The sequence below is a fragment of the Shewanella vaxholmensis genome, from assembly GCF_031932135.1.
GTDB classification, from domain to species: domain Bacteria; phylum Pseudomonadota; class Gammaproteobacteria; order Enterobacterales; family Shewanellaceae; genus Shewanella; species Shewanella hafniensis.
This window is the reverse complement of the sequence record NZ_JAUOEV010000001.1, coordinates 461,372-514,912: the sequence shown is the minus strand read 5'-3', so window position 1 is coordinate 514,912 and position 53,541 is coordinate 461,372. Positions and strand designations below refer to the sequence as shown.

Annotated in this window: 43 protein-coding genes (1 of these 43 running past the window's edge); 29 read left to right on the top strand and 14 right to left on the bottom strand. The window is 43.7% G+C overall.

Annotated features, from left to right (window positions below):
• Nucleotides 1-32: 32 nt before the first annotated feature.
• Complete coding sequence (locus tag Q4Q46_RS02065; protein WP_006084966.1) at nt 33-569, top strand: hemerythrin domain-containing protein; 537 nt, start codon at nt 33-35, stop codon at nt 567-569.
• Nucleotides 570-922: 353 nt separating this feature from the next.
• Here the strand turns inward: Q4Q46_RS02065 and Q4Q46_RS02060 are convergent, their stop codons facing one another.
• From Q4Q46_RS02060 to Q4Q46_RS02040, 5 genes are all read right to left on the bottom strand, one after another.
• Complete coding sequence (locus tag Q4Q46_RS02060; protein ID WP_006084967.1) at nt 923-1,108, bottom strand: DUF3545 family protein; 186 nt, start codon at nt 1,106-1,108, stop codon at nt 923-925.
• 216 nt (nt 1,109-1,324) lie between these two features.
• Nucleotides 1,325-2,962 carry a glucose-6-phosphate isomerase gene (gene pgi / locus Q4Q46_RS02055; protein ID WP_220592250.1) on the bottom strand — a complete coding sequence of 546 codons (1,638 nt, stop codon included), beginning with the start codon at nt 2,960-2,962 and terminating at the stop codon, nt 1,325-1,327.
• A gap of 19 nt (nt 2,963-2,981) precedes the next feature.
• Nucleotides 2,982-3,938 carry a transaldolase gene (gene tal / locus Q4Q46_RS02050; RefSeq protein WP_106649734.1) on the bottom strand — a complete coding sequence of 319 codons (957 nt, stop codon included), beginning with the start codon at nt 3,936-3,938 and terminating at the stop codon, nt 2,982-2,984.
• Nucleotides 3,939-4,188: 250 nt separating this feature from the next.
• On the bottom strand, nt 4,189-5,313 hold the full coding sequence (locus Q4Q46_RS02045) for an OmpA family protein (RefSeq protein ID WP_261273664.1): 1,125 nt from the start codon (nt 5,311-5,313) through the stop codon (nt 4,189-4,191).
• Between the two features lie 238 nt (nt 5,314-5,551).
• Nucleotides 5,552-7,918 carry a phosphoketolase family protein gene (locus Q4Q46_RS02040; protein WP_259527158.1) on the bottom strand — a complete coding sequence of 789 codons (2,367 nt, stop codon included), beginning with the start codon at nt 7,916-7,918 and terminating at the stop codon, nt 5,552-5,554.
• Between the two features lie 433 nt (nt 7,919-8,351).
• Here Q4Q46_RS02040 and Q4Q46_RS02035 point away from each other — a divergent pair, with 433 nt between their 5' ends.
• Together Q4Q46_RS02035 and yaaA are read left to right on the top strand one after the other, a co-directional pair.
• On the top strand, nt 8,352-9,794 hold the full coding sequence (locus Q4Q46_RS02035; RefSeq protein ID WP_311905092.1) for an alanine/glycine:cation symporter family protein: 1,443 nt from the start codon (nt 8,352-8,354) through the stop codon (nt 9,792-9,794).
• A 128-nt stretch (nt 9,795-9,922) separates the two neighbouring features.
• On the top strand, nt 9,923-10,696 hold the full coding sequence (gene yaaA / locus Q4Q46_RS02030) for a peroxide stress protein YaaA (protein ID WP_220777220.1): 774 nt from the start codon (nt 9,923-9,925) through the stop codon (nt 10,694-10,696).
• Between the two features lie 73 nt (nt 10,697-10,769).
• Here yaaA and Q4Q46_RS02025 read toward each other — a convergent pair whose 3' ends face one another.
• Entirely contained in the window at nt 10,770-12,176 is a 1,407-nt protein-coding gene (locus Q4Q46_RS02025) for a M28 family metallopeptidase (RefSeq protein ID WP_311905091.1), read from the bottom strand.
• Nucleotides 12,177-12,312: 136 nt separating this feature from the next.
• On the opposite strand from Q4Q46_RS02025, the gene Q4Q46_RS02020 reads away from it, so the two are divergent.
• Nucleotides 12,313-12,609, top strand: coding sequence for an ArsR/SmtB family transcription factor (locus Q4Q46_RS02020; RefSeq protein WP_006084975.1), 297 nt, complete (start codon nt 12,313-12,315; stop codon nt 12,607-12,609).
• A 63-nt stretch (nt 12,610-12,672) separates the two neighbouring features.
• On the opposite strand, the gene rpsT is transcribed toward Q4Q46_RS02020, so the two are convergent.
• Nucleotides 12,673-12,939, bottom strand: a complete 267-nt coding sequence (rpsT, locus tag Q4Q46_RS02015; protein ID WP_311900387.1) for a 30S ribosomal protein S20 — start codon at nt 12,937-12,939, stop codon at nt 12,673-12,675.
• Between the two features lie 252 nt (nt 12,940-13,191).
• Here rpsT and murJ point away from each other — a divergent pair, with 252 nt between their 5' ends.
• From murJ to Q4Q46_RS01955, 12 genes are all read left to right on the top strand, one after another.
• Complete coding sequence (gene murJ / locus Q4Q46_RS02010) at nt 13,192-14,751, top strand: murein biosynthesis integral membrane protein MurJ (protein WP_311905090.1); 1,560 nt, start codon at nt 13,192-13,194, stop codon at nt 14,749-14,751.
• A gap of 65 nt (nt 14,752-14,816) precedes the next feature.
• On the top strand, nt 14,817-15,752 hold the full coding sequence (ribF, locus tag Q4Q46_RS02005; protein WP_106649739.1) for a bifunctional riboflavin kinase/FAD synthetase: 936 nt from the start codon (nt 14,817-14,819) through the stop codon (nt 15,750-15,752).
• A gap of 32 nt (nt 15,753-15,784) precedes the next feature.
• Nucleotides 15,785-18,607 (top strand): isoleucine--tRNA ligase, encoded by a 2,823-nt coding sequence (gene ileS / locus Q4Q46_RS02000; RefSeq protein ID WP_311905089.1) that lies wholly within the window; start codon nt 15,785-15,787, stop codon nt 18,605-18,607.
• Between the two features lie 9 nt (nt 18,608-18,616).
• Nucleotides 18,617-19,132: a signal peptidase II gene (lspA, locus tag Q4Q46_RS01995; RefSeq protein WP_006080637.1), complete on the top strand. Its 516-nt coding sequence runs from the start codon at nt 18,617-18,619 to the stop codon at nt 19,130-19,132.
• Nucleotides 19,129-19,551, top strand: a complete 423-nt coding sequence (gene fkpB / locus Q4Q46_RS01990; protein ID WP_311905088.1) for an FKBP-type peptidyl-prolyl cis-trans isomerase — start codon at nt 19,129-19,131, stop codon at nt 19,549-19,551. The genes lspA and fkpB overlap by 4 nt, the downstream gene beginning before the upstream one ends.
• Nucleotides 19,552-19,579: 28 nt before the next feature.
• Nucleotides 19,580-20,509, top strand: coding sequence for a 4-hydroxy-3-methylbut-2-enyl diphosphate reductase (gene ispH / locus Q4Q46_RS01985; protein WP_170927454.1), 930 nt, complete (start codon nt 19,580-19,582; stop codon nt 20,507-20,509).
• Nucleotides 20,510-20,694: 185 nt separating this feature from the next.
• Nucleotides 20,695-21,282, top strand: a complete 588-nt coding sequence (gene pilV / locus Q4Q46_RS01980) for a type IV pilus modification protein PilV (RefSeq protein ID WP_311905087.1) — start codon at nt 20,695-20,697, stop codon at nt 21,280-21,282.
• An 11-nt stretch (nt 21,283-21,293) separates the two neighbouring features.
• Nucleotides 21,294-22,262: a PilW family protein gene (locus Q4Q46_RS01975; protein ID WP_311905086.1), complete on the top strand. Its 969-nt coding sequence runs from the start codon at nt 21,294-21,296 to the stop codon at nt 22,260-22,262.
• 12 nt (nt 22,263-22,274) lie between these two features.
• On the top strand, nt 22,275-22,736 hold the full coding sequence (locus tag Q4Q46_RS01970) for a pilus assembly PilX family protein (protein ID WP_259513089.1): 462 nt from the start codon (nt 22,275-22,277) through the stop codon (nt 22,734-22,736).
• Between the two features lie 2 nt (nt 22,737-22,738).
• Nucleotides 22,739-26,245 (top strand): pilus assembly protein, encoded by a 3,507-nt coding sequence (locus Q4Q46_RS01965; RefSeq protein WP_311905085.1) that lies wholly within the window; start codon nt 22,739-22,741, stop codon nt 26,243-26,245.
• Between the two features lie 11 nt (nt 26,246-26,256).
• Nucleotides 26,257-26,646, top strand: coding sequence for a type IV pilin protein (locus tag Q4Q46_RS01960; RefSeq protein WP_259513092.1), 390 nt, complete (start codon nt 26,257-26,259; stop codon nt 26,644-26,646).
• A complete protein-coding gene (locus tag Q4Q46_RS01955) occupies nt 26,643-26,948 on the top strand; it encodes a TapY2 family type IVa secretion system protein (protein ID WP_259513094.1) in 306 nt (101 codons plus the stop codon). Before Q4Q46_RS01960 ends, Q4Q46_RS01955 begins: the two co-directional genes overlap by 4 nt.
• 91 nt (nt 26,949-27,039) lie before the next feature.
• On the opposite strand, the gene Q4Q46_RS01950 is transcribed toward Q4Q46_RS01955, so the two are convergent.
• Both Q4Q46_RS01950 and Q4Q46_RS01945 read right to left on the bottom strand, forming a co-directional pair.
• A complete protein-coding gene (locus tag Q4Q46_RS01950) occupies nt 27,040-27,534 on the bottom strand; it encodes a GspH/FimT family pseudopilin (RefSeq protein WP_011846088.1) in 495 nt (164 codons plus the stop codon).
• Nucleotides 27,535-27,682: 148 nt separating this feature from the next.
• Nucleotides 27,683-28,195: a GspH/FimT family pseudopilin gene (locus Q4Q46_RS01945; RefSeq protein WP_115335289.1), complete on the bottom strand. Its 513-nt coding sequence runs from the start codon at nt 28,193-28,195 to the stop codon at nt 27,683-27,685.
• A 241-nt stretch (nt 28,196-28,436) separates the two neighbouring features.
• On the opposite strand from Q4Q46_RS01945, the gene glnB reads away from it, so the two are divergent.
• Both glnB and Q4Q46_RS01935 read left to right on the top strand, forming a co-directional pair.
• Nucleotides 28,437-28,775 carry a nitrogen regulatory protein P-II gene (gene glnB, locus Q4Q46_RS01940; protein WP_012088533.1) on the top strand — a complete coding sequence of 113 codons (339 nt, stop codon included), beginning with the start codon at nt 28,437-28,439 and terminating at the stop codon, nt 28,773-28,775.
• A 186-nt stretch (nt 28,776-28,961) separates the two neighbouring features.
• Nucleotides 28,962-30,251, top strand: a complete 1,290-nt coding sequence (locus Q4Q46_RS01935; RefSeq protein WP_006084988.1) for an NAD(P)/FAD-dependent oxidoreductase — start codon at nt 28,962-28,964, stop codon at nt 30,249-30,251.
• A 47-nt stretch (nt 30,252-30,298) separates the two neighbouring features.
• Here the strand turns inward: Q4Q46_RS01935 and Q4Q46_RS01930 are convergent, their stop codons facing one another.
• Nucleotides 30,299-31,315, bottom strand: coding sequence for a LacI family DNA-binding transcriptional regulator (locus Q4Q46_RS01930; RefSeq protein ID WP_311905084.1), 1,017 nt, complete (start codon nt 31,313-31,315; stop codon nt 30,299-30,301).
• Nucleotides 31,316-31,702: 387 nt separating this feature from the next.
• Here Q4Q46_RS01930 and Q4Q46_RS01925 point away from each other — a divergent pair, with 387 nt between their 5' ends.
• The 3 genes from Q4Q46_RS01925 to Q4Q46_RS01915 all read left to right on the top strand — a co-directional run bounded on the left by Q4Q46_RS01925 (nt 31,703) and on the right by Q4Q46_RS01915 (nt 36,744).
• Complete coding sequence (locus Q4Q46_RS01925) at nt 31,703-34,381, top strand: TonB-dependent receptor (protein ID WP_311905083.1); 2,679 nt, start codon at nt 31,703-31,705, stop codon at nt 34,379-34,381.
• Between the two features lie 96 nt (nt 34,382-34,477).
• Nucleotides 34,478-35,182: a SapC family protein gene (locus Q4Q46_RS01920; RefSeq protein WP_311905082.1), complete on the top strand. Its 705-nt coding sequence runs from the start codon at nt 34,478-34,480 to the stop codon at nt 35,180-35,182.
• 20 nt (nt 35,183-35,202) lie between these two features.
• Nucleotides 35,203-36,744: a tryptophan halogenase family protein gene (locus Q4Q46_RS01915; RefSeq protein WP_311905081.1), complete on the top strand. Its 1,542-nt coding sequence runs from the start codon at nt 35,203-35,205 to the stop codon at nt 36,742-36,744.
• A gap of 54 nt (nt 36,745-36,798) precedes the next feature.
• Here the strand turns inward: Q4Q46_RS01915 and Q4Q46_RS01910 are convergent, their stop codons facing one another.
• Together Q4Q46_RS01910 and Q4Q46_RS01905 are read right to left on the bottom strand one after the other, a co-directional pair.
• Nucleotides 36,799-38,325, bottom strand: a complete 1,527-nt coding sequence (locus Q4Q46_RS01910; protein WP_311905080.1) for a tryptophan halogenase family protein — start codon at nt 38,323-38,325, stop codon at nt 36,799-36,801.
• Between the two features lie 14 nt (nt 38,326-38,339).
• Nucleotides 38,340-39,257, bottom strand: a complete 918-nt coding sequence (locus tag Q4Q46_RS01905) for a sulfite exporter TauE/SafE family protein (protein ID WP_311905079.1) — start codon at nt 39,255-39,257, stop codon at nt 38,340-38,342.
• Between the two features lie 495 nt (nt 39,258-39,752).
• Between Q4Q46_RS01905 and Q4Q46_RS01900 the strand changes: the two genes are divergently transcribed.
• The 8 genes from Q4Q46_RS01900 to nagP all read left to right on the top strand — a co-directional run bounded on the left by Q4Q46_RS01900 (nt 39,753) and on the right by nagP (nt 51,457).
• Complete coding sequence (locus tag Q4Q46_RS01900; RefSeq protein WP_311905078.1) at nt 39,753-40,826, top strand: substrate-binding periplasmic protein; 1,074 nt, start codon at nt 39,753-39,755, stop codon at nt 40,824-40,826.
• The gene (locus Q4Q46_RS01895) at nt 40,826-42,313 is read left to right on the top strand and encodes a methyl-accepting chemotaxis protein (protein ID WP_311905077.1); all 1,488 of its coding nucleotides are present in this window, start codon (nt 40,826-40,828) and stop codon (nt 42,311-42,313) included. The genes Q4Q46_RS01900 and Q4Q46_RS01895 overlap by 1 nt, the downstream gene beginning before the upstream one ends.
• 28 nt (nt 42,314-42,341) lie before the next feature.
• The gene (locus tag Q4Q46_RS01890) at nt 42,342-45,140 is read left to right on the top strand and encodes a beta-N-acetylhexosaminidase (protein ID WP_311905076.1); all 2,799 of its coding nucleotides are present in this window, start codon (nt 42,342-42,344) and stop codon (nt 45,138-45,140) included.
• Between the two features lie 223 nt (nt 45,141-45,363).
• The gene (nagK, locus tag Q4Q46_RS01885) at nt 45,364-46,299 is read left to right on the top strand and encodes an N-acetylglucosamine kinase (RefSeq protein WP_311905075.1); all 936 of its coding nucleotides are present in this window, start codon (nt 45,364-45,366) and stop codon (nt 46,297-46,299) included.
• Between the two features lie 17 nt (nt 46,300-46,316).
• A complete protein-coding gene (gene nagB-II / locus Q4Q46_RS01880; protein ID WP_311905074.1) occupies nt 46,317-47,315 on the top strand; it encodes a glucosamine-6-phosphate deaminase NagB-II in 999 nt (332 codons plus the stop codon).
• Nucleotides 47,316-47,370: 55 nt separating this feature from the next.
• Entirely contained in the window at nt 47,371-48,507 is a 1,137-nt protein-coding gene (gene nagA / locus Q4Q46_RS01875; protein WP_311905073.1) for an N-acetylglucosamine-6-phosphate deacetylase, read from the top strand.
• Nucleotides 48,508-48,686: 179 nt separating this feature from the next.
• Nucleotides 48,687-49,841 (top strand): transmembrane glucosamine N-acetyltransferase NagX, encoded by a 1,155-nt coding sequence (nagX, locus tag Q4Q46_RS01870; protein ID WP_311905072.1) that lies wholly within the window; start codon nt 48,687-48,689, stop codon nt 49,839-49,841.
• Nucleotides 49,842-50,158: 317 nt separating this feature from the next.
• Complete coding sequence (nagP, locus tag Q4Q46_RS01865) at nt 50,159-51,457, top strand: N-acetylglucosamine MFS transporter NagP (RefSeq protein ID WP_012588308.1); 1,299 nt, start codon at nt 50,159-50,161, stop codon at nt 51,455-51,457.
• A 45-nt stretch (nt 51,458-51,502) separates the two neighbouring features.
• Here nagP and Q4Q46_RS01860 read toward each other — a convergent pair.
• Together Q4Q46_RS01860 and Q4Q46_RS01855 are read right to left on the bottom strand one after the other, a co-directional pair.
• Nucleotides 51,503-52,731 (bottom strand): IS3 family transposase gene (locus Q4Q46_RS01860; protein WP_311905071.1). Its coding sequence is split into 2 segments (ribosomal slippage): nt 51,503-52,380 and nt 52,380-52,731, totalling 1,230 coding nucleotides; the frame shifts between segments, so codons are not numbered across the junction.
• A gap of 130 nt (nt 52,732-52,861) precedes the next feature.
• Nucleotides 52,862-53,541, bottom strand: the 3' portion of a protein-coding gene (locus Q4Q46_RS01855) for a TorF family putative porin (RefSeq protein ID WP_012588307.1). 43 nt of this gene lie beyond the right edge of the window; only the last 680 of its 723 coding nucleotides appear in the window; its start codon lies beyond the right edge, outside the window — the gene reads right to left on this strand; the stop codon is at nt 52,862-52,864.

Here is a 53,541-nt window from a genome sequence, read left to right as displayed (position 1 = left end):
ATCAATAGTCAGATCCATATTCAGGAGGCATTATGCTTAAAAGACTCATGCATGATCATAAACATATAGCTGTATTGCTAAATGTTTTAAAAAACAAGCAGATGAAGCTGTCAGAAGGTGAGTCAATCAACTTCATCGTGGTGCGCGATATCGTTGAATATATGCAAGGATATGCTGAGCGTTGCCATCATCCGGTTGAAGACATTATTTATGCCTACTATCTTGCGCATAAAGCTAATGACAGTATCGATAAGTTGAGTGCCGAACACGAGTTAGTGATCCAAGCCTCAGCGGCTTTGATGACGACGTTGAATCTGATCCTCAGTGATATTGTGGTTGCCCGTGAGAAACTGATTGTTGATTTTGCAGATTATGTCGCATTACAAGAGCGGCATATGCAAATGGAGGAGCGGGAAATATTCCCGTTATTGGCCAAAACCTTAACTGAACAAGATTGGCAACTGATTGAGTCTGAGTGCCAGAAATCCTTGATTGATGATCCTTTATTCTTAGATCGCGAGCAAAAAGAATTTGAGGACTTGCGGGCTTATTTAACAACGGCTGACTAGCATTGATTCACTCATTGGGCTCACTTTGCGGGCTTGAGCTGAGGATTCAATACTACAGAGTGACGTGTTTTTTTGCGCTAGCTGTTGTTGCTCGCGAGTCACGATTTGTGGAAGCAGGCCTTGGTTGATGAGAGCAGAGCTTAGCATTAGTCATATAGCGCTAGCCATATTGTCGTAATGGGGAGTTTAGGGTTCTCGCGCTCGCAGCCGTAATCAACGCATTTCTCATTTCACCCGCTTAACAGTATTTCCTCTTATTTCCCGCCACATTCAATATCACAAATAAAAAAAGCGCCTAAGGCGCTTTTCTTGTTCATGTTTAAGATGATGGTTTAGATCATCTCAACATGTGATTACAACTGGATGGCATCAATGTCGTAGTTAAAGTTATTATCGATTTCTTGGAGTTCTTTGATTAAACGGTGCTTATCTTTCAACGCTTCGATCTCACGCCATTTACGCTTTTTATTGGAGCCTCGCGAACGATCGGGTCTTTCAACGACTTCATCTAGCGCACAACCATAATCTAAACGATCCATGGCAACCTCCTGTTGTTGTATGTTTTGTCAGCGATTAAATAACATATTTTTAAAACAGGGTGCAAGAATTATGTTTCAATTGTGTTAAGTTTAAATGAACTTTGAGTGATATGTCGTTGATCTTAAGTGTGGGTTGAGAGCGAGGAAGAGTCGAAAAGTTGAATAAAAATAAAAGGATAAAATTAAAAAGCCAGCGATTGCTGGCTTTTTGTTCGATTAGATTTTGCCTTGTCGATAAAGGTTAATCAATGCGTTACTTGAGGCATCTAAGGCATCACAATTTTGCGTCGCACCGATGCGTGCTAACACATCGTTACCCAGATCCTTACCAAGCTCTACACCCCATTGGTCAAAGGAGTTGATGTCCCAAATTGCACCTTGAACAAAGGTTCTGTGCTCATACAGGGCAATTAAAGCACCTAAGGTGCTCGGCGTGAGCTTATCCATGAGTAAGGTGTTGCTCGGCTTGTTACCTGGCATCACTTTATGTTTTGCAATCAGCTGCTTTTCAGTCGCAGATAATGCACTATTAGCGAGTTCGGCTAAGGCTTCATCAAAAGTGCGACCTTGCATTAGGGCTTGAGTCTGGCCAAAGCAGTTTGATGCTAGCTGATCATGGTGCTCTCCGATAGGATTATGACTTTGCAGTGGCATAATAAAATCGGCAGGGATCAGGGCAGTACCTTGGTGCAACAGCTGGTGATAGGCATGTTGGCCATTAGTGCCTTCGCCACCCCAAATTACTGGACCAGTACTGTAGTCAACATCTGTCCCGTTTAAGGTGACAGACTTACCATTACTTTCCATGTCGAGCTGTTGGAAGTAAGCCGGTAGACCACGTAGATAATGATCATATGTCAGTACAACATGGGACTGAGCATTGAAGAAATTACCGTACCATAGGGATAATAAGCCCATGATCACTGGCATGTTTTCTGTCAATGGTGCATTGGCGAAGTGCTCATCCATTTGGTGGGCACCTGAGAGCAAGGCTCTGAAATTATCCATGCCAATCAAGAGTGCTATCGGTAAACCAATCGCTGACCAGAGTGAGTAACGACCGCCAACCCAATCCCACATAGGGAAAATATTGTCTGCATCAATCCCAAAATCCGTCGCTTTAGCGACGTTTGAGGTTACTGCGACAAAGTGTTTTGCCACATCTGACTGCAAACCGCCTTTTGCTAAGAACCATTCTCTGGCAGTGAGGGTATTGGTTAAGGTTTCCTGTGTCCCGAAAGATTTGGACGACATGATGAATAAGGTCGTTTCAGGATCCAGTAACTTCAGCTTCTCACTGATAGAAGTACCGTCGACGTTTGCTACAAAGTGGCACGTTAACTCTGGGTTCCAATATGGGCGTAGCGCCTGAGAGACGATCTTTGGACCAAGGAAAGATCCACCAATACCGATACTGACAATATCGGTTATCGCTTTACCTGTGTAACCTTTCCATTGACCTGATGTCACTGAACTCACAAACCCTTGCATTTTATTCAGGGTTTGTTGAACTTCAGGAACTATGTCTTGACCCTCGGCAATAATCGATTGTTCCGCAGTGCTACGTAGTGCAGTGTGCAAAACAGCGCGCTTCTCTGTGGTGTTAATGATCTCACCCGCAAACATTGCTTTGATTTTTGCTTCAAGTTGACTATTGCTTGCCAACGCAAATAACAGATCAAGCGTTTCCGTCGTTGCTCTGTTTTTAGAGTAATCCAGTAATAAACCACAGGCAGTTAGCGACATTTTATTGAAACGTGCCGCGTCAGTGGCAAACAATTCCCGCATATGCGGTACATTTTTACTGTGTGCTGATAAAGCTTGCCATGTTGAGCTTTGGGTCAAGTGTGTCATCTCGCCGTCTCCAGAGTGCTTAGTTTGCGAGCTTAGCCGTGAGCATCACTTCGAGTTTGCCCTGGTCGATAGCAAAGTTTCGAATGCCTTCTGCAAGCTTATCAACTGCCATAGGATCTTGGTTAAAGTCCCAACGGAATTGCGCTTCTGTTAATGGAGCTTCGGCTGCGACAGTGCTGGTTGCCGGAACCAGTTTAGGAGTAATGTCGACTTGCGAATTAGCCAGTTCTTCTAACAGAGAAGGGCCAATCGTGAGACGATCGCAGCCTGCTAGTTCGATGATTTCACCGATATTACGGAAACTTGCGCCCATAACGACAGTATTAAAACCATGCTGTTTGTAATAATTATAGATTTCGGTAACAGAAATGACTCCTGGGTCATTTACGGCATCGTAGTCTTTACCTGTATCTTTTTTGTACCAATCAAGGATGCGGCCTACAAAAGGCGAAATTAGATAAGCACCAGCCTCGGCGCAAGCACGTGCTTGGGCAAAGCTAAATAGCAGAGTTAAGTTGCAGTTGATGCCTTCTTTCTCTAGCTCTTTAGCGGCACAAATGCCTTCCCATGTTGAAGCAAGTTTGATCAGAATACGTGATTTATCAACGCCCGCTTCTTTGTAAAGGCGAACCAGCTTATGGGCTTTCGCAATTGATTGTTCTTTATCGAATGATAAACGGGCATCAACTTCAGTTGATATACGCCCAGGAACGAGTTTCAGTATTTCTACACCGATATTAACGGCGAGCTTGTCGCTGGCATCATCAAGTTGCTGCGCGAGATCGGCACTTTGTGATTTTGCCCAATCGATAGCGTTATCTATGAGGGATTCGTATTCAGGAATTTGAGCCGCTTTCAAGATGAGTGATGGATTGGTTGTCGCATCTTCAGGTTGGTAGCGTTTAATCGCTTCGATGTCGCCAGTGTCAGCGACGATAGTGGTATATAACTTGAGTTGCTCTAATGTATTGGCCATGAAAAACATCCTTCTCAGGTAGCAGTCTTAACTCGGAATTCACTGATGACTATTAGAAGCGATTTTGCCAACTTTTCCAACCTTGAATGTAAAAAAATTACAAAAATGACAATTTTATGTCTATTTAGGTTTGGCATGAGATACAGGCTCTCATCTTGGCTGTGGTAGAGGGCATCGCTTTTCCTAGTGTATACCCCATAAAAACAAAAAGTCGCTGCAAGCAGCGACTTTTTTACGTCAATAAGTAATATTACTTAAGAACAGGTTGTTTAGCTGTAGTTGTCACAACGGCTTCGATGCGACGGTTAGCAGCATGGGCTTCTTTCGAGTCACCAGCAACCAGTGGCTGAGTCACACCGTAACCGTTAGAAGTTACGCGGCTTTGGCTGATACCATATTTCTCAACAAGAATTTTGGCAACGGCGTCAGCACGTTTGTCAGATAGCACCATGTTGTACTCTGGTTTACCTACGTTTGAGGCATGGCCAGCGATTTCAACAGTGAACTCTGGGTTCTTGTTCAGGTAGTTAGCTAGTCTTTCAATATCTTTGTAGAAAACAGGCTTAACTACAGCTGAATCGTTAGCAAACTGGATTGAACCCACATCTTCTTTATTTTTTACGTTTTCGTAAATAGTACAGCCAACAGAGTCAACTTTATGTGTTGCTGGTGTGGCTGGACATTGGTCTTTGTCGTCATAGACGCCATCGTTGTCTGAGTCAACAGGTGCTGCTGCGATAACCGCTGCTGCAACTGGAGCCGCTGCAACTGTATGACCGAAACGGTAGCTCAGTTCTAGACCCCAGTAGTTGCTTTCACCTTCAAAAGTGCCCCACTTATCTTCATCTAAATTTTCATAGCGACGATATTTAGCTTGAAGTTTTAAGTTCTCAGTGAAGTTATAACCAATACCTGTTCCGAAATAAGGTGCAATACCACTATCGCTGTAGTATTCGCTACCCCATTGTTTATTATTGGATATTAAATAGTTCATTGCGCCAGCTTCAACAGATAAACTCCAGTTGTTAGCTATTGGCCATACGCCTACAAGCCCAAGAGTCGTACCTTTAACTCCTAGATCATTGAGCTTGTTGCTATAATCGGTCCATTCTGCACGACCAAGATTACGGTAACCTAACTCAATCCCAAAGTAGTCATTGAACATGTAACCTGCGAAAATATCCCAAGCATATGGGTCATCTTCACCGCACACTTTAGTTGTTTTTAAATCGCAGTTCGGCTCATAGTTATTTACGCCAAGTCCACCACCGACATACCAAGGTGTTAGTTCCTGAGCCGCAGATGCGGTGAAAGGTAATAGCGATGCAAGCAGTACAAATTTTAATTTATGATTCATCATGTTCTCCAATTCCATTATTTATGATTCTCCACCAATATGTCTTGCTGTATATGTGCAAAACATTGCTAGCACTTAGTGTGGGGATCCTTTGGTATTGTAGCCAGCGATTAATTATCACTTGGTTTGTTACATTTTACTAGTGCTAAGAATTTCCTTTTTATAATCACCCATTCTGTAAATTGCCTTTCAACGTAAAAAAGGCATTCCGAGGAATGCCCTTAAAATGAACTGTTATGTTAATTTTGTGTAACTGTTAACGTGTCCATATCCAATTTTCAATTTCTATTGGGTCTACGCCGTTCGCTTTAATATAGTTGCGGTGGTCAACTAGTCTTTGCAGCATGTCAGTGGTGATGGAAACGTGCATAGTTTCATCAATAACTCCCTGTTGGAACAGTTTGTAAGCCATATCAATCACTAGGTGATAACGTGATGTGCCGTTACGAACGCCCATATCGAATGGAGTGGTTGTTGAACCTTCTTCTTCATAGCCTTTAATTCTGAAGCGACGGCTGCCTTTGTAATCAAATATTAACTTTTTAATCGTATTTGGGTAACCATGGTAGTTGAATACCACGCCTTTATCTTGGGTAAATATTTCGTCCATTAACCAAGGTTTTTCTTTAAATTTGCGGCTTCCTAAGCCATCACTGCTTAATTCGGTGACGCTAACGAAGCGAATTTTGACTCTTGGAAGGAGTTCTCTGATCAATACTAATGAAGCCATACACTCTTGAGTGACGTAATCACCACAACCTGCAAGTACGATATCTGGATTCTCATCAGAGGCAAAATCCCACACCATCACGCCATCTTTTGCTTGTTTACGCGCTTCTTCCAAGCTCAGCCATTGTGGTAGCTCTTTCTTACCTGCAACAAGAATATTGAGTTTGTCGCGGTCAGCGTAAGCTCTTTCTGTATAAACCAAGGTGCTGTTAGCATCTGCTGGTAAATAAGCAGAGATAATTTTTGGATGCTTCTCTAGCATCGCCCCAAGGAAAGACGGGTTTTGATGCGAGTAGCCATTATGGTCTTGGCGTTCAAGCAGCGAAGATAATACGACGTTACATGCAGGCAGCGGCTTACGGAAATGCACACCTTGGCTCGCATAGACGTATTTACAGTATTGGTCGGCCATCGATGAGATCACTTGTGAGAATGACTCATAGGTTGGGAACATACCGTGGCGGCCTGTGACTGTGTAGCCGTGCAACATACCAAAGAGCAAGTTTTCAGAAAGGAGCTCAATCACTCGTCCTTCGCGGGACATGTCTTCATCCCAGCTCTCAATTGGCCATTGCCATGCACGATCGGTTTCTTCAAATACGGCTTGTAACTGATTTGAATAGGTTTCGTCAGGGCTGAAAATACGTAGATTGCGTTGATCGCGGTTTAACTTGAATGCATCACGCATCCATTCACCCATTTTCAGCATTGAATAACCACGGTGACCACGTGGTACTTCTGGGCCGTAGCTGAGTTTCTCGAGATCAGGGTTCGTTAACGCTCTAACCACTTCACCACCATAGGTGAGATGTTGACGACCACAGGCAAGTTGCTTAGGTGGAATTAATGAGCAAATGTCGGCATCAAAAATCAGCTCGCCTTTATCATTCATTTGGTAAAGTTCTTGGAAGTTGTAACTGGCAAGCCAATTGTCAAGTGCATCCAGATGACCTTTATCTGTGGCACATTTATTGACGATCACTTGGTGTGATTCGCAGTTACCTTCTAATTTCTTACCTTTATACTCACTGACACCCGTCCAACCTTTGGCGGTGCGCATTAAAATCACTGGCCATTTAGGCTTAACCACATCTTCACCGCTACGGGCACGACGTTGGATATCATTGATCATGGCATAAGCGGTATCCATGGCATTCGTCATTTGCACATAGATATCTTCTTCTAATTCGTTATCAACGATAATAGGGAAGTAGCCAAGACCACGGAATTCAAGATCCAGTTCTTCATGGCTCATGCGCCCCATACGGGTAGGGCCTGAAATTTTATAGCCATTGATATGCACAATTGGTAATACTGCACCACTTGTCGCAGGAGAGACTAAACGGTTTGCGTACCAAGATGCTGCTAATGGTCCGGTTTCTGCTTCACCGTCACCAATTAAGACGGTGGCGATCAGATCTGGATTATCGAGTACTGCGCCCCAGCCTACAGAAAGTGAGTAGCCTAGTTCGCCACCTTCAAGAATTTGTCCTGGAGCTTCAGGGTTTGCATGTGAAGGATAGCCATAAGCGGCGGAAAACTTCTTACAAATATCTTCAATACCGGTTTCATTGTAGGGGATCGTTTCTGGATAGAAATGACTTAATGAACCTTCCATGAATAAGTTAGCTTGTACTGCTGGGAAACCATGGCCAGGACCAACTAAATAGATGAACGAGCGGTTATGTTTCACTATCAATCGGTTAATGTTGGCATAAACAAAGTTAATGCCAGGGCAGGTGCCCCAGTGGCCAAGTAAACGTGGTTTGATATCAGTATGGGCAAGTGGACGTTTATGTAAGACGTTTTGTTTGAGATAAATCTGCGAGGTCGCAAGAAAGTTAGTCGCTCTGACATATTTTTTCAGAGCATTGATTTCATGTATTTGTGTCATATAAAGCCTCACTAAAACAAACAAGAGATGATTGAAGTTTCTATGTGGATACTATATTTGTAGTTTTATTACAAAAATGTGCCCTACATCCAAATTTTAAAAGTTGTTTTTACTGTTAAAAATAATAGATCAACTTCGCGATTTTGTTAATGCAGCTTTAACAGTGGCTTAGCTTATGTTGTGAGGCGTGATGTTGATGGCGTTTAACTGTGCAAACGCGAGCTTGATCACATGAGCAATTTCGAATACTGTGCTATTTTGCTGCGTTGAATTCGGTAGCCGTGATGTTGTAAATTCACGGAAGGATAATTTGAAAAAATAAATCTACCGAAATTCTTACCTTTAACTTGGAAGGATTCATTCACCACAGATGTTGTACCTCTAATTGCCATTCAATTAGAGGAGCATTTGCTACGGGAAGAAGTAAAATAATATGTTAGAAACCATAGTTAATTTTTTGAATGCGCTACTTTGGGGTAAGTTGTTAGTATATGGACTGGTAGGAGCTGGTCTTTATTTCACTATAAGACTTGCCTTTATCCAGTTAACCCACTTTAAACATTCCATCAAAGTCATGACCATGAGTCGCCAAGGTTGCGATAGCGGTCTTTCATCATTTCAAGTCTTTTGTACCAGTATGGCGGCCCGTGTCGGTGCCGGTAATATGGCTGGTGTTGCAGTCGCTATTGGTGCTGCAGGTCCTGGTGCGGTATTTTGGATGTGGCTTATCGCTATCTTAGGTATGGCTACCGCTATGGTTGAATCAACCTTAGCGCAGGTTTACAAAGTGCGAGATCATAACGGTCAGTTCCGTGGAGGTCCTTCCTATTATATGGAAAAAGGCTTGGGTCAGCGCTGGATGGGCATTTTATTTGCCGTCTTTCTGATCATTGCCTTTGGTCTGGTATTCAACGCGGTACAAGCGAATACCATTACCGGAGCGATGGAGCGAGTATTTGGGTTTAATCCAACTTATGTCGGGATTGGACTAGTGATTGCCAGTGGATTTGTGATTGTCGGTGGCCTGCGTAAAGTCGCACGAGTCTCTGAGTTTATCGTCCCTATCATGGCATTAGCCTACATTCTCGTTGCCTTCATTATCGTTATTTTCAATCTAGATCAACTGCCTGCGATTATTAGCTTAATTGTGAAGAGTGCTTTTGGTTGGCAAGAGGCTGCTGCTGGCGGCGTGGCTTATACCGTCGCGCAGGCTATGCAAGCGGGTATTGCACGCGGACTTTTCTCAAATGAAGCGGGTATGGGCAGCGCGGCGAATGTTGCGGCAAGTGCATCGCCTAATCCGAACCATCCGGCATCCCAAGGTTTTGTCCAGATGATGGGGGTATTTGCGGATACTATCGTTATTTGTACTGCAACGGCTGCAATTATCCTGCTATCAGGGGATGTGGGTTCGAGTGACGATGGCATTCGTTTAACCATTAATGCTATGTCTACTCATGTTGGTGACTGGGGTGGTGCGTTTATTGCGGTGGCGATTTTCTTATTCTGCTTTACCTCCATCATAGCCAATTACTCTTACGCTGAAACAAACGTGATGTTTTTAATGGGCAACAGTACCAAATTACTGCCTTTGTTCCGTTTGTGTGTATTGGGTATGGTGATGTTTGGTGCCGTGGCGAAGATAAGTCTGGTGTGGAACTTAGCCGACGTTTCTATGGGATTAATGGCGACAGTGAACATTATCGCCCTCTTACTGTTATCAGGTTTGGCTATTCGCGTCATCAACGATTATCGCGAGCAGGTCAAAGCGGGTAAGTCTCCTGAGTTTGATCGCAGTAAGTTCCCTGAATTAATGGATCAACTCGATGATGATATTTGGCAAGATGCCAGTCTTACATCGGTTAAAAAGCCTTAGGTAACCCAGATAGTCGACGACAGAGATTTCTGATTGTCGCAATCGAAAAGACCACGCCGTTAAAGCGTGGTTTTTTATGTTCGTTCAGTATCATAGGCAAGTCTTTTTGTTTCTGTTGGGAGTTTTTGATGTTGATATTGGTTTCGCCGGCGAAGACCTTAGATTTTGAACAGCCGCCACTGACACAGGTGTATTCACAGCCTGATTTCTTAACTCATAGTCAGGAATTGATCCAAGTTTGTCGGCAATTGACCCCTTCAGATATTGCGACTTTAATGAAGGTGAGCGATAAAATTGCGGGTTTAAATGCGGCGCGTTTCGGGGAGTGGCAGCCAGATTTTAATTTAGATAATGCTAAACAGGCTATATTTGCCTTTAGAGGTGATGTGTATACAGGTTTCGATGCTGATAGCTTATCAGAAGCTGAAATCGCTCAGACTCAGTCGCAGCTGCGTATTCTATCGGGTCTTTATGGGCTACTCAGACCGCTGGATTTAATCATGCCTTACCGCTTAGAGATGGGAACGGCACTTTCGAATCCAAAAGGTAAAAATCTATATGAATTTTGGGGTGATACCTTAACGCAAGCGGTAAATGAAGCGCTTGCGGAAAGTGGTAGCGATATAATTGTCAATCTTGCTTCTAATGAGTATTTCAAAGCGATAAAGCCTAAAAAACTGCAAGGGCAATTAATTTCACCCGTGTTTAAAGATGGTAAAAATGGTCAATATAAAGTGATCAGTTTTTTTGCTAAGCGTGCAAGGGGCATGATGGCGAGATATATCATCACCAATAAAGTGAATACCCTAGCTGAGTTAAAGGCATTTAATCTCGCGGGTTATTATTATAGTGAAGAGCAAAGTTCACCGACACATCCAACATTTTTACGTGCAGAGCAATAGCGCAATATCGAGAAGATGTTAATTGATAGAGAGAACAGCTTATGTTGTTCTCTCTATTATTTTTATCAACTCTCTATTTTTCAGATTGAGTGACTAAAGGCGTTAATGTCGCGGTTGAATTTGCCATGATATAAGCAAATTGTGCGTAGGCGGCGACGTTTTGAGCCAATGCGGCGGGGTCAATCTTATCTAAGGTATCATTCGGTGTGTGATGGTAATCGAAGTAATCGTGACCATCTTGCCTTAATGATGCAACAGGTACGCCTAGGGCCGGTAACATAGAGACATCAGGCCCGCCAGAAGCTTGGTTGTTGCCGAGTGCGACACCATTGAATGACATAGGGCTAAGTGCATGCTGTACCTCAGTCCATGCGCTCTCATTGACCTTAGTATCGATTTGATAGATTCGGCCCGCGCCAAAATCAGACTCTGCAGCAATGTAGTGCAATGGTAATTCGGCTTTATGCGCTTCGGCATAGGCTTTACCGCCCACAAGCCCAATTTCTTCAGCGGCATATAGCACCACTCTGACAGTGCGAGCGGGTTTTACCGGAAGATCTTGAATATGCTTAGCTGCAGCTGTCACAATCGCGACACCCGCCCCATCATCAATTGCACCCGTACCTTCATCCCAAGAATCTAAATGAGCGCCAATCAATACAATGTCATTGGGCTTGCTGCTGCCTGTTACTTCGGCAATGACATTGTAAGACGTATTAAAGCCTGCATTCTTTGGTGACATCTGCAATTCAAGTAGAGCATCAGGATTGCGTTTTAGTAATGCATCGACCAAATCTGCATCGGGGTTTGACATGGCAGCAGCGGGGATCTTTGACACGCCATCTTGGTAGCGCATAACGCCTGTATGGGCCATGCGGTCATGATCTGTGCCAATAGAGCGGATCACGATCGCAACTGCGCCTTTTTGCGCTGCTGCGACGGCACCTTTTGAGCGGCCGCCAACGCTTTTGCCATAACCTTCACCAGTAATGTGGCGTTCAGTTTTTTGGTCAATAAACGCAATCTTACCTTGCACGTCTTCAGGCTTGGCTTGTTGTAGTGCCTCTAGGCTATCAAAACGTGCGATTTTAGCCTGTAAACCACCTGCTGGTGTCGCAACGCTGCCACCAAGCGCAGTAATGACCAGCGGCTGCTCGACTGGGAAGGTTATTTTGGCTTTGGCTTCACCGCGCTCCCAAATGGGCACTTGTACTGGTTCTTTATAAACGCGGTCAAATCCAAGGCTTGTCAGTTTCTCCATCGCCCAGTTAACGGCGATGATATCTTTTGGGCTACCAGCAAGTCTTGGGCCCACTTCAACCGTGAGCGATTCGACTATGTCATAGCCTAATTGTGAAGCTAATGCCGTCTGTTGTAATTTTATGGCTTCACTTGTCGTGGCGGTTTCTACTTGAGTTTGGCACGCACTTAAACTCCCAATTAAAAGACTAGAGAGAAGTGCAGTTTGATAGGGCTTCATTAGATTTCCTTTATTTTTATTAAGCATGTCCCATTTTTAAAAACAATCTAGCAAAAAGTGTGCTTTATGTCCCGACTATATCCGTAAGGCAACGCTATATTAGCGCAGGGGTTAGTTTTAGGAGAGAAAGTGCGTAATGAATATTGAATTAATGCAGGAGCGAGCCGATCATGCGGTAGTGCTATTAAAGGCACTCGCGAACGAACGCCGTTTATTTATTCTTTGTTATTTATTGAATGAAGGAGAAATGTGCGTTGGAGAAATGAATAAAAAATTAGGCTTAAGTCAATCGGCACTATCACAACACCTTGCTTGGTTACGCAAAGATAATTTAGTAACCACACGCAAAGAAGCGCAAACGGTATTTTATTCGCTCAAGAGTGATGAAGTACGGGAGATGATCCACTTATTGAATAACATTTATTGTCATTAATAGTGTTTTTCAGATATAAAAAAACCGGCAATTGCCGGTTTTTTTCATTTGCTATTTTATAGATTAAGCAGCGATTGCTTTGATCTTAGCGTTCAAACGTGCCTTTTGACGAGCGGCTTTATTCTTATGAATAAGACCTTTAGTCGCCATACGGTCAACGATTGGTTGAGCAACAGCAAAAGCTTCTGATGCTGTTTTGTGATCGCCTGCTTTAATTGCAGCGATTACTTTTTTAACGTATGTACGTAACATTGAGCGACGGCTGGCGTTATGCTGACGACGCTTTTCAGATTGAAGCGCGCGCTTCTTTGCAGACTTGCTATTAGCCAAGGTGCAACTCCTAAAAACTGGATTTGATACTTTTAAAGGCCGAGGAATATGCCTGCATTTAGTCACTTTGTCAATGACTATGATTGAATATTCATCATAAAGATAAATTAATCCAACCTGCCTTGGCTATCTTCGACCCAACTCGTGTAATATGTGGCGCAATTCTAGCAGCTATTACCGCAGTGTGACAGAGCCTGAATCGATTTTTTGAGATGTATCACCTAATCAATTCGATATGGGTCTGGGGGACGTTTGAGTAGAAAATTATTAAAATCTGGTCTGATTGTTAGTGCTATGACATTGATATCCCGTGTGTTAGGTCTTGTTCGGGACGTCGTTGTTGCTAACTTGATGGGGGCTGGGACAAGTGCCGATGTGTTTTTCTTCGCCAATAAAATTCCTAACTTTTTACGTCGTTTGTTTGCTGAAGGGGCTTTTGCACAAGCCTTTGTGCCTGTTTTAACTGAGTACCAAGAGAAACATACCGCGGAAGAAACCCGTGACTTGCTGAGTAAAGTCGCTGGCACATTAGGTTTGCTGGTGACGATTGTGACGCTTGTGGGCGTGGTGGCTTCGCCTGTGTTATCAGCCTTATTCGGCGGTGGTTGGTTTATCGCTTGGCTTAACAATGAGCCCGACGGCGCTAAATTTGAACTCGCCACCGTAGTGCTTAAAATTACTTTCCCTTACCTGTGGTTTATTACCTTTACCGCATTGGCTGGATCGATTTTAAACACCCGAGGCCGATTTGCCGTCTCGGCGTTTACCCCAGTATTCCTTAATGTGGCGATTATTTCCGCGGCCATATTTTTTGCGCCAACATCGACTCAACCCGAAATAACCCTTGCTTGGGGCGTTTTTTGTGGTGGATTAATCCAGTTTTTATTTCAAATCCCTTTTTTGTTGCGTGAAAAAGCACTCGTTAAACCTTCTTGGGGCTGGCACCACCCAGGCGTGGTGAAAATCAGAACCTTGATGATCCCGGCGCTATTTGGCGTGTCGGTTTCGCAGATTAACCTGTTATTTGATACCTTTATCGCCAGTTTTTTGATGACGGGCTCGATAAGCTGGCTCTACTATGCCGACCGTTTATTGGAGTTTCCCCTAGGATTGTTTGGGATCGCGATTGGTACTGTGATTTTGCCTGCGCTGTCACGAAACCATGTGAATGCTGAAGGTGCGGGCTTTGGCTTGACGATGGATTGGGGAGTTAAAGCGATTTTACTGCTAGGTCTACCAGCCATGATGGGGTTGATCGTGCTCGCCAAGCCTATGCTGATGGTGTTATTTATGCGCGGCGCTTTTTCGATGCATGATGTTGAAATGGCTTCTTATAGTTTAATGGCTTACGGTAGCGGTTTACTCAGTTTTATGCTGATTAAGGTACTCGCGCCAGGTTATTACTCCCGCCAAGATACCAAAACCCCTGTGCGTTATGGCATTATCGCCATGGTCACCAACATGGGCTTTAACTTATTGTTTGCTATTCCTTTTGGATATGTTGGATTGGCGATTGCGACTTCAATGTCAGCATTGCTCAACGCCACTTTACTTTATCGAGGATTGCATTTAGCCGGTGTTTATCGCGTTTCTAGGCCGACTATGGTGTTTTTTGCTAAAGCCGTGGTCTCTACCGCCTTGATGGTGGTAGTCTTGTATTACTTTTTGCCTTCACAACAAATTTGGTTAGATTGGCATTTGTTCGAGCGTGCAAAAGCCTTGATAGGCTTGATTTTAGCGGGGGCAGTCAGTTACTTGTTGGGACTGCTTTTGCTCGGAATTCGTCCTTGGTCAATTAAACGGGGAGTTTGATTGCTGATTCTCATCGCTAGCTGTTATATAATCAGCCGATTTGCGCTTGGCAGTTGTCTAAAGTTATGGAATTAATCCGCGGTATACATAACATTTTGTCATCCCACCACGGGTGTGTTTTGACTATAGGTAATTTTGACGGCGTCCATCGTGGTCATGCACAAGTGATTGCGAACTTAGTGCAGAAGGCAAAGCAGTTATCGCTGCCATCTACTTTAATGACGTTTGAACCTCAGCCGCAGGAATTATTTAGCGGCGACAATGCGCCAGCTCGTTTAAGTTTATTACGTGATAAAGTCATGTTGCTCGATGAACTAGGGGTCGAACGGTTAGTGTGTGTTAACTTTAATCGCACTTTTGCCAATCAACCCGCTGAGCATTTTATTGAAGAATTGTTGGTCCGTAAACTCGGTGTTAAGTACCTAGTGGTCGGCGATGATTTTTGTTTTGGTCAGGGCCGTAAAGGTAATTTTGAGATGCTAGTGCAGGCGGGTATCCAATATGGCTTTACAGTGGTCAGCACCCAAAGTTTTATGCTGGGCTCGCAAAGAGTGAGCTCAACCGCCGTGCGTGAACAATTGGCTAAGGGTAATCTTGAGCAAGCAAGACGCTTGCTCGGTCATCCTTTTACCTTGAGTGGTCGTGTCGCGCATGGGCAAAAAATTGGCCGCACCATTGGTTTTCCCACAGCCAATATCGCCTTAAAGCGCAATGTTGTACCGGTACGCGGTGTGTTTGCGGTCAAGTGTTATTGGGATAACAGCGATATTTATGAGGGCGTAGCCAATATTGGGTTTCGTCCGACAGTGAACGGTCAAGTGTGTCAGCTTGAGGTGCATCTTTTTGATTTTGAAGGTGACATTTACGGCAAACATGTTGAGGTCGAGTTGGTGGCTAAACTCCGTGATGAGCAACCTTTTGACTCATTGGATGCGCTTAAGCAACAGATTTTAAATGATGCAAATGAAGCCAAAGCTTTATTTGGTAATGATGCAGGCTGAAATTTATCAGTTTAATTAACGGTATAGGATCAATGAGCGACTATAAATTTACTTTGAATTTGCCGGAAACAGAGTTTCCGATGCGTGGTAATTTGGCAAATCGCGAGCCAGAGATGTTAGAGCGCTGGACAAAAGACGGTTTGTATCAGCAGATCCGTGATAGCCGAATTGGCCGTACTCCCTTCATTTTGCATGACGGCCCACCGTATGCAAATGGCAGTATTCATATTGGTCACTCAGTGAATAAAATCCTCAAGGACATTATTGTTAAGTCAAAAACCCTATCTGGTTTTGACGCACCGTATGTGCCAGGTTGGGATTGCCACGGTTTACCTATTGAGCTTAAAGTTGAGCAAAAAGTGGGTAAGCCTGGTCAAAAAATTTCTGCGGCAGAATTCCGCGAAGAATGCCGTAAATACGCCGCCGAGCAAGTTAACGGCCAACGTGAAGACTTTATCCGTTTAGGTGTATTAGGCGACTGGCACAATCCGTACCTGACGATGGATTTTTCAACCGAGGCTAATATCGTACGTTCTTTATCGAAAGTGATTGAAAGTGGTCATTTACATAAAGGCGTAAAGCCAGTGCATTGGTGTACTGACTGCGGTTCTGCCCTAGCTGAAGCTGAAGTGGAATACGAAGACAAAACCTCACCTGCTATCGATGTGGCGTTTGTGGCGGCGGATAGCAATGCCGTTGCGGCTAAATTTGGGGTAAGCGATTACTCACATCCTGTTTCTATGGTGATTTGGACTACCACACCATGGACGCTACCAGCGAATCGAGCCTTGTCTTTAAGCCCTGAGCTGGATTACAGCTTAGTTGAATTCGAAAAAGACGGTGTGACGCAAGCGCTTATTTTAGCTGAAGTATTAGTTGAATCTTGCCTGACTCGCTATAACGTAGAAAGTCATACTGTGCTTGGTTCTACCAAAGGCGCAGCGCTTGAGCTTGTCCGCTTTAATCACCCGTTTTTAGATTTTGATGTTCCGGCAATTTTAGGCGATCACGTCACGACTGATGCAGGTACCGGTATCGTTCATACTGCCCCAGGTCACGGTCAAGACGACTTTGTGGTTGGTCAAAAATACGGTTTAGAAGTGGCAAATCCTGTTGGCGACAACGGTGTGTACAAGCCTGATACTGAGTATTTTGCTGGCCAACATGTCTTTAAAGCCAACGATAACGTGGTTGCTTTACTGAGAGAAAAGAGCGCCTTGTTGAATCACGTGGCTTACCGCCATAGCTACCCACATTGCTGGCGTCACAAAACACCGATCATCTTCCGTGCAACGCCGCAGTGGTTTATCTCTATGGATAACCATGGTCTGCGTACGCAAGCATTGAAAGAAATCGAACAGACTCAATGGATCCCTGATTGGGGTCAAAGTCGTATCGAAAAAATGGTTGAAAACCGCCCTGACTGGTGTATTTCACGCCAACGTACTTGGGGTGTGCCTATCACGCTGTTTGTGAATCGTGAAACTGAAGAGCTGCACCCAGATAGCGTGTCGCTAATGGAACGCGTGGCGAATCGTATCGAACAGCAAGGTATTCAAGCTTGGTGGGATCTCGATGCCGCCGAATTGTTGGGTGATGAAGCTGAGCAATATCGTAAAGTCACTGATACTCTGGACGTTTGGTATGACTCAGGTTCAACCTTCTCGTCAGTGGTAGCGGCGCGTCCTGAATTCCACGGACACGGAGTTGACTTGTATCTTGAAGGTAGCGATCAACATCGCGGTTGGTTTATGTCATCTTTGATGATTTCAACCGCAATGAATGGCAAAGCACCGTATAAGCAAGTACTTACCCACGGTTTTACCGTCGATGGTAAAGGCCGTAAGATGTCAAAATCTATTGGTAACGTGATTGCACCACAAACGGTAACCAACAAATTAGGCGCCGACATTCTGCGTTTATGGGTTGCGGCAACAGATTACAGCGGTGAGATGACGGTTTCAGACGAAATCTTAAATCGCAGTGCCGATGCCTATCGTCGTATTCGCAACACTGCGCGTTTCTTATTAGCCAACTTAAACGGTTTCGAGCCCGCTAAGGATTTAGTGGCCGTTGAAGATATGGTGGCGTTAGATCGTTGGGTTGTTCGCCGTGCCGCTGCGCTACAACAGGAAATCATCGAAGCCTATGATCAATATAACTTCCATATAGTGACTCAAAAACTGATGCAGTTCTGCTCGGTTGAGTTAGGCAGTTTCTATCTGGACATCATTAAAGATCGCCAATATACGGCTAAGCAAGAAGGCCATGCACGCCGTAGTTGTCAATCGGCGCTGTATCTGATCTCTGAGGCCATGGTGCGTTGGATTGCGCCAATTCTAAGCTTCACTGCTGACGAAGTATGGCAATTACTGCCTGGCGAGCGTGATGCTTATGTCTTTACCCAAGAATGGTATCAAGGCTTGAAATCAGTCACCTTAGCGACTGATTTGAGCGATGACTATTGGCAGCAGTTGCTAACCGTGCGTAATGAAGTCAACAAAGTGATTGAACAAGCTCGCCGCGACAAACGTATCGGTGGCTCATTAGAAGCTGAAGTGACCTTGTTTGCGGATGCTACCTTGACTGAGCAATTAACCCATATCGGCGATGAGCTAAGATTTGTGTTATTGACCTCTGAAGCCAAAGTATTGCCTTTAGCCGATGCTACATTGGAAGCGGTTGAGACTGAGTTGGCATCACTGAAATTAGTGGTTGCTTCAAGCACTGCTGAGAAATGTGAGCGTTGTTGGCACCACAGAGAAGAGGTCGGCACCATTGAGGCCCACCCAACACTCTGTACTCGCTGCGTAACAAACATTGAAGGCGACGGCGAAGTTCGCCTGTTTGCGTAAAGGATCTGTATGCCATTAACTTGGAAAGACAGTGGCTTACGTTGGTATTGGGTAGCTGTATTGGTGTTTTTTGCCGATCAGCTATCTAAACAATGGGTCTTAGCCAATTTTGATTTACATGAATCGCTGAATTTATTGCCTTTCTTTAATTTCACTTATGTACGTAACTACGGGGCCGCCTTTAGTTTTTTAAGTGATGCCGGTGGTTGGCAGCGTTGGTTATTTACGATTGTTGCAGTTGGATTCAGTACTCTACTCACAGTGTGGTTGCGTAAGCAATCCGCTTCGTTGTTGAAACTGAATCTGGCTTACACCTTAGTGATTGGTGGCGCCCTAGGCAATTTGGTCGACAGATTAATGCACGGTTTTGTTGTTGATTTTATCGATTTCTTTTGGGCTAAGAGCCATTATCCAGCTTTCAATATCGCCGATTCGGCGATTTGTATTGGTGCTGTGTTGATCATTTGGGATGCATTTTTAAGCGGTAAATCTGAAACAGATAGCGCCGAAGGGGTTAAGAAGTGACTGTGACGCGATCTTTACTATGCCATATGAATATTGTGCTTTCTGATGGTTCAACCGCAGACAGCACTAAAGCTTCGGGTAAACCAGCTCGATTAAATGTGGGTGACGGTACGTTAAGTCCTGCATTTGAGGCGCAATTGGCAACGCTTGCTGAAGGTGATAAACACAGTTTTACCCTTGAAGCGATTGATGCCTTTGGTGAATCAAATCCTGATGCTATTCACTATCTAGACAGAAGCCGTTTTCCGGCAGACATGAGTTTAGAAGCAGGCGTGATTGTCAGTTTTGCCGGCCCAGGTGGCAGTGAAATCCCGGGTATTGTCCGTGATGTCGCGGGTGATTCCATCACAGTCGATCTGAATCATCCTCTGGTAGGGCACAAGATCACTTTTGAACTGGACGTTGTAAAGGTACTTTAAGATGAAACTCGATCCTACCAGTCCAAGTTTGAATATTATGCTCGCGAACCCGCGTGGTTTTTGTGCGGGTGTTGATCGTGCTATCAGTATTGTTGAACGGGCGTTGGAATTGTTTTCACCGCCTATCTATGTTCGACATGAAGTCGTACATAATCGCTATGTCGTGCAGAATCTGAAGGATCGCGGTGCGGTTTTTGTCGAAGAGTTAGATCAAGTGCCGGATAACAACATTGTTATCTTCAGTGCTCATGGTGTCTCTCAAGCGGTGAGACAAGAAGCTAAGGCGCGCGGCTTGAGAGTTTTCGATGCGACATGTCCCTTAGTGACCAAAGTGCACCTTCAAGTGACGCGTGCAAGCCGTAAAGGTATTGAATGTATCTTGATTGGGCATGAAGGACACCCTGAAGTCGAGGGGACTATGGGTCAATACGATAATCCTAACGGCGGCGTTTATCTGATTGAATCGCCTGCTGATGTGGATGCGCTAGAAGTGCGCGACCCTAACAATCTCTGCTTCGTGACCCAAACAACCTTATCTGTCGATGATACGTTAGACATTATTGCCGCGTTACAAAAAAGGTTTCCTTCAATTGAAGGACCCCGTAAAGACGATATTTGTTATGCAACACAGAATCGTCAAGATGCAGTACGTAATCTATCTGCGGATGTGGATTTGTTGATTGTTGTTGGTTCAAAAAACAGCTCTAACTCTAATCGGTTACGCGAGCTCGCATTGAAGACCGGAACCCAGTCTTATCTGGTGGATACTGCTGACGATGTTGAATCAAGCTGGTTCGATAATGTTTCGCGTGTTGCTGTTACCGCAGGCGCTTCTGCACCTGAGGTCTTAGTTCAACAAGTTGTCCAAGCGATTGCAAAACTCGCCCCTAGCGTGGTAACTGAAGTCGAAGGACGTAAGGAAGACACTGTCTTTGCGGTGCCTGCCGAACTGCGCTAAATCTATGTGATGTTAAGTTATTTATAAAAAAGAGGCGATAAGTCTCTTTTTTATTGCCTCAAATTCATTCAAGGCATAATGATGTCAATGCTTATATGCTATTGTTACTGGCTACTTACATTTTTGTCATCTATTATTAACTGTTAGTGGTTTTTTGTCGTAAGACTAAGATTTTAAAAGGGTAAATGGCTGAAAAGCTTGTCAAAAATATGGCTAAATTCGAACGATTGACACAAATGGACTTTCAACGAGGCTTCTCATTAATTGAAGTGCTTGTTGCATTGGTGATCTTAGTCATTGGCTTAATTGGTATTTTTAATCTGCATATCGTTGCAAAGCGTGGCAGCTTCGAGTCATTTCAGCAAACCCAAGCCTCCTATTATGCGAACGATATTATCAATCGAATGAAGCTGAATAGAACACAACTGGGCAATTACGATGGAGAGTACACAGGTTCTCTGGGTAAACCCGGTAGTGTTTGTGATGTTGCAGTTGGAGCCGTGAATATATGTACTCCAGAAGAGACAGAAGCTTGGGATCTTTATCAGTGGGAGCAGAGTTTTATGGGGGCAGCTGAAGTTGTAGATAGTCAGAATGTTGGGGGATTAGATTCGCCAACGGCTTGTATTAGTGTAAATGGTTCAACTGTAACAGTTGCTGTTGCGTGGAGAGGGATCCGAGAGGGCGCGGGTACAAGTTATTCAGGCAGTGAATGCGGAAAAGATATTGGTACGCGTAGACGGCTTTTTATGCTTTCGACAGTGATTATTTAGGTTAATTAATTATGGCCAATTCAAAAAACTGTCAGAAAGGGATGTCATTAGTCGAGTTAATGGTCTCTATGATCATTGGCCTATTTCTCACTCTTGGGCTTTTTGCCATGTTTAGCATGTCCTCTTCTAATGTAATTACGACGAGCCAATTTAATCAATTACAAGAAAATGGCCGAATTGCTTTATCACTAATGGAAAGAGATATCAGCCAATTAGGTTTCATGGGGGACATAACGGGAACCGATTTTGTACTTGGGACCAATATGACCTTGAGGGATGGTATTGCAAATGATTGCATTGGTGCAGGCGTAAATAACGGTACTTTACCTAATGCAGAACCTGCACATTTTAGACGTCTGTGGGGATACGAAGAAGGTAAGAGTGGAGATACGTTAAGTTGCTTATCTGGTGTAAATCAGAATACTGACGTAATTCAAATCAAAAGGTTAGTAGGGCCACCGGTCACTAATCCAGATGGTGAACGTTTTTATATGGCAGCAACCTCGAGTGAAGCAGTGATGTTTAAAGGTGGTAATCCGCCTAGTCCTGTGCTCGAAAATGCTCGTTTTTGGGAATATCAACATCATGTCTATTTTATTAAAAATGATGGTTCCGTGCCTGTTTTACGCCGAAAAACGTTAACTAAAAATAATGGCATGAACAACGAAGAGCAGTTAGTTGAAGGCATTGAGAATATGCGTATTCTCTATGGTTTTGATAGTAACGGAGATGATACGGCCGATAGTTTTATGCCAGCAGAAAATGTAACAACATTAATGTGGGATAACGAATTATTTCAGCGGCTTGTTGCATTGAGGTTTTTTTTATTGGTTCGTGCTATCGATGAAGATAAAAGTTATACCAATGTAACAACTTACACTTTAGGCGATAAAGAAATTAAGAATTTGAATGATCATTATCGCCGCAAGATTGTCTCGACGACTATGGTACTTGCCAATCCCGTATTAATCAGAAATTAGAGGGCGACTGAGATGAAAAAGCAAAAGGGAATAGTATTATTTTTTGCGATCATTGTATTGTTACTCATGACCCTTATTGGCGTAGCCTTAGCTGTAAATTCAACCCAGTCTATACGCATGTCTGGCGCAGGCTCTGAACGCATTGAAGCAAAGTCTGTTGCAGATGGTGGATTGGAAGCCGCTATTGATGCGAATAAAGGTGCTAGCTTAGCTAAAATATCTTCAATCATGTCCGTTAAAGAGTTTGGCTCTGACCAAACATTAACACCTATTCCGTATGAGGTTGATGCTACAGGCAATGTCGTCATTAGTGCCAAAGACGTTGGTTGCCAAAGGAGCGCTAAACCTAATAGTGGTAATTTAATCAGTTGTCGGCGGATTGAAATTAGTAGTACTGCCGCCTTTGGTCGGGATGATTTAGGTCAGCTCACTGTAGTCGCAGGTGTGGAACAAGAAGTGTTAACTGGGAGTTAGATATGATTATTAAAAAGCTGGCTTGTTCTACACTACTTGTGCTGACTTTTGTGTCGGCTTACTCCTTTGGTGATGATACTGAATTGTATGTAAAAGAGTCGACAACTCGAACAGGCGCAAGACCGAAAGTACTTGTCATATTTGATAACTCGGGAAGTATGTCGACAGAAGAAATCACTCAGGTTGTAGATTATGACCCTAACTATGACTACCCAGCTGTAAGTGGTTCTGGGTATAGTGATACTCTTATTTATTATGCTGTTGGTGGTGGAGGATTACCAACTCCTGATACCAGTTCTGACAAGCGTTATTTTAAAGCAAGTTTAAATGGATGTAGTCAAAGCAAAGCAGCATTAGCAGAGCTTGGACGTTTTACTGGCTATATTCGAGAGTTTACAGCGAGTGGTACTACAGGTATTTGGAAAGAACTGCCTGAAACTAACGGTACTGCAATAAGTGTAGTTGATTGTTGGCAGGATATTTCAAAAACAGATCCTAACAATTCATCATCATACTCTAATGGATTTCCTGCCAATGGCCTAACAACTGGGTCTGGTAAAAAAAAGAAAGCCTATCCCTATTTTACTTCTTCATCTCCAGGGACGAGTTGGGCTGATGCTTTAGCCGCTGCAAATAATACTGATTTTGGCGTTGGTCAACCTGTTACCTTGTACACTGATAATTATCTAAGATGGTACGGATTATCTAAAGCAGGGAAATTACCAACAGTAAAAGTTTCAAGACTAGAAATTGCGAAGAAAGCGATTTCTAATATTATTAGTTCAACTCCAACAGTGGATTTTGGACTTGCTGTATTTAACTATAATTATCCAAATGAAGGTAACCGAGACGGTGGGCGAATTGTCTCTGGCATTACTCAGATGACGGATAGTACGCGTGCGAGTTTACTAACTACTATTGATAATTTGTTGGCGAAAACAAATACACCACTATGTGAGACTATGTATGAAGCTTACCGTTACTTTGCGGGAAAGGGAGTTAAATATGGTCATGGTGATACTGATTATGGCTCGTATGTAGGAAATAACCCCCCTTATGATAGTTTAGTGGAGAAGGGTGGTAGCTACGAAAGTCCATTTAAAGTATGTACGGATATTGCTTATGTTATTTATGTCACTGATGGCACACCTACTGTTGATAAAAATGCAAATAATGATGTTATTAGTTTAACTGCTTCAGGAAGTAAAGAAGGCAATTATTCCTCATTTTCTAAAAATTTAGATACGGCAAGTTATTTACCCGCCTTAGCTAGTTATATGTTTAATAATGATTTAATCAATAAACTGGACAGCTCGAATACTGAGCAGATGCAAAATGTTCGTACTTATACTATTGGCTTTAGTAAAGGTGCTGAAGATGCCGCCCCTTTACTTGCTGAAACTGCAAAAAGAGGTGGCGGTTTATATTTTGCGGCTCAGAACAGTCTTGAACTACAGAATGCACTGAATGATGCTTTATCGAATATTTTGAACATTGATTCAAGTTTTACCTCCCCCAGTATCGCCAGCAATAATTTTGATAGAACTCAAACATTTGACGCAGCTTATTACGCGATGTTTTTACCTGGCAAAGGTCCTCGTTGGAGTGGTAATTTAAAGAAATTAAAAGTGACTGCTGATGGAACACTGGTTGATAGCAAAGGTAATGCAGCTATCGCCGATAACGGGAATATTAAAGACGGCGCCTGTACTATATGGTCAAACTGTGATGCGCAAAAGGACGGCAATAAAGTTGAGGTCGGAGGCGTTGCAGCGCAAATAAGGACACAATCGGTTAGAAAAATTGTAAGTGATTTAGGGGCGGGATCAAGTTTAACGCCATTAACGCTTGCTAATGCACAAAGTGCAGCAGGTGGTGATACAGCGTTAGCTAGTTACATGAGAACTAGTGTAGATGAGCTTACAAATACATTCGATTGGCTCAAAGGGATGGATGTCGATGACGATAACAAAGATGGTAGTACGGCTGATAAACGTAATGATGTTATGGGTGATCCACTTCACTCTAAGCCGCTAGCTCTTAATTTTGGTTCAGCTACAGCAACTGATATTCGTATTATGTTAGGCACTAATCAAGGTGTTTTGCATATGTTTAAAGATGCGGGAGAGTCTGTATCAGAAACTTGGGGATTTATTCCCTATGAATTATTGCCTAATTTAACAGAACTAAGGAGTAATGATCCTTCAGGTGTGCATACAGTATATGGAATAGACTCATCACCAGTCGGTTACACTGAGACGGATGCTACAGGCAAAGTAATTAAAGCATGGGTTTATGTAGGCATGCGTCGAGGAGGTTCGTCTTATTATGCCCTTAATGTTACAAATCCTGACAGTCCTACTTTAATGTGGTCGATTAATCCTTCAACCGAAGGTTTTTCAGATCTCGGACAAACATGGTCTGAACCAATAGTGACAAAAATCGTCGGTTATGAAAAGCCTGTACTCATTTTTGGTGGTGGCTATGATACAAGCTTTGATGCCACTCCTTCTTCTTCGCCGGCAGGTCGTGCAGTGTATATTGTCGATGCAGAGAAGGGGACTTTGATTCATTCTTTTGGCGGTTCGACCTCGGGTGCAACAGTACTTTCTGGCATTCAGGATAGCATTCCAAACTCAGTCGCGGTACTTGATAGTAATAATGATGGTTACACAGATCGAATTTATGCAACTGATGTTGGTGGTAATGTTTGGCGTATGGATTTGCCCAGTGCTAGCCAGAGTAGTTGGACCGCATTTAAATTTGCAGCGCTAGGAGGAAGCAATAACGATAATAGACGCTTTTTTGCCGAGCCCGTGGTTGCACAAACGATGTTTACTAACATTGCTGAAGTTAAAGTGACGACTGGTACTGGAACGACAACTACCAAAACCTACCAAAATGTTCCCTATGATGCCGTCGTGATAGGCAGTGGTGCCAGACCTCATCCTTCTAGTACTGCAGTGAATGACATGTTTTTCACGTTGCAGGATAGGAATGTGGTGACTAAGAGTTTTGCTGGCAGTGATATTCCAAGCGTGATTACCATCAATGATCTCTATGACGTGTCTTCTAGCGCACCAGTTTCGGAGACTGATAATATTAGCTTTGGTAAAAAACTAGGCTGGTTTTATGATTTTTCTGGCTTAGGAGAGAAGAGCTTAACTGCCGCCTTAATTGTGCAAGGGAAGGTATATTTCACCTCTTACTCACCACCTGCAGATTCTGTTGCCGAAAACGTTTGTGTAGTTTCTGGGTCTGGGAAGCTCTATGTATTTGATCTTCATAAGGGAACAAGAACCTTCTCCCAGTTGTATTTTGAGCTTGGTGAGCGAGTACCCGATACGCCTCAGATTGTTATCCCTGCGCCTGAAACAGGGAAGGATCCTTATATTTATATTATTGGAGTGGGTAAGGGTGAGAAAAACAAAGATGGTGAATATAGTGGAACTATAAATGTAGCCTCTGGGTTAGGTGTTAATAAAATTTATTATCATATAAATGAATGAGTTATTAATTTATGAAGGTTCAATTTAAAGGTTTTACCCTGATAGAGGTGATGATCGCCGTCGTGATAATTGGTATTTTGGCATCGATTGCTTATCCATCTTATATCGACTATATCACTAAGAGTGGACGCTCGGAAGGTGTTGCTGCGGTAATGAAAGTGGCTAATTTGCAAGAGCAATATTATCTTGATAACCGTGCTTATACTACTAAGATGACAGAGTTAGGCTTTGCCAGTAGTCCTTTTATTACTGAGCACGGTTACTACTCTGTCGCGTCTGATTCATCGGGAAATATCACTGCGACTGTGGTAATGGGAAGTAGTCAAGAGAGAGATGAATCATGTAAAACAATTAGCGTATCTGCAGCTGGTGAGCAGACGCCTAAGGAGTGTTGGAAATGAAATTAATGAACCTCGTTATCGCAGTCGTTTTATTTCCTAATTTAGTTTGGGCAGACTCTAGCGTTACTGCCAGCGAACAGGACTTTAAATGCTATATTACTTCGAAAAAAAGTGCTGAGATCGCCTTTTATCGTTGGAAGAGTAGTGAAATGAATTTAAGAATGGCGAGCCTTGTTGGCACGATTCATCAATCAAATGATGGCTCTAAATATTACATCTATAGTGCGGAAGAGTGTGTCACATTAAACGCTGAATTTACTAATACTAAGGCGCAAGTGTTGGATAAGTTAACACCTAGATAGACATGGGGATGTATTCTAAAATGTTAACAACGAACTATTTAAGGATGATAATATTTTAGGGTAGTGAACGGTAGATTTAGTCTCCCTTAGTTTATGTGCAGCTTTGCCCATCTGCGCCTTCTCTTATCAAACCTGAAGTACTAATCTTAAGGCTTTTAGAACCGTCACTTTTCCCGTTTGAACAATAAATTATTGATGTTTCGACTGATACTAAGCCATCTGGTGTGAAGTCCACTTTTTTGTCAGCAGGCCCCGATAGTGAAATGACATCATGCTCATTAAAACTATCAATTACTTTGAGTACATTTTTTGCTCCTCCATTATCAATATAAACACTGAATCCTTTATTCCAGTCAGTACCGCATGGAGATGCTGCGTATGGGCAAACAGTAACCGTGGCACCATAGTTGACGGCTTGATTTCTTGCAAAGGCAAACACATCGCTAATTTTTCGTATTTCATTAGTGCTGCGTGTCCCTTCGTATAGTGACGTAAGTGATGGAACGCCTATTGCTAACAAAATTGCCGCGACAGCGATCGTTACCATCAGTTCTACTAATGTGAACCCTTTTGAGATTACTAACATATAAATATCCTCGTTAAAACTTAACTAAGTATATGCGAGGAGAGTACTAATGGTCAGTACCTATTCTATATTTTTAGTATAACCAATAAGTTGTTGTTCAAGGTTTTATATAATTGAATTTTTTTAATACGGAAATACACATATTGATCTAATTACAACTGATATTTTTAGCTGTAGAAAATCGAATTCTACCTGCCTGATTAACAACAATTGCACGGGAGTTTTTGCTATCTACGGTCCTTGGGCAGTATTTGAAAGTACCATTACTTCCTGAAGCCAATCCATCGGGTTGAAACTTTATCGAGCTTTTGTTGTATTTTAAAAAGTCTTTTGTATCAAATTCATCAATAATACGAATGACTTTATCGTTAACATCTAAGGTTTCTACCGTATCAGAATCAATGAATACAGTTAATCCTTTTTGCCAATTTTGAGTACATTTTCCATCCACGAGTGGGCAAACAGTAACTCTATATCCATAATTAATCGCCGTATTTCGAGCCAGCATGAGTGTTTGTTGGATAGTCCTGATATTGGAATCCGCTCTTATTTGATCGCTGAGATCCGTAAAGGATGGCGTACCCACAGTAAACAAGATGGTTGAAATCGATAGCGTAGTCATAAGTTCTATCAGGCTAAAGCCTTTTTGATGAGTGTTCATAACAAATCCCTGTTATTTTGCGCTTGCATCCCGCGAGCGAGTTAGTTTTGGCTAGAATGTAAGTATAAAGTCTGGCGCTATACTCATAGTGCTTTTTTTAGACTTTTATGTGCTAAAAGCGATTTTGTAGAAACTGTGTTTTATGAGTAAAGCACTACATTCACTTCAATATTGACCTAACCCCGTGTAAGCTAGTGTTATTCTGTTTGTTTATGTTATTGCAAGGGATGAGGAATTTTTAATGAAAAAAGTTGAAGCCATTATTAAGCCATTTAAATTAGACGACGTAAGAGAATCCCTTGCTGAGATTGGCATTACAGGTATGACGGTTTCTGAAGTCAAGGGTTTTGGCCGTCAGAAAGGGCATACAGAGCTCTATCGTGGCGCTGAATACATGGTGGATTTTCTGCCAAAAGTGAAAATAGAGTTAGTGATCCAGGACGATCTGCTCGACCAAGCAATTGATGTGATCGTTGAAACTGCCCGCACAGGAAAGATAGGCGATGGTAAAATTTTTGTTACTGATGTCGAGCGAGTGATTCGTATCCGTACCGGTGAAGAAAACGAAGAAGCGGTATAAGCTGCTTAAGAACGATTCTAAAGGGCTTAGTTGCCCTTTTTTGTTGGCTAAGCTGATGGAAGTACGGCTGAGTTTCTGAAATATCTTTAATGCAAAATCGTCAGTTTTACTGAACTAATGTAGTTATCTCTTATCTGTAACATGGTATAACTGAACCTCGCAAATGAGTTTTATGAGGTTGTCATTTTGGCTACAAAAAGAATAGTGATCGTGGGCGGTGGTGCAGCTGGTTTAGCACTTGCATCTAAGTTGGGCCGTAAATGGGGCGGTAGTGATGTCGTCGATGTGTGCTTAATTGACCGAAGTCCTATTCATATTTGGAAGCCTAAATTACACGAAGTTGCTGTTGGCGTGATCGATCAATCTATTGAAGGTTTACTCTACCGCGATCATGGGCTTAAAAATGGTTACCGCTATATTCGCGGTGAGATAGAGCAGTGCGACCCTGATGCTAAATCGATTCAGTTAGCCGCCGTCTATAATGACGAAGGCGAGTTACTCTTAGAGCAGCGACAAATCGATTATGATTTTTTAGTCCTTGCTCTTGGTGGTGTTTCTAATAGTTTCAATACATTAGGAGCTGATGAACACTGCATCTTCTTAGATAGCCTCGAAAATGCCAACCTATTCCACCATAAATTACTCGACGCATTACTCCAATTAAACGAAACACAAGAAAGAGTCAGTATTGGCATTGTTGGTGCTGGTGCGACCGGTGTTGAATTGGCGGCAGAACTTCATCATGTGATTGAATCCGTTAAAGAGTATGGCTATCTGAATATTGCTACACATCATCTTGATGTGCATTTGATTGAAGCATCACCCAAAATTCTCCCCCAATTACCTGAGCGTGTGAGCGCTAGGGCGCAGGCAGTTCTTGATAAGATAGGTATACGTTTACATATCGGTGTTCAAGTTAAAGAAGTGACTCGTGATGGTTTTATTACCCAAGATGGGGATGTGATTAAAGCGGGCTTAAAAGTCTGGGCGGCAGGTGTAAAAGGGCCAAAAGCGTTTCAGAACTTTACAAAATTGCCCATTACGCCGCGAAATCAGGTTGAAGTTGATGACTGCATGCGAGTCAAGGGCCATCAAGATATTTACGCCCTTGGCGATTGCGCTCTATTGATCCAAAGTTCTGGTCAGCCTGTTCCACCAAGGGCGCAAGCTGCGGCACAGATGGCTGATACTTTGTTTGATAATATCGTTAATCGATTACAAGGTAAGCCTGAAAAGGCCTTTGTTTACAAAGATTACGGTTCATTAGTGTCTTTAAGCCGCTTCTCTGCGGTAGGTAATTTGATGGGGAACCTACGCTCTGGCACTTTCTTTGTTGAAGGGCATATAGCAAGATTGATGTATATCTCTTTGTATCAGAGGCATTTAGCCAGCCTTTATGGTTGGTTTTCGGCAATAGTGTATCGAGTGGCACAAAAGTTATTGAGGTGGCAGCGTCCAAAGCTCAAATTACATTGATTTCTATGTAATGTAGGGCAAAAAAGAGAGCAAATATGCTCTCTTTTTTATTGTTTAGGAATTGCCGACGAGTCACGAATGATAGGTTCAGGTGTAAAGGTCTTAGAATATATCGCATCCTGCTCGCGACGTTTTGCGATTAATAATTCCGTTGCGACTTGCGCTATTTCTGCGTTTGGCTGATGTACTGTGGTGAGTTTAGGCCAGGTTTGACGTGAGAATGGACTATCTTCGAAACCGACAATCGATATGTCTACTGGGATATCTAAACCCGCTAAACGAGCCGCAAAAAGTGCACCAGCGGCAATTTCATCGTTACAAGCCACAATCGCAGTCGGACGATGTTTTAGTTTGATGAGCTTATTCGCACCGTCAACACCAGACTCAAATGAGTACTTCCCTTCAATTATGTAGTTTTCATTCAGTTTTAGGCCATTTATTGTTAATGCTTGTTTAAAACCAAGTAACCGCTCTTTAGTGGATTCATGGTGTAAATCCCCACTTAAAAAAGCAATATGCTTGTGGCCTAAGTCAATTAGATGCTGGGTGATTTCAACTGCACCAAATTTATCGTTGACTAAAATAGTCAATCCATTCTGATCGTTGCCTTTTTCGCCTGCAATAATGCGCACATAGTTAGCATCAATCTCAGTAAGCGCTTTGAGTACTTTCGGATCTTCTGACAAGGGAGGCGTCAGCACTAACCCCGCTAGCCTAGAATATTTGACTAGTGCCGTAAGCTCATCACAAATGGTCTCTGATTTGGCATTGCAAGGGTGGATGACCAGTTCATAGCCCTTGTCTTTACAGGCTGCCAAGATCCCATTTTGCATATCAATAATGTAGTAAGCGTTTGGATTATCGTAAATAAAACCAATAGCATAGGATTTAGTGCCCGCGAGGTTTCTCGCCGCTAAATTCGGTTGGTAGTTAAGTGCTTTTATCGCCTCGTTTACTTTGTCAACTGTGGCCTGCTTCACTGAAGGTTCGTTATTGGTGACACGGGATACTGTCTTGATAGACACTCCAGCATATTTAGCTACGTCGTTAATAGTGACTTTCATTGATGTAAAAACTCTTTATCTAAGGCCGCGAAGGGTTAACTGTTCTATGAACGTAAATTCTTTACCAGCAATTTACAAGCTTACATTTTTATCAGTATTTTCTTACTTATGCGTCTTATAGTGCGAGCTTTTGATGTGCTTAGCAATCCTGAATTGTTACAAATTGGCGTTAATTTATTGTTGTTACAATTATGGCTTGGAGTTGTAAATTTACGTCATAATATTAAAGCTCATGTTTTATAATGTTTTTTAATAAAATTACTGATTCAAAATTCTGCTTTATGACATTTTTTTGCTTCCATCGTTATTTTGTTGTGGCAAGGCTGTTAATTATTGTGTAATGTTTGCACTAGACATGACAGCGTTGTCATTCCGCAGGGAATGGTTATGAATACTAAAACGATAATAAAGTTATGGAAGGGAAACGAGATGCGACCATCAATCTTTAAGAAAACTGTACTAGCAACAAATATTGCTATCCTACTCGGCAGTGCTGTATCCATCAGCGCTGTCGCTGCAGATGCCGCGGCAACCACCGCAGCGCCTGAAAATATTGAAAAAATTGAAGTTCGCGGTATTCGCGCTTCCCAGCAAGCTAACTTAAATGCCAAACGCTTTTCAGACAGTACTGTTGATGCGATTACTGCTGAAGACATTGGTAAATTCCCTGATAAAAACGTTGCAGAATCGCTGCAACGTATTCCAGGTGTCACGATCCAGCGTCAATTTGGTGAAGGCGCAGGTGTTTCTATTCGTGGTGCAGGTCAAGATTTGACTTTGACTACTCTGAATGGACAAAACGTGGCTTCAACAGGTTGGTTTGTTCTTGAGCCTGCAAAACGCTCATTTAACTATGAATTATTACCATCTGAATTAGTTGGTAACTTAGAAGTCTATAAATCATCTCAGGCGGACTTAGCTGAAGGTGGTGTGGGTGGTACTGTTGTAGTTAATACTCGTAAGCCATTGGATATGGATTCAATGACTTTCTTTGCATCTGCTGAAGCTCAATATCAAAGCGATTCGGGTGAAACGGACCCACAATTTTCAGGCTTAGGTAGCTGGAAGAATGATGATGAAACTTTTGGTGTATTAGTTTCTGGCGTTATGCAAAATCGTAGCTTACAGCGTCAAGGCGATGAAGCTTTTTGGGAATGGGGTGCAGGCCCTGTTGCATTTGAACAAGAGCGTGAGCGTTCCGCTATTGCTGCAACGTTCCAGTATGCGCCATCTGATTCATTAAACTTTGTGTTTAACGCGATGGACATGCAAATGGCCGCGGACAACACCAACTACGCATTATGGTTTACGCAAGCTGACACCTCATGGTCAGGATCTCCAGGTTCTGGTGCTTGGGATAACACGGAATGGTTAGGTGGCTGCGGTTTATGTGGTGGTGATAAGCCAGATGCATCACAGTCAGGTTCTCAAGTTGCAGGCCCTGTTAACTTAGCATATTGGCAAGCTCGCCCTCGTGAAGCGACAATGAAGTCTCAAGTTTTCGACCTGAAGATGGAATATAGCGGCGATGGATACCAGTTTACGACTCAAATCGGTGATACAAGCTCTACTGGTGGTACCGATTTTGAAATGGTTGTTGAAGATGGTCTGGGTGGCACAGCATTAAATGGTGCGACTTACGACTTTACCAATGGTCATCAAACTTGGGATTTGAATGGTTTTGATACAGCCACTTATGATCCTGGTTCACTTGTAATGGGTACTGGCAGTAACTTTAATAAAACACCCAAAACGGATGATGAAACTTATATTCAAGCCGATATTAAGTTTGATGTAGATCTAGGTGTGGTTAATGCCATTAAAACGGGTCTGAAATATGCGAAGCATAATACAACGAGTCGCCGTTTTGACTTTGTACAAGCCGATGACTTTAATCCCATCATATCAACAGCAGGCTTAAATACTGGTACTTTTGCTGTAGGAACAAGTGAATACGATATTATTCGTTTTGATCCAGATGCACTAAAAGATTGGGCCAAATCGAGCATCATAGGTGAAACTGAAGATTTTGGTTCATACCGTGAAATTGACGAAGATAACTACGCTGCTTATGTGATGGCTAACTTTGCATCAGAAGGCGTACGCGGTAACTTTGGTGTGCGTTATGCGGGGACTGAAGCAACTTCAACTTACTATGTTGATGGCAAGAAAACCGATTCTTCGGCTAATTATGGGGAATGGTTACCAAGCTTGAACGTTGCATTCGACTTAGCACCAGATCTCATATTGCGCGCATCTGCAGCTCGAGTTATGGCTCGTCCACAGTATGATGACATGTATGTTAACCCTAACGTTTTAGGTGCGAATGATGATGTGCCTAATAACCAAAAATGGGTTGTTGGTAATATCGGGTTAAAACCATTTATTGCTAATCAAATAGACTTAGGTATTGAATGGTATTTCAATGAAGAGTCATTACTTTCTGCGGCTTTGTTTATGAAGGATGTTAAAAACTTCGTAACCTTTAGTGAGTACCATGCAGATAGCGCCGATATCCCATTTACTGGCACGTTAAAACCTGATGAAGTTGCTGGTGGTTGGACTGTGCAAGAGAAAGCCAATGGCGAATCTGCGACAATCCAAGGTTTAGAACTGCAATATCAACAAGACTTTGGTAACGGCTTCGGCTCAATTGTTAACTACACTTATACTGATAGTGAAACGAGTCCAAATACATATACAGATCGCAACCCGTTCTTAAGCGATAGTTCAAAGCATTCATATAACTTAACTGGTTATTTTGAAAACGATTTGTTCCAAGTTCGTTTAGCATATAACTGGCGTAGTGAGTATATGATCCGTGAAACTGGTTCATACGGTAATCGTTTACACGATGCATTTGGTAGCTTGGACTTGAGCGCAATTTGGCATGTTACTGATTATATGGATATTAAGCTTGATGGTAATAATCTGTTAGAAGAAGGTTCACGTCAGTTTGGTAACAATCAGTTCCAATCTAATCTAAGTGGCTTTACGGATGGCTTCCCTGTATTTGAATACAATATGGCCCGCCGAATTACATTAGGTGCTAGCGTACGATTCTAATCTCGGTTTAACTCATGTATAAATGAAAAAGGGAGCTTGCTCCCTTTTTTTATATCTCAATAATATTCAATCAGAAGAAGCCCTCAAGGAGCTCATATGACTAATTCAATCACCCCACTTGACTCAGCAAAACATGCGCACCTTAAAGTGACTCCTACCACTTATGAGCATGTAGCTGAGCAACATTTACTACCCATTTCAATTTATGAGTTTGCTTATGCAGCTGTAGATTCACCTGTTGTTTTTGTTAAGAATAGTGAAACAGGAGAATACCAGTCCGTAATTATGCTTGGATTAAAACCTGGACAGAATTTGAAGCAAAAAGATGGCAAATGGTTAGGGCTGTATATTCCAAATGTACTTAAAAACTATCCGCTTGGGTTAATACTGAGTGCTGAACAACAGGATAAAGTATGGGTGGGGATACGTGAAGAAAGCGCTCATGTGACTACTGACGAGGGAAATGCATTATTTGAAGGAGGAGAGGAAACGGCGTTTTTAAGATTGCGTAAAGAAAGTATTATAAAAAACTTTGAACAAGAACAAATGAGTAAGGCAATTATTGCATTTTTGGCTCAAAAAGAATTATTTTCTCCACAAAGTCTTACCGTTGACATCAAAGGCGAAAAACGCGGCATAAATGGTATCTATTTCATCGATGAAGCTAAGTTAAATCAACTCAGCTCAGATGAGTTCTTAGATATCAAGCAACGAGGCCTTTTAGCTCCAATTTACAGCCATTTGAACTCATTGCATCAAATTAATCGCCTAGCGAAAGAAGAAATCGAGTTGAGCGTTTAAGTAATTAGCAGGCATAGGTCATGACTTCAAGAAAAGATATAAAGAGTGTCGTCATTGTGGGTGGCGGAACTGCAGGTTGGATTTCTGCCTGTCATTTAGCTAAAAAGTTGAATGCTAGAACACCTAAAATACAAGTTATGTTAGTTGAGTCCCCGAACATTCCTACTATAGGCGTTGGTGAAGGGACAGTGCCTATGTTACGAGAAACATTAAAGTATTTTGGTATTCGAGAAGATGAGTTCATTCGTCGCTGTGATGTAACATTTAAACAGAGTGTTAAATTCATTGATTGGAATGAACCAAATTCAGGGGAGTACTATCACCATTTATTTGATTATCCCTACTTTAAAGATTTCACTTCAACTTGGCTCAATAAATCTCTTTCAGATAGAGGCCGCTACGCTGATCTTGTGTCAGTTCAAGGTCATTTAATTGATGCGGGATATGGTCCTAAAGCGATGACACAGCCTCAATATCGAGGGGCTATGCATTACGCGTATCATCTCGATGCAGCAAAGTTTACCAAGTTGTTGACTGAATTTGGTGTTGAACGGTTAGGCGTTAAACATCTGCTTGCAGAAGTTATTGATACAAAAATAGACGCTCAGGGAAATATCTTAGAGTTACATACTGATAACGCTGGTGTATTGACTGCGGACTTGTATGTTGATTGTACTGGATTTAGTGCTCAACTCATTGACTGCGCATGTAACGTTCCCTTCGTTGATAAGAGTGACATTTTGTTTGTTGACTCAGCATTAGTTGTGCAGCTTCCTTATGAAGATAAATATACGCCTATCCCTTGTTTCACTAAATCAACAGCACAAGAGGCTGGCTGGATATGGGATATCGGTTTGTCTGAACGTCGTGGTGTTGGTTATGTGTATTCCAGTCAATATTCATCAATAGAGCAAGCTGAGAGTGTATTACGGGAATATCTTGGTAAAGCAGCTGAAGAAATCTCGTTTCGACACATACCGATGAAGGTGGGGTATAGAGAGAAATCGTGGCAAGGTAACTGTGTTGCGATTGGTTTGTCGAGTGGTTTTGTTGAACCTTTAGAAGCGACTGGTCTTCTTATGTTTGATGCGACAGCCAGAATGTTAGCCGAATGTTTTCCTGCTAATACTGACGTTATGCCACTTGTGGCTAATCGTTATAATCAGCGGGTATCGAATGCTTGGAATCGGGTGATTGATTTTATTAAACTTCACTATGTCACAGCCAAACGAATGGATACGCCTTTTTGGGTTGATAATAAAAATGAAATAAGTATTCCAGACTCATTAAAAGAACATCTAGAATTGTGGCGCTATCACATACCGACTGCCTATGACTTTACTTCTACGCTAGAATTTTTCAATTTAGAAAACTATTTATATGTACTCTATGGCTCAGACTTTGAGTCAACATTAAAGATGACATTAAATGATGAAGAGGAACGGCTTTTCTCGGAAATGACCGACAAACTAGACAAGCAGGTTACATTACTCAAATCGCAATTATTACCCCATAGGGAGTTAATTGAACGCATCAAGTTGTATGGCATCCAACTTAATTAATGGTTGAATTAAACGGCATGTAGAGCAAGATTGTTAATCTTGCTCTTTATTGTTTTAATTTTTTTTAATTTTTGCTAAAAATTCTTGATGTGATAAAGATTGCTCTTTGGCTCTAAACTGTTGTGTTTTTAAGTTGTCGAGTATTCTTGATATTTCAGTTTTGGGACAAGGTATATGGATTTCAGGAATATGCTGCATACCATAAAGTACGTAGCGATAATTCTCATCTGTAAAAACTGAACTATATCCATTGGCAAGATCGACATACTCACAAACCTTGTCTTTCCATAGTGTCATTTTTTGTTCTAGAGCAGGGATGAATGCTGAGCTTTGCGCGGCTTTTTGCCAAAATTCATTATCATTTCTATCAGTTAAGCAGTAATGAAGTACGATAAACTGTCTAAGATCGGTATACAAGCCGTTCATTGCGGTATTATATGACGTCCTTATTGCTTGGGAGGGATTTGATGACGTTAAATGCGTCGCTAGCAATCTTGCCCCTAAGTTTATAAGATGCAAGCCTGTCGATTCTAAGGGTTCAATAAATCCACCTGCGAGCCCCATTGCAATACAATTTCCAACCCAAAATTCACGTCTACAACCTATCTTCATATCTAAGTGAACAGTTCTTATGATCTCTTGTTCATCGCCAAGATAAGCTTTTAATTCAGCCTCAGCTTGCTCCCTCGTTAGACTATTGCCATCGTAGACATAACCCGTTCCTTGACGATTCGTTAGGTCAATTTCCCAAACCCAACCATGACTAAGCGCTGTTGCTGTCGTATAGGCTCTTGGTAGCTGGTGAGGCAGATATTCCCGCTGCATTGCAACGGCTTTATTGCAAGGTAATTCAGTTTCGAATGATTGCCAGTTATCATTCTTTAGGCTTTGAATTAAAAGCCCTTTAAAGCCTGTGCAGTCGATAAATATGTCGCTCTTGAATGAGCCTTGGTCAGTTACAACCTCAGTGATGTTGCCATCATTAACCAGAACGTCCGTTACATTTGCTTCAACATGCTCTACACCTGCTTGGGTGGCTTTGCGCTTTAAAAAGGCAGCCATGAGCGTCGCGTCTAAGTGGTAACCATAGGGGACAATACCTTGATATTGGTTCAAGTATTGCGTTTTAGGGCTTAAGTTATTTTGCATTAAGCTAAATGAAAGACTTGTTGCTTCAGCAAAGGGAGTGCTGTTTGATTCATTAATCTGATTATTTAAAATCCAAGCACTTGCATTATCAATTTTTCCAGATGGTTTTTGTTGTTCAAATGGATGGAAATATTCATGCATTTTACCATCGACTGGTTTCATCCAGTTACGAAATAATATGCCAGTCTTTAATGTTGCGTTAGTTTCTCTAAGTAGTTCATTTTCATCTAATCCCATAGCTGCAAAGAAGAATCGTAGACTATGAACGGTAGCTTCACCAACGCCAATAATACCAATTTCTTTACTTTCGATAAGTCTAATATCAATGATATTAGACGAATGGTTATATAACTTACTCAAGTAGAGAGCCGTCATCCAACCTGTGCTACCGCCACCGACAATAGTGATACTTTTTAGCGGAGAATTATTCATCTTAATGTTTCCTATTAACTCGCCAACATGACGCTACCCGTCAAAATTATCCAAATGGAGAAAAAAAGTTTTAACACTTTTACTGGGAGATATAGCGCTAATTTACGAGCGAGTAATCCTCCGATAACTGCACCTGGGCCTGCGAATAACACTAACTCAAAGAGGGCATGGCTATTTGTTGAAAAAATATGAATAGGGCTTGCCGACCAAACTGTAATTGCAGAGACAATGACACCGGTGGCGACCGCCATTTTGGCGCATAGTCCCCGTAACATCAGATAAATGACGACTAATTCACCGACGCCTACCGATAACCAAGCTGTGATAATGCCGCCGAAATAGCCAATGAGAGCGAGCCAAAGAAAATCGACTGGCCTTATAGCGCGAGTTATTGGCGTGCTACTTTTGCTACTAATAACGATGGCGATACCGAGTACAATCGAGAAGATGCTGAAACTTGTGTGTAGCGAAGAGGGGGAGTTGAGCTGTAGTAATTGGCTACTCCAGAAACCTAAGACAGAAAAGAAGGCGGCAAGTAATGCTGCTTTCACAAAACCAGACCAGGCGGCATCTTCTCGGTGACGCTTTTTATAATGCAGTGACCATGAAATCGCGCCTGCTGTCATACCAAAGCACTGGATCATAAATGAAGTCGCAACACTTTGAGACTCACTAAAGTTGAGGCTCGAAAAAACGGGAATAAAGATGACGCCACCGCCAGCTCCCGTCGAATTGGCAAATATCGCTCCTGTAATACCCAGAAAAATAAAGCGGCCATATTCTTGGATAAGATCAAATGGCGAATGAAAATGGCTCGCCCAAAATAACCAAGCTCCACAAAGTAGCAATATCAAACTGAGGTTTCGGTAGTGCCGAGTTAAGCGCGGAGCAGATTGGGTATTACTGGGCACTAATGTGTTAAGGGGGTTCATCGATAGCTACCGTGATCTTTGTCATGTTATCGCCATGTTACCAATGAAAGACAACGTTGTCACATAAGCTTGAATAAATAAATTAAACATTTTAAGTAATTGAATAATAATGGTTAAGTATGTCTATTCATAAAAAATAACAATAATTGTCAAAAAAATGTAGAAATCCTGTTCTTTCTTGTGTACTTTAATAATGACAACGCTGTCATCTGCTTGTGTGATACGTTGTTTGTAAGGTCTGCATGAGAGGATGAGGTCTCCTTTTCATGTGTTTGGCAGGAGTATTGCTGTCGGGCGGCGATACGTTTGTCTTTGATATTTTGATAGTCTCTCCCCAGAAACTAGCGTGGGCTGGGTACTGTAAGCAGTGCCCAGCCATTTTTTTAGGGTGTTTTACAATATTACTTCAATGCCTACCTCAGCATTTGAACGTTAGCGGCATAGATAAATAAAACTCACTGGTAAAAACCAGATAATAAAAAGAGGCTGCAATTTATGGCGATTCATTTAACGGCTGCAATGCGCGTCATTGCGACGGGCATGACGAGTGTCATTCGTTATGTTTTTACACTAACGACCACACTAATCATCACTAAACGAGCAGCTTGCTGGTCACTGTTTATCATGGCTCTGACGGGGCTTTCAGCCTCATCCTTCGCTGTGTTTGCCGCCGATAGCGCCTCAAGTCATTTTGCCGCTAACTCAAACTCAAATTTAAACTCTAATTCTGGTTCCTCTGAAGCCATTAAGTCTGACGTTTCTCACACTCAGGCGCCGATTTCAAAAACAATCGTCACCACCATACAGCAGACTTGGCAGCTAAATTTGCTTAAGGAAGCACTGCGCCGTTCGGATAGCGGCTATCAAGTGCAGCAAATGTCGACTCAAATGAATCAAAAACGCAAGGTCGAAGAAGCAATGGCAGGAACAGTCGATGTGTTTTGGAGTATGACCTCAAAAGAATTAGAAGAAACTGTGCTACCCGTGCGCATTCCATTGTTTAAAGGATTACTCGGTAATCGACTGCTGATTATCCGCAAAGCGGATGAAACGCGATTTGCCAAGGTGAAAACCATGGCGGATTTTAGGCAGTTAAAGGCGGGGCAAAATCGTTATTGGCCCGATGCCACGATTCTAGAGGCCAATGGATTACCCGTCGTTACGAGTTATCAGTACACCAATTTATACCCCATGTTAGAAGGTGGGCGTTTTGATTATCTTGCCCTCGGCGCCCAGGAAATTGGTGAAGAACTCGCTAGTCACCCCGATCCCGCACTTAAGGTTGATAGCCATATTCTGCTTCAATATCGCTCGCCAGCTTATTTCTTTGTGTCCCCTAAGCGCCCCGAACTTGCGGCGGCCATTTTAGCAGGGCTTGAAAGTATGGTAAGCGACGGCTCTTTTGATGAGATGTTCAATCGCGAGCTAAAAATTGAGCAACTGTACCGCGAGGCAAAGTTTGAACAAAGGGTCATTATCCGCCTCGATACGCCTGATTTAAGTCCGTTAACGCCAATAGAACGCAAAGAATTATGGTTAGGTCTCTTTAGTATGCAAGGTGCAAAATAATGAAAACATTAGCCTTAAAAGTACAGATTGGGTTAGCGGCAGCGATTTTTATGATAGTCAGCGTTTTGTTCGGTGCATCTTACTGGTTGGCGAGCGATAAATTGGCCGCCAGTGAAACTAAGTTTGAAGACAATACCGTCGCCAATTTGCAAGTCACTATGGCGCAGCCCATCTTCACCTACGATTATGAACAAATCCAAGCCGTGTTATCTGTCATGCTTAAATCTGCGCAGATTTATCATATCGTGGTGAGCGACCATCGCGGTAAAGTGTTGGCCGAGAGTCAACAAACTCAAACGGTAGCCGATGAGTATCTGGTAAAACGTGAAATTCACTTTGCTGACCAAGGTAATCCGACGGGCCAATTGGCCATTCAGTTTTCTATGTTGCCAATTCGCGCTCAGTTGTCAGATTTACTCTTAGGTTATTTCTTGCAGGCGCTGTTAATTCTCGGTGGCAGTTTAATTGTTATCTTTATCATTCTTAAACGTTTAGTGATTAATCCATTGGAGAATGTTGTTCGCGCTATGGAAGAAATTGCCAGCGGTGACGGCGATTTATGCCACAGATTACCCGTCGATAGTCAGGATGAGATTGGTCAGCTTGCCAAGGCATTTAATGGTTTTGTTGAGCAAATTCACGCCACGATTTCCAGAGTGCACGAAACCTCAGGGCTATTACTGGGCGATGCCAAAGCGCTTGGTTCACTGTCGCAAACCAACAATGATCGCGTGCAAACCCAACTAAAAGAAACCGAGGCCGCAGTGACGGCTGTAACTCAGCTAAGTGCCAGTGCTAACGAAGTTGCCATTAATGCCAAGCGCACCGCGGATGCGGCGAGTCAGGCCGATAAAGCGGTCGATGACAGTCAGCGGCAGTTCGATTCGGGATTAGACATTACCCGCAAGCTGGCATCTGAATTAGCTCGCTCGGCATTGTCCGTCTCACAGTTACAGCAAGAAACCCAAAAGATTGATGAAGTGGTCGTAGTGATCAACAGTATTGCCGAGCAGACCAACTTACTGGCGCTTAATGCTGCCATTGAAGCGGCAAGGGCGGGTGAACAAGGGCGCGGTTTTGCTGTGGTGGCCGACGAAGTGCGCACGCTGGCGAGCCGAACCCAACAAGCCACAGGTGAAATACAGAAAATGATCCAGCAGGTTCAGAGCCGTGTGGCTGAAACGGTCACTGTGATGCAAGCGAGCCAAGCCCTCTCGACTCAGGGCGTAAACCGCTCGGAAGAAATTAAGTTAGTACTCACTAAAGTGACTGATTTAGTCTCAAATATCAGTAATATGAACATCGAAGTTTCCCATGCGGCGCAGGAGCAAACCTGCGTCACCGAAGCGATTTCTCGTACGTTAAATGATCTTGCCAATGTCTCAGGTTCAGCCTCACTCGATAGCGAGCACTTAGCGCACTCGAGCGAGCGACTGTTTCACCAAGGGGAAAGACTGCGGACGTTAGTAACTTCCTTCAGATTGTAGCCATTTCTGGAGCTAGATAAGGATAATCATGAAAAAAACACTCTCAGCAAGCGCCATTTTACTGGCTTTAGGATTAGCGGCCTGTACCGAGGCGCCTGTGACGCCTTCCGCAGCGTCAGCCGATAAGGCTGTGGCTCAAACACAGCAAGCTCAGGACGCATTAACTCAAGCGCAGTTACAACAACTCGGGGATTCGTTAGTCGTAACTTACCGTGTTGTGACCAATGTGCCAGACGATAAGTGCCTAAAAGATAAAGCCGATGGTCGCTGTTTTGTCGCTCAAATTGATTTCGTGCCCGGTATGGATTTAGCCAGCCAGGATTGGGAAATTTATTTAAGCCAAATGCGCCCAGTGCAATCGGTTGAAAGCGGTGAATTGACGATAACGCACGTTAAAGGCGATTTACATCGTATTACGCCAACGGCCGCTTTTAAGGGATTTATTAAGGGCGAGAAAAAGCAACTGACGTTCCGTGGTGAGCCGTGGCAATTGGCTGAAACCGACGCTATGCCAAACTATTACCTCGCAGCAAAAGGATTAGAACCCGTCATTATCGCCAGCACTCAAGTGGGTAAAGATGCCGAAACGGGTTTAGAGACGCGTCCGTATGTTGAAGGGTTTACGAATTTTAAAACCCAATATCAACGCACTGAAACGGATAAACTCGCGCCAGCCGATGCCGCGCAATTATTTAAAGCCAATCAAAGCGTGAGTGAAGATGCCGCCTTGGCTGTGGATACCATTATCCCAACGCCACAAAAGGTGAAGATACATTCAACTGATACACCAGTATCTCTTGCTGGTGGTATTAAGCTCGAATATCAGCAAGATAACCCAGAGCAAAAGAGTCAAGTTGCGGCGGCGGTGGCACGTTTAGCTCGCCTGGGTGTGGCTGAATCTGCTAGTGGCATGACGGTGAAATTTGCCAGCCATAAAGGGGATGAGGGCAGTTATCGCTTAGATATTCAGCCAACTGAAATTGTGATCGCTGCCAATGATGCGGCGGGCTTCTCTTACGGTTTGTCATCATTAGCAAGCCTTGTGGATGTGAATTCGCTGAAAGTGAATGCCATGACCATTGAAGACAGCCCACGTTATCCGTTCCGTGGTATGCACATTGATGTGGCACGTAATTTCCACAGCAAACAATTGTTGCTGGATTTGCTCGACCAAATGGCGGCTTATAAGCTCAATAAACTGCATTTACACATGGCTGACGATGAAGGTTGGCGTTTAGAAATCGATGGTCTGCCTGAATTAACCGACATAGGCAGTAAACGTTGCCATGATTTAGATGAAAATACCTGCTTATTACCGCAGTTAGGCAGTGGACCGTTTGGCGATACAAGCGTCAATGGCTATTACACCAAACAAGACTATATCGACATAGTGAAATATGCCGAGGCGCGTCAAATTCAGGTGATCCCGTCGATGGACATGCCGGGTCATAGCCGCGCCGCGATTAAAGCGATGGATGCGCGTTTTCGTCGATTACAGGCTGAAGACGTAGAGCTTAAAAACACGGGCAAAGTGCAGGTTGTTCCTGTGCAGGAAACGGCAAATCAAGCTAGCACAGCTGTAAAAGCGTTAGATGCGGGCGCTCGTCAATTGCAAGCTGAAGGGCAAACCACTGCAGCTGAGCAATATTTGTTATCCGATGCAAACGACAAAACGGTTTATTCTTCAGTGCAATATTACGACGACAATACGCTTAACGTGTGCATGGAATCGACCTATCAGTTTGTCGATAAGGTGATTGATGAAATAGCCAAGTTACACCAAGCCGCGGGTCAACCATTGACACGTTACCACATTGGTGCCGATGAAACGGCGGGAGCTTGGAAACAATCACCACAGTGTTTAGCATTTGTCGCCAATAACGATAAAGGCGTTAAGTCGATAGATGACTTAGGCGCTTATTTTATTGAACGAATTTCGACTATGTTAGCGGCAAAAGGCATTGAAGCTGCAGGATGGAGTGATGGCATGAGCCATGTTCGCCCTGAGAATATGCCCGCTAAAGTGCAGTCTAATATTTGGGATGTGATTGCCCATAAAGGTCATGAGCGCGCCAATCAGCAGGCAAATCTTGGTTGGGAAACCGTGCTCTCTAATCCTGAGGTGCTGTACTTTGATTTCCCCTATGAGGCCGATCCTAAGGAGCATGGTTATTACTGGGCGAGTCGTGCGACCAACAGCCATAAAGTCTTTAGCTTTATGCCTGATAACTTAGCCGCCAATGCCGAGCAATGGACCGATATTGAAAATCAGCCGTTCGAAGCGGACGACAGAATAAAACTCGATGAGGCGGGTAACAAAGTCTCGGGTCCAAGGGAGAAAGGCAAACCTTTTACTGGCTTGCAAGGGCAGATTTGGAGTGAGTCGATTCGCAGTGACGATACGATTGAATATATGGTGTTCCCGCGTTTGTTGATGCTGGCCGAGCGTGCTTGGCATCAAGCGGCATGGGAAGTACCTTATCAATATCAAGGCGCTGTATATAATCAAAGCTCGGGTGCTTTTACTTTAGCCATGCGTGATGCACAGGCAAAGGATTGGCAACAACTTGCGAATACCTTAGGTCATAAAGAGTTTGTTAAGTTAGATAAAGCGGGGATTGATTATCGCGTACCGACGGTCGGCGCCGAGATCCGTGACGGTAAACTGTTTGCCAATATCGCCTATCCCGGACTCAAACTGGAATACCGAAGCCTAAATGGCCAATGGCAAGCTTATCAAGCGGGACAGGCGGTCACTGCACCGATTGAGGTCCGTGCCATAGCTGCCGATGGTATTCGTAAAGGCCGAAGTTTAATCGTTAACTAAATCGATTTTTATATCTGGCTGTATTTTAAAGATAAAATACAGCCTTTTTGTTTTTCTGTGTCAGTGATTGCCTAAATTTGATTTTAGATCATAAATCACTTAAAAAAGTAAATGACAACGCTGTCATTTTTGTTGTAACATTGAGTTAACTAAAGTTGAGCGCTGTATTAACGGCAAATAATAAGCAACGGTAGCGCTGCATTGATAGCTGAAGAGGGGTGTCATGGGGTTAGTCCAGACAAAAGATCAACAACTGTTTATAGGTGTAGATGGCGGCGGCAGTAAATGTCGCGCCACCATTTACTGCGCAGACGGTACCGTTTTAGGGACAGGTGTTGCTGGACGCGCAAATCCGCTGCATGGTCTCACACAAACATTTGAATCCATTGAAGCATCGACTCGCCTGGCGTTGCTGGATGCGGGCATGAACGAGAGCGATAGTCACTTGCTGGTGGCGGGTCTTGGTCTTGCTGGCGTAAATGTCCCTAGGTTATATCAAGATGTTATCAACTGGCAGCATCCTTTTGCAGCCATGTATGTCACTACCGATTTGCATACGGCTTGTATTGGTGCCCACCGCGGTGCCGATGGCGCTGTGATCATCACGGGTACTGGCTCTTGCGGTTATGCCCATGTTGGTGATACCAGCTTGAGTATTGGTGGTTATGGTTTTGCATTGGGTGATAAGGGCAGCGGTGCTTGGCTGGGATTAAAAGCCGCCGAACACGTGTTGTTAGCACTCGATGGTTTTGCCGTACCAACCCGATTAACCGATATGCTGCTTAATTATTTTAACGTCACCGATGCGCTCGGCATTGTCGAAAATCTAGCGGGTAAATCATCAAGTTGCTACGCCGCATTAGCCAGAAGCGTGCTTGATTGCGCCAGTGAAGGTGACGCGGTCGCGACGGCGATAGTGCAAGAGGGCGCAGATTATATTAGCGACATGGCGCGTAAGCTATTTAGCCTAAATCCGGTGCGTTTTTCGATGATCGGTGGCCTTGCAGAGCCTTTACAAGCCTGGCTCGGTGCCGATGTGGTCGCCAAAATTTCAAAAACCTTAGCCCCACCCGAACTCGGTGCTATGTATTTCGCCCAGCAAGAATTTAATAAGTCGTTATCAGTGCACATAGGCACTGAAGCCAAATCCTGTATTTGAACGTGAAGGTAAAAGACATGACAAACACTATTATGGAGCAAGAAGCTCGCACCGCACCGCAAAAAATCGCTGGTCAGTTAGAAGCTAACGCTGAAATCATGCAGCAGTTAGGTGAAAAGCTGCGCGCCTTCGATCCCCGTTTTGTAATGATCGTTGGTCGTGGTTCATCGGATCATGCGGGTGTTTTTGCTAAGTACTTATTTGAAATCGAAGCGGGCGTACCGACGTTTGCCGCCGCCCCTTCAGTGGCGAGTGTCTATGGTAAGACCTTGAAACTCGAAGGCGCATTAGTGATTGTGATTTCACAATCTGGCCGTAGCCCTGATATTTTGGCGCAGGCGCGTATGGCAAAAAATGCCGGCGCTTTTTGTGTTGCCTTAGTCAATGATGAAACCGCACCGATTAAAGATATCGTCGATGTTGTTGTGCCTTTACGTGCCGGCGAAGAAAAAGCGGTTGCCGCAACTAAGAGTTACCTCGCAACGTTGTCAGCGATTTTACAACTTGCCGCCACTTGGACTCAAAGCGAATCGCTTGCTAGCGCCGTCGCTTCTTTACCCCAAGCGCTGCAAACGGCGGTGGACGCTGAGCCACAACTCACGCCAGAATCTGTTACCAACGTGAAGAACTTGGTCGTACTTGGCCGTGGTTTAGGTTATGCGGTATCTAAGGAAATTGCGCTTAAGTTGAAAGAAGTGTGCTCAATCCATGCCGAAGCCTTCAGCAGCGCCGAGTTCCTCCACGGTCCTGTGACCTTAGTTGAGAAAAAACTCACTATCGTTGATGTGTGTATTGGCGATGAATCCTACGCTAGCCATATCGAACAGATTGAAAACGTGAGCCAACGCGGCGCCGATTTAGTGCATCTGAATCAAACCTCGACCGACATTCACCCCCGTGTGGCGCCGTTAGCCTTATTACAACGTTTCTATATCGACGTGGCTGCGGTTGCGATTGCCCGCGGTATCGATCCCGATCAACCTGCTGGCCTTAAAAAAGTGACCCAAACGCTCTAAGCTGCCGAAATTAAAGACTTAAGTCACTCGTGTTATTTATTGAAAGAGGTTTGCGATGAAAATCACCTTGATCGCCGAGCGTATTTTTGATGGTGAATATTTCCATCAAGATGTGCCTGTTACTGTCGAAGACGGGCACATTCTGGCGTTTGATACGGTTGTTGGCGCGAAGGAAATCCGCCAAGCCGGAACGCTGGTGCCAGGTTTTATTGATGTGCAAGTGAACGGTGGCGGCGGGGCGTTATTCAATGCCGATCCGAGTGTTAATTGCATTGAAACTATCGGCCGTGCCCATGCACGTTTTGGCACGACCGGATTTTTACCTACGCTTATTACCGACGATGTCAGCGTGATGGCAAATGCAGCCGATGCAGTGGCCGAGGCTTTAGTCAAAGGTAGCGCTGGCGTTTTAGGGGTGCATTTTGAAGGACCACATTTATCTGTGCCTAAAAAAGGTGTACATCCGCAGGGTTTTATTCGCGAAATAACCGATGCTGAACTCGCGGTATTTTGTCGTCAAGATCTGGGTATTAAAGTTGTCACGCTTGCGCCTGAGAATGTGTCGCCAGAGGTGATCCGCACGCTCGTCGCGGCGGGCGTGAAGGTGTGTTTGGGCCACTCTAATGCAGACTACGATACTGTTGTTGCGGCATTAGCGGCAGGCGCGACGGGCTTTACGCACCTTTATAATGCGATGTCACCACTGGGTTCCCGTGAGCCGGGCATGGTTGGCGCGGCGATTGAGAGTGAAACTGCTTGGTGTGGTTTGATTGTCGATGGTCACCATGTGCACCCAGCGGCGGCAAAGGTTGCACTAAGGGCAAAATCTAGGGGCAAGATGATGTTAGTCACGGATGCTATGCCGCCAGTTGGTATGGAGGATGAGACTAGTTTCGAGCTCTTTGGTACTCGAGTGTTAAGAGTCGGCGACAGATTAAATGCCGTGACAGGTGAGCTGGCGGGCTGTGTGCTCGATATGGCAACTGCGGTCAATAATACGGTGAACTTGTTGGGTTTACCTTTGGCGGAAGCCTTAAGAATGGCGGCGTTATATCCCGCGCAATTCCTCGGGATTGACCATAAGGCTGGCCGTTTAGCACTGGGATACAGGGCTGACTTTGTCTTGCTCGATGCGCAGAACAAAGTGCAGGCAAACTACATTGCGGGACAAGCAGTTTATACACACCCTTAAATTGCATTTACATTTGCAGTTTAGGTGATTTTTAACATCTGGCCCTTGTCGTATTTTGATGACAGGGGCTAAGTTTTTTTATTGTACAGCACTAATTTTAAACAGTATTAGTTTTGTACAGTATTAGTTTTGCTCAACTTTTATAAAAGCTTTTAATAACAATAATAAAGGATGATGGCATGGGGACTACACAGACAAACGCAATTGCGCCAGTAAAGGTGAATAAACCTAGGTTGATGTCGCTGGATGCACTGCGCGGCTTCGATATGTTTTGGATTTTGGGCGGTGAGGCTCTGTTTGGTGGCTTGCTTATTCTAACAGGCTGGGCTGGTTGGCAATGGGGCGATGAACAGATGCACCATAGCCAATGGCACGGCTTTCGGTTTTACGATTTAATCTTTCCGCTGTTTATTTTCCTCTCTGGTGTGGCCTTAGGTTTATCCCCCAAACGTTTAGATAAATTACCCATGAGTGAGCGATTACCTGTGTATCGTCACGGGATTAAACGACTCTTTTTATTGCTATTACTGGGCATTTTATACAATCACGGTTGGGGTACAGGCGCGCCTGCCGATCCTGAAAAAATTCGCTATGCCAGTGTGTTAGGTCGAATCGCCTTTGCATGGTTCTTTGCCGCATTATTGGTGTGGCACACGAGTCTACGAACCCAAATTATCGTCGCCTTGGGCATTTTGCTCGGTTATGGCGCAATGCAACTTTGGTTGCCTTTCCCTGGTGGACAGGCCGGCGTGCTCTCGCCAACGGAATCCATCAATGCCTATGTCGATTCGATTTTATTACCCGGCGTGAGCTATCAGGGACGCACGCCCGATCCTGAAGGTTTACTGTCGACTATTCCCTCCATAGTCAATGCGTTAACGGGTGTGTTTGTCGGCCACTTTATTGTTAAATCCCATCCTAAAGGAGAGTGGGCCAAAGTGGGATTGCTCGCCGCTGCGGGTGGCATTTGCTTAGCCTTAGGTTGGCTGTTGGATCTTGTCATTCCGGTCAATAAAGAGCTGTGGACCAGTTCATTTGTGCTGGTGACGTCGGGCTGGAGCATGATTCTGCTGGCAGTGTTCTATGCCTTAGTCGATGTGCTTAAGTGGCAAAAAGCCGCCTTTTTCTTTGTGGTGATAGGCACCAACGCCATCATCATTTATTTAGCGTCGAGCTTAGTGGATTGGAAATATATCGCCCAAAGCGTGTTAGGCGGCTTAGTGCTGGCCTTGCCTGAAAGCGCTCAAACGTTGGCAGCGGTTGTCAGCTTGCTTGCTGTACAGTGGCTGGTTTTATATTGGATGTATCGCCGCAATATTTTTGTCAGGATTTAGTCAGTTGGCTTAATAGCTTGAGATCAGCCGCACGCACTCAGTGTCTGCGGCTTTTTTTACATTATTTTATGGATGTGAGTTACAACTTAGCTATCGGCCAATTGATGATTACGAGGGAATATTCGCGAGAATTTATTAAATGACAGCGTTGTCTTTTTGTGTTATTTGTTTTAACATCACTGAAACAATGGTGCGTTTGGATGATAACATTAGCCATTGCGGACGAGTCGCGATACGGATATTCGGGAACTTAGGCATTAATTTAAACCCCGTTATCACCTCAATAATTAATTACTATAAGAAGCAGGTTTATGGAAATGACACTCGATAAAAGCCAGCAAAAAAGCAGCTTTCTCCCCATGGCCATAGTGGCCGCTCTCTTTTTCATCCTCGGATTCGCCACTTGGTTGAATGGTTCTTTGATGCCGTATTTGAAACAAATATTGCAACTCAATCCCTTTCAAGCGTCGTTGATCCTGTTTTCTTTCTATATCGCAGTGACCTTTACTGCCTTGCCATCCGCCTGGCTTATTCGCAAAGTCGGTTATAAGAATGGCATGGCGATCGGCATGGGCGTGATGATGCTGGCGGGTTTACTGTTTATCCCCGCCGCGGAAACCCAAATATTTGCCTTGTTCTTACTGGCCCAATTAGTGATGGGTGCAGGCCAAACCCTATTACAAACTGCGGTTAACCCTTATGTGGTGCGTTTAGGCCCTGAAGAATCCGCCGCTGCCCGTGTGAGCGTGATGGGCATTTTGAACAAAGGTGCGGGTGTGATTGCGCCTGTGGTGTTCTCTGCACTGATTTTAGACAGCTTTAAAGACCGTATCGGTACTGAGCTGACTCAAATTCAAATTGATGAAATGGCAGACGGTTTAGTATTGCCGTACTTAGGCATGGCGATTTTTATTGGCATTTTGGCGTTAGCGGTGAAGAAGTCGCCATTACCAGAATTATCCAATGAAGATGAAGCCGTTGAAAATACCGATAAAGGCCAACTTAAAGCGGCGCTGTCTCACCCTAACTTAGCCTTTGGCGTGTTGGCACTGTTTGTTTATGTTGCGGTGGAAGTGATTGCCGGTGACACTATCGGCACTTTTGCGTTATCACTCGGGGTTGAGCATTACGGGGTGATGACCTCCTATACCATGGTGTGTATGGTGCTAGGTTACACGCTTGGTATCCTGTTAATTCCTCGCTTTATTTCACAGCCTAAGGCTTTAATGGTGTCGGCTATTCTGGGTTTGTTACTGACATGCGGTATTTTGTTCGGCGACAATAACTCCTACGCTATCGCCAATGTTGTGTTAGTGCCTTTTGGTGGCGTTGCGCTGCCCGATACTTTGTTGATGATTGCTTTTCTTGGTTTAGCTAATGCGATTGTTTGGCCTGCTGTATGGCCGCTAGCCTTGTCTGGGATGGGCAAATTGACCAGCACGGGTTCTGCGCTTCTCATCATGGGGATTGCAGGTGGCGCTTTTGGTCCAGTGTCTTGGGGCTTGATGAGCTCGGCGACAGATATGGGCATGCAGGGCGGCTATATTGTGATGTTACCCTGTTATCTGTTCATCCTGTTCTACGCGGTGAAAGGCCATAAGATGCGTAGTTGGTAGATAAGCCTGTTTGAACTGTCCCGTCCTAAGATAGGTTGACAGTTTTTAGGCCAGCTCCACTAGCTGGCCTTTTCTATTGTGCACCTGATTAGGGGTTGCCATATTCAAACTCAGATGCGGTCTCATATCGTTGTATATTGCTATCGATTCTCTAACAAGTATCTTCAGCTCCGCAAATGTCCTACATCGGTGCAGTAAAAACTCCTGCTTCAGTATGCCATTCACTCTTTCTGCTAATGCATTTTGGTTGCAATCATGACCATCCGTCATTGACGGCTGGATTTGGCTCGCCTGAAGCGCATTCTGATAAACTGCTGAGCAGTATTGTAAGCCTCTGTCTGAGTGATGCACCGCGTTGCCGATATAGCGTTTATCTTTTATGGCCATTTTTAACGCTTTCACCACACTCTCGGCTTTCATGTCTTTACTCACGTGATGACCGACTATCTTACGCGAACTCGCATCGGTGACCAGTGACAGGTAGTGCACACCTTGGTCTGACTCAAGATAGGTGATATCGCTGACCAGTACATGCTCTGCATCATGCAGTCCTTCCTCTTTCAGCAAATTAGGATGCTTCTTCATCCAGTGTTTGCTGAACGTGGTTTTTGTGTAGCTTTTCTTCGGTTTAACCAGTAAACCTTCACTTCTCAAATAGGTAAAAAAACCATCTCGCCCGAGTTTAATATCGTGCTCAACCAGCTTGGATTTTATCAACGTGTAGAGCTTACGGGCCCCTAACCTTGGCATATATTTACGCCAGTACTGGACCCAGTCTTGGATGACCGATAGCTCAGCTCTACGACTTTCCATTCGAGCAACTGCCTGATAAATACCTTGCCTCGACATACCCGCAGCACGACATGCGGCAGCGAGGTTTATTTCTCCGTTGCTTTTTGCTTGCCAGACGTACCGGATAAGTACTTTTTTCTAAGGCCTGCTCCATATTCATTGTCCATGATATCAACCATGCCATTGAGGATTTGGTTACGTAGTTTCTCTTCTGCTAACTCACGTTCAAGGCGCTTGATCGTTTCGGCAGGGGTTTCTTTTGACTTAGGCATAAGGGGATGCTGAAAAGGTTTCGACCAATCGAGTCTACCATGTTTTCTAAGCCAAACGAGTACGGTTGAACGGCCTTGAATACCAAAACGAGCTTGGGCTTGTTTGTACGTCATTTCGCCTTTTTCAACACGCTCTACAACGCCTAATTTAAAGGCTAAGGTGTAATCTCGTTGTGTGCGCTTACGGCTTGAGTTAATTGATGTTGTCATAAAGAAGTCCTCTTTATGTCAACGTATTTCAGGACGGGACAAACAGCTAAAAAGAAGCCCTCGATGATGAGGGCTTTTTTGTGTCTTAGTTTATCTAAGCGGTTCTTCCGAACTTTATACTAAGGCGAAATTAGAACGCGTAACTTACGCTCGCAAGCACTGTATCTGAGGTTTTGAATGCGCCATCAGAGACCTTTTGATCGCCGCTAAGATCTGTGCCTAACCAAGCAAGAGAAAGCCCAAAGCCTGACAGTTCAGTCGATACGCCAACAGAGTAATCTGAGTAGCTATCAAAGCCTTCACCGTCATCCAATGCATCACCAACGTTGTAGCCGTAGTGCAGATCGAGACTCCAGTTCTCAACAAATTCATAGGAATAGTTAAGCTCAGCATAGTGATAGTCTAAATCACTACCGCCGTAGTCATTGGTGTACCAGTAAGCGGCACGAAAGCCTTTATAATCCATGCCAGCCGTGACTTCAAAGTAGCCAATGTCACTTTCGCCTGAGTAGTTATAACGGTTAAGGGTAATGTCGTAGGTCAGATCTTCGTTGATTTCGCCACCATAGGCGACATAGAAATCGTATTCGATAGCAGGGCCGTTATAACCTGGCTCATCAAAATCCACGTTACTTGCCCAAGCACCGACAGAGAAACCCGAGTCGAAGCTCCAATCAATACCGCCTTGCAGGGCTGGATCGCCAGCGGTTTGTGAAACACCGCGGAAACGATAGTCGTTAGTGAGACTAATCTCCCCTGTTACTTCGGCGGCGGCCATGCCGGAGAATAGGGTCGTGGTTAGCGCGAGTC

Excerpts from the sequence above, each read along its gene's own strand:
- nagB-II (WP_311905074.1), top strand. The coding sequence starts at position 46,317 with ATGACAAACACTATTATGGAGCAAGAAGCTCGCACCGCACCGCAAAAA.
- glnB (WP_012088533.1), top strand. The coding sequence starts at position 28,437 with ATGAAAAAAGTTGAAGCCATTATTAAGCCATTTAAATTAGACGACGTA.
- Q4Q46_RS01920 (WP_311905082.1), top strand. The coding sequence starts at position 34,478 with ATGACTAATTCAATCACCCCACTTGACTCAGCAAAACATGCGCACCTT.
- Q4Q46_RS02060 (WP_006084967.1), bottom strand. The coding sequence starts at position 1,108 with ATGGATCGTTTAGATTATGGTTGTGCGCTAGATGAAGTCGTTGAAAGA.
- Q4Q46_RS02065 (WP_006084966.1), top strand. The coding sequence starts at position 33 with ATGCTTAAAAGACTCATGCATGATCATAAACATATAGCTGTATTGCTA.
- Q4Q46_RS01930 (WP_311905084.1), bottom strand. The coding sequence starts at position 31,315 with ATGAAAGTCACTATTAACGACGTAGCTAAATATGCTGGAGTGTCTATC.
- yaaA (WP_220777220.1), top strand. The coding sequence starts at position 9,923 with ATGTTGATATTGGTTTCGCCGGCGAAGACCTTAGATTTTGAACAGCCG.
- Q4Q46_RS01905 (WP_311905079.1), bottom strand. The coding sequence starts at position 39,257 with ATGAACCCCCTTAACACATTAGTGCCCAGTAATACCCAATCTGCTCCG.
- Q4Q46_RS01925 (WP_311905083.1), top strand. The coding sequence starts at position 31,703 with ATGAATACTAAAACGATAATAAAGTTATGGAAGGGAAACGAGATGCGA.
- Q4Q46_RS01945 (WP_115335289.1), bottom strand. The coding sequence starts at position 28,195 with ATGAACACTCATCAAAAAGGCTTTAGCCTGATAGAACTTATGACTACG.
- Q4Q46_RS02025 (WP_311905091.1), bottom strand. The coding sequence starts at position 12,176 with ATGAAGCCCTATCAAACTGCACTTCTCTCTAGTCTTTTAATTGGGAGT.
- Q4Q46_RS01955 (WP_259513094.1), top strand. The coding sequence starts at position 26,643 with ATGAAATTAATGAACCTCGTTATCGCAGTCGTTTTATTTCCTAATTTA.
- Q4Q46_RS02040 (WP_259527158.1), bottom strand. The coding sequence starts at position 7,918 with ATGACACAAATACATGAAATCAATGCTCTGAAAAAATATGTCAGAGCG.
- Q4Q46_RS01910 (WP_311905080.1), bottom strand. The coding sequence starts at position 38,325 with ATGAATAATTCTCCGCTAAAAAGTATCACTATTGTCGGTGGCGGTAGC.
- Q4Q46_RS01900 (WP_311905078.1), top strand. The coding sequence starts at position 39,753 with ATGGCGATTCATTTAACGGCTGCAATGCGCGTCATTGCGACGGGCATG.
- Q4Q46_RS02045 (WP_261273664.1), bottom strand. The coding sequence starts at position 5,313 with ATGGAATTGGAGAACATGATGAATCATAAATTAAAATTTGTACTGCTT.
- Q4Q46_RS01960 (WP_259513092.1), top strand. The coding sequence starts at position 26,257 with ATGAAGGTTCAATTTAAAGGTTTTACCCTGATAGAGGTGATGATCGCC.
- ileS (WP_311905089.1), top strand. The coding sequence starts at position 15,785 with ATGAGCGACTATAAATTTACTTTGAATTTGCCGGAAACAGAGTTTCCG.
- Q4Q46_RS01970 (WP_259513089.1), top strand. The coding sequence starts at position 22,275 with ATGAAAAAGCAAAAGGGAATAGTATTATTTTTTGCGATCATTGTATTG.
- lspA (WP_006080637.1), top strand. The coding sequence starts at position 18,617 with ATGCCATTAACTTGGAAAGACAGTGGCTTACGTTGGTATTGGGTAGCT.
- Q4Q46_RS01975 (WP_311905086.1), top strand. The coding sequence starts at position 21,294 with ATGGCCAATTCAAAAAACTGTCAGAAAGGGATGTCATTAGTCGAGTTA.
- Q4Q46_RS02020 (WP_006084975.1), top strand. The coding sequence starts at position 12,313 with ATGAATATTGAATTAATGCAGGAGCGAGCCGATCATGCGGTAGTGCTA.
- Q4Q46_RS01890 (WP_311905076.1), top strand. The coding sequence starts at position 42,342 with ATGAAAAAAACACTCTCAGCAAGCGCCATTTTACTGGCTTTAGGATTA.
- tal (WP_106649734.1), bottom strand. The coding sequence starts at position 3,938 with ATGGCCAATACATTAGAGCAACTCAAGTTATATACCACTATCGTCGCT.
- nagA (WP_311905073.1), top strand. The coding sequence starts at position 47,371 with ATGAAAATCACCTTGATCGCCGAGCGTATTTTTGATGGTGAATATTTC.
- Q4Q46_RS01915 (WP_311905081.1), top strand. The coding sequence starts at position 35,203 with ATGACTTCAAGAAAAGATATAAAGAGTGTCGTCATTGTGGGTGGCGGA.
- Q4Q46_RS01895 (WP_311905077.1), top strand. The coding sequence starts at position 40,826 with ATGAAAACATTAGCCTTAAAAGTACAGATTGGGTTAGCGGCAGCGATT.
- Q4Q46_RS02035 (WP_311905092.1), top strand. The coding sequence starts at position 8,352 with ATGTTAGAAACCATAGTTAATTTTTTGAATGCGCTACTTTGGGGTAAG.
- nagK (WP_311905075.1), top strand. The coding sequence starts at position 45,364 with ATGGGGTTAGTCCAGACAAAAGATCAACAACTGTTTATAGGTGTAGAT.
- nagX (WP_311905072.1), top strand. The coding sequence starts at position 48,687 with ATGGGGACTACACAGACAAACGCAATTGCGCCAGTAAAGGTGAATAAA.
- ribF (WP_106649739.1), top strand. The coding sequence starts at position 14,817 with ATGGAATTAATCCGCGGTATACATAACATTTTGTCATCCCACCACGGG.
- pilV (WP_311905087.1), top strand. The coding sequence starts at position 20,695 with ATGGCTGAAAAGCTTGTCAAAAATATGGCTAAATTCGAACGATTGACA.
- nagP (WP_012588308.1), top strand. The coding sequence starts at position 50,159 with ATGACACTCGATAAAAGCCAGCAAAAAAGCAGCTTTCTCCCCATGGCC.
- pgi (WP_220592250.1), bottom strand. The coding sequence starts at position 2,962 with ATGACACACTTGACCCAAAGCTCAACATGGCAAGCTTTATCAGCACAC.
- Q4Q46_RS01965 (WP_311905085.1), top strand. The coding sequence starts at position 22,739 with ATGATTATTAAAAAGCTGGCTTGTTCTACACTACTTGTGCTGACTTTT.
- Q4Q46_RS01950 (WP_011846088.1), bottom strand. The coding sequence starts at position 27,534 with ATGTTAGTAATCTCAAAAGGGTTCACATTAGTAGAACTGATGGTAACG.